The 57,671-nt window shown below is 42.2% G+C and carries 50 protein-coding genes and 1 pseudogene (1 of these 51 running past the window's edge); 50 read left to right on the top strand and 1 reads right to left on the bottom strand.

Annotated features, from left to right (window positions below):
• Positions 1–352 precede the first annotated feature (352 nt).
• From ACTXGJ_RS09065 to ACTXGJ_RS09075, 3 genes are all read left to right on the top strand, one after another.
• Positions 353–1,150 carry a hypothetical protein gene (locus tag ACTXGJ_RS09065; protein WP_443565688.1) on the top strand — a complete coding sequence of 266 codons (798 nt, stop codon included), beginning with the start codon at positions 353–355 and terminating at the stop codon, positions 1,148–1,150.
• 70 nt (positions 1,151–1,220) lie between these two features.
• Positions 1,221–1,844 carry a hypothetical protein gene (locus ACTXGJ_RS09070; protein ID WP_443565690.1) on the top strand — a complete coding sequence of 208 codons (624 nt, stop codon included), beginning with the start codon at positions 1,221–1,223 and terminating at the stop codon, positions 1,842–1,844.
• A 104-nt stretch (positions 1,845–1,948) separates the two neighbouring features.
• Positions 1,949–2,521 carry a hypothetical protein gene (locus ACTXGJ_RS09075; RefSeq protein ID WP_443565692.1) on the top strand — a complete coding sequence of 191 codons (573 nt, stop codon included), beginning with the start codon at positions 1,949–1,951 and terminating at the stop codon, positions 2,519–2,521.
• A gap of 116 nt (positions 2,522–2,637) precedes the next feature.
• On the opposite strand, the gene rluB is transcribed toward ACTXGJ_RS09075, so the two are convergent.
• A complete protein-coding gene (rluB, locus tag ACTXGJ_RS09080) occupies positions 2,638–3,555 on the bottom strand; it encodes a 23S rRNA pseudouridine(2605) synthase RluB (protein ID WP_439243661.1) in 918 nt (305 codons plus the stop codon).
• 477 nt (positions 3,556–4,032) lie between these two features.
• Between rluB and ACTXGJ_RS09085 the strand changes: the two genes are divergently transcribed.
• From ACTXGJ_RS09085 to ACTXGJ_RS09315, 47 genes and pseudogenes are all read left to right on the top strand, one after another.
• Positions 4,033–5,136 (top strand): polysaccharide biosynthesis/export family protein, encoded by a 1,104-nt coding sequence (locus tag ACTXGJ_RS09085; protein WP_443565693.1) that lies wholly within the window; start codon positions 4,033–4,035, stop codon positions 5,134–5,136.
• A 15-nt stretch (positions 5,137–5,151) separates the two neighbouring features.
• Positions 5,152–5,583: a low molecular weight protein-tyrosine-phosphatase gene (locus ACTXGJ_RS09090; protein ID WP_443565694.1), complete on the top strand. Its 432-nt coding sequence runs from the start codon at positions 5,152–5,154 to the stop codon at positions 5,581–5,583.
• 82 nt (positions 5,584–5,665) lie between these two features.
• Positions 5,666–7,969 (top strand): GNVR domain-containing protein, encoded by a 2,304-nt coding sequence (locus ACTXGJ_RS09095; protein WP_443565695.1) that lies wholly within the window; start codon positions 5,666–5,668, stop codon positions 7,967–7,969.
• Between the two features lie 72 nt (positions 7,970–8,041).
• Positions 8,042–10,072: a polysaccharide biosynthesis protein gene (locus ACTXGJ_RS09100; protein WP_443565697.1), complete on the top strand. Its 2,031-nt coding sequence runs from the start codon at positions 8,042–8,044 to the stop codon at positions 10,070–10,072.
• Positions 10,073–10,098: 26 nt separating this feature from the next.
• A complete protein-coding gene (galE, locus tag ACTXGJ_RS09105; RefSeq protein ID WP_443565698.1) occupies positions 10,099–11,112 on the top strand; it encodes a UDP-glucose 4-epimerase GalE in 1,014 nt (337 codons plus the stop codon).
• Between the two features lie 96 nt (positions 11,113–11,208).
• Positions 11,209–11,631 (top strand): annotated as a pseudogene (locus tag ACTXGJ_RS09110) (polysaccharide biosynthesis protein); the annotation flags it as partial.
• Positions 11,632–11,849: 218 nt separating this feature from the next.
• Positions 11,850–13,091 (top strand): oligosaccharide flippase family protein, encoded by a 1,242-nt coding sequence (locus ACTXGJ_RS09115; protein ID WP_443565700.1) that lies wholly within the window; start codon positions 11,850–11,852, stop codon positions 13,089–13,091.
• 236 nt (positions 13,092–13,327) lie between these two features.
• Positions 13,328–14,323 carry an ATP-grasp domain-containing protein gene (locus ACTXGJ_RS09120; RefSeq protein WP_443565701.1) on the top strand — a complete coding sequence of 332 codons (996 nt, stop codon included), beginning with the start codon at positions 13,328–13,330 and terminating at the stop codon, positions 14,321–14,323.
• A 2-nt stretch (positions 14,324–14,325) separates the two neighbouring features.
• Positions 14,326–15,495, top strand: coding sequence for a nucleotide sugar dehydrogenase (locus ACTXGJ_RS09125; RefSeq protein WP_443565703.1), 1,170 nt, complete (start codon positions 14,326–14,328; stop codon positions 15,493–15,495).
• Positions 15,492–16,502: an NAD-dependent epimerase gene (locus ACTXGJ_RS09130; protein WP_443565704.1), complete on the top strand. Its 1,011-nt coding sequence runs from the start codon at positions 15,492–15,494 to the stop codon at positions 16,500–16,502. Before ACTXGJ_RS09125 ends, ACTXGJ_RS09130 begins: the two co-directional genes overlap by 4 nt.
• Positions 16,503–16,545: 43 nt before the next feature.
• Positions 16,546–17,667 carry a glycosyltransferase family 4 protein gene (locus tag ACTXGJ_RS09135; RefSeq protein WP_443565706.1) on the top strand — a complete coding sequence of 374 codons (1,122 nt, stop codon included), beginning with the start codon at positions 16,546–16,548 and terminating at the stop codon, positions 17,665–17,667.
• A 356-nt stretch (positions 17,668–18,023) separates the two neighbouring features.
• Complete coding sequence (locus ACTXGJ_RS09140; protein ID WP_443565707.1) at positions 18,024–19,100, top strand: hypothetical protein; 1,077 nt, start codon at positions 18,024–18,026, stop codon at positions 19,098–19,100.
• 2 nt (positions 19,101–19,102) lie between these two features.
• The gene (locus tag ACTXGJ_RS09145) at positions 19,103–20,230 is read left to right on the top strand and encodes a glycosyltransferase family 4 protein (RefSeq protein ID WP_443565709.1); all 1,128 of its coding nucleotides are present in this window, start codon (positions 19,103–19,105) and stop codon (positions 20,228–20,230) included.
• Positions 20,231–20,824 carry a sugar transferase gene (locus ACTXGJ_RS09150; protein WP_443565710.1) on the top strand — a complete coding sequence of 198 codons (594 nt, stop codon included), beginning with the start codon at positions 20,231–20,233 and terminating at the stop codon, positions 20,822–20,824. It abuts the gene before it with no gap.
• Positions 20,825–20,844: 20 nt separating this feature from the next.
• Positions 20,845–21,483, top strand: a complete 639-nt coding sequence (locus ACTXGJ_RS09155; RefSeq protein ID WP_443565711.1) for an acetyltransferase — start codon at positions 20,845–20,847, stop codon at positions 21,481–21,483.
• A 49-nt stretch (positions 21,484–21,532) separates the two neighbouring features.
• Positions 21,533–22,738 carry a DegT/DnrJ/EryC1/StrS family aminotransferase gene (locus ACTXGJ_RS09160; RefSeq protein ID WP_443565712.1) on the top strand — a complete coding sequence of 402 codons (1,206 nt, stop codon included), beginning with the start codon at positions 21,533–21,535 and terminating at the stop codon, positions 22,736–22,738.
• Positions 22,739–23,071: 333 nt separating this feature from the next.
• The gene (locus tag ACTXGJ_RS09165; protein WP_443565714.1) at positions 23,072–24,535 is read left to right on the top strand and encodes a capsule assembly Wzi family protein; all 1,464 of its coding nucleotides are present in this window, start codon (positions 23,072–23,074) and stop codon (positions 24,533–24,535) included.
• A gap of 721 nt (positions 24,536–25,256) precedes the next feature.
• Positions 25,257–26,330, top strand: coding sequence for a polysaccharide biosynthesis/export family protein (locus ACTXGJ_RS09170; protein ID WP_439243658.1), 1,074 nt, complete (start codon positions 25,257–25,259; stop codon positions 26,328–26,330).
• A gap of 196 nt (positions 26,331–26,526) precedes the next feature.
• Complete coding sequence (locus tag ACTXGJ_RS09175) at positions 26,527–28,806, top strand: GNVR domain-containing protein (RefSeq protein WP_443565715.1); 2,280 nt, start codon at positions 26,527–26,529, stop codon at positions 28,804–28,806.
• Between the two features lie 119 nt (positions 28,807–28,925).
• Complete coding sequence (tviB, locus tag ACTXGJ_RS09180; protein WP_443565717.1) at positions 28,926–30,203, top strand: Vi polysaccharide biosynthesis UDP-N-acetylglucosamine C-6 dehydrogenase TviB; 1,278 nt, start codon at positions 28,926–28,928, stop codon at positions 30,201–30,203.
• Positions 30,204–30,257: 54 nt separating this feature from the next.
• A complete protein-coding gene (locus ACTXGJ_RS09185; protein WP_443565778.1) occupies positions 30,258–31,307 on the top strand; it encodes an NAD-dependent epimerase/dehydratase family protein in 1,050 nt (349 codons plus the stop codon).
• Complete coding sequence (locus tag ACTXGJ_RS09190) at positions 31,301–33,100, top strand: ABC transporter ATP-binding protein (protein ID WP_443565718.1); 1,800 nt, start codon at positions 31,301–31,303, stop codon at positions 33,098–33,100. Before ACTXGJ_RS09185 ends, ACTXGJ_RS09190 begins: the two co-directional genes overlap by 7 nt.
• 91 nt (positions 33,101–33,191) lie before the next feature.
• On the top strand, positions 33,192–34,256 hold the full coding sequence (gene rfbB / locus ACTXGJ_RS09195; RefSeq protein ID WP_439243646.1) for a dTDP-glucose 4,6-dehydratase: 1,065 nt from the start codon (positions 33,192–33,194) through the stop codon (positions 34,254–34,256).
• Positions 34,246–35,148, top strand: a complete 903-nt coding sequence (gene rfbA, locus ACTXGJ_RS09200; protein ID WP_443565719.1) for a glucose-1-phosphate thymidylyltransferase RfbA — start codon at positions 34,246–34,248, stop codon at positions 35,146–35,148. The genes rfbB and rfbA overlap by 11 nt, the downstream gene beginning before the upstream one ends.
• 1 nt (position 35,149) lies before the next feature.
• The gene (gene rfbC, locus ACTXGJ_RS09205; RefSeq protein WP_443565720.1) at positions 35,150–35,740 is read left to right on the top strand and encodes a dTDP-4-dehydrorhamnose 3,5-epimerase; all 591 of its coding nucleotides are present in this window, start codon (positions 35,150–35,152) and stop codon (positions 35,738–35,740) included.
• On the top strand, positions 35,730–36,632 hold the full coding sequence (rfbD, locus tag ACTXGJ_RS09210) for a dTDP-4-dehydrorhamnose reductase (protein ID WP_443565722.1): 903 nt from the start codon (positions 35,730–35,732) through the stop codon (positions 36,630–36,632). Before rfbC ends, rfbD begins: the two co-directional genes overlap by 11 nt.
• Before the next feature lie 45 nt (positions 36,633–36,677).
• The gene (locus tag ACTXGJ_RS09215; RefSeq protein WP_443565724.1) at positions 36,678–37,748 is read left to right on the top strand and encodes a DegT/DnrJ/EryC1/StrS family aminotransferase; all 1,071 of its coding nucleotides are present in this window, start codon (positions 36,678–36,680) and stop codon (positions 37,746–37,748) included.
• Positions 37,745–38,938, top strand: a complete 1,194-nt coding sequence (locus ACTXGJ_RS09220) for an ATP-grasp domain-containing protein (protein ID WP_443565726.1) — start codon at positions 37,745–37,747, stop codon at positions 38,936–38,938. The genes ACTXGJ_RS09215 and ACTXGJ_RS09220 overlap by 4 nt, the downstream gene beginning before the upstream one ends.
• Positions 38,939–38,996: 58 nt before the next feature.
• Positions 38,997–39,548, top strand: coding sequence for a GNAT family N-acetyltransferase (locus ACTXGJ_RS09225; protein WP_439257443.1), 552 nt, complete (start codon positions 38,997–38,999; stop codon positions 39,546–39,548).
• A 61-nt stretch (positions 39,549–39,609) separates the two neighbouring features.
• The gene (locus ACTXGJ_RS09230) at positions 39,610–40,641 is read left to right on the top strand and encodes a glycosyltransferase family 2 protein (RefSeq protein WP_443565727.1); all 1,032 of its coding nucleotides are present in this window, start codon (positions 39,610–39,612) and stop codon (positions 40,639–40,641) included.
• A gap of 179 nt (positions 40,642–40,820) precedes the next feature.
• The gene (locus ACTXGJ_RS09235; RefSeq protein ID WP_443565728.1) at positions 40,821–41,807 is read left to right on the top strand and encodes a phosphoribosyltransferase family protein; all 987 of its coding nucleotides are present in this window, start codon (positions 40,821–40,823) and stop codon (positions 41,805–41,807) included.
• 53 nt (positions 41,808–41,860) lie between these two features.
• Positions 41,861–42,949 carry a glycosyltransferase gene (locus tag ACTXGJ_RS09240; RefSeq protein ID WP_443565729.1) on the top strand — a complete coding sequence of 363 codons (1,089 nt, stop codon included), beginning with the start codon at positions 41,861–41,863 and terminating at the stop codon, positions 42,947–42,949.
• A 345-nt stretch (positions 42,950–43,294) separates the two neighbouring features.
• The gene (locus ACTXGJ_RS09245; RefSeq protein WP_443565731.1) at positions 43,295–44,593 is read left to right on the top strand and encodes a DUF4910 domain-containing protein; all 1,299 of its coding nucleotides are present in this window, start codon (positions 43,295–43,297) and stop codon (positions 44,591–44,593) included.
• A 210-nt stretch (positions 44,594–44,803) separates the two neighbouring features.
• Positions 44,804–45,802 carry a UDP-N-acetylglucosamine 4,6-dehydratase (inverting) gene (gene pseB / locus ACTXGJ_RS09250; RefSeq protein ID WP_443565732.1) on the top strand — a complete coding sequence of 333 codons (999 nt, stop codon included), beginning with the start codon at positions 44,804–44,806 and terminating at the stop codon, positions 45,800–45,802.
• On the top strand, positions 45,803–46,972 hold the full coding sequence (gene pseC / locus ACTXGJ_RS09255; protein ID WP_443565733.1) for a UDP-4-amino-4,6-dideoxy-N-acetyl-beta-L-altrosamine transaminase: 1,170 nt from the start codon (positions 45,803–45,805) through the stop codon (positions 46,970–46,972).
• Positions 46,965–47,849, top strand: a complete 885-nt coding sequence (locus ACTXGJ_RS09260) for an aldo/keto reductase (RefSeq protein WP_443565735.1) — start codon at positions 46,965–46,967, stop codon at positions 47,847–47,849. The genes pseC and ACTXGJ_RS09260 overlap by 8 nt, the downstream gene beginning before the upstream one ends.
• The gene (locus tag ACTXGJ_RS09265) at positions 47,846–48,745 is read left to right on the top strand and encodes a Gfo/Idh/MocA family oxidoreductase (protein WP_443565736.1); all 900 of its coding nucleotides are present in this window, start codon (positions 47,846–47,848) and stop codon (positions 48,743–48,745) included. The genes ACTXGJ_RS09260 and ACTXGJ_RS09265 overlap by 4 nt, the downstream gene beginning before the upstream one ends.
• Complete coding sequence (locus tag ACTXGJ_RS09270) at positions 48,742–49,497, top strand: SDR family oxidoreductase (RefSeq protein ID WP_439243613.1); 756 nt, start codon at positions 48,742–48,744, stop codon at positions 49,495–49,497. The genes ACTXGJ_RS09265 and ACTXGJ_RS09270 overlap by 4 nt, the downstream gene beginning before the upstream one ends.
• Positions 49,491–50,195, top strand: coding sequence for an acylneuraminate cytidylyltransferase family protein (locus ACTXGJ_RS09275; protein WP_439243611.1), 705 nt, complete (start codon positions 49,491–49,493; stop codon positions 50,193–50,195). The genes ACTXGJ_RS09270 and ACTXGJ_RS09275 overlap by 7 nt, the downstream gene beginning before the upstream one ends.
• On the top strand, positions 50,192–51,322 hold the full coding sequence (gene pseG / locus ACTXGJ_RS09280; protein WP_443565737.1) for a UDP-2,4-diacetamido-2,4,6-trideoxy-beta-L-altropyranose hydrolase: 1,131 nt from the start codon (positions 50,192–50,194) through the stop codon (positions 51,320–51,322). The genes ACTXGJ_RS09275 and pseG overlap by 4 nt, the downstream gene beginning before the upstream one ends.
• 16 nt (positions 51,323–51,338) lie before the next feature.
• Positions 51,339–51,986: a formyltransferase family protein gene (locus ACTXGJ_RS09285; RefSeq protein WP_439243606.1), complete on the top strand. Its 648-nt coding sequence runs from the start codon at positions 51,339–51,341 to the stop codon at positions 51,984–51,986.
• Complete coding sequence (gene pseI, locus ACTXGJ_RS09290; protein WP_443565738.1) at positions 51,976–53,046, top strand: pseudaminic acid synthase; 1,071 nt, start codon at positions 51,976–51,978, stop codon at positions 53,044–53,046. Before ACTXGJ_RS09285 ends, pseI begins: the two co-directional genes overlap by 11 nt.
• A gap of 88 nt (positions 53,047–53,134) precedes the next feature.
• Positions 53,135–54,034: a glycosyltransferase family 52 gene (locus ACTXGJ_RS09295; protein ID WP_443565739.1), complete on the top strand. Its 900-nt coding sequence runs from the start codon at positions 53,135–53,137 to the stop codon at positions 54,032–54,034.
• Positions 54,035–54,268: 234 nt separating this feature from the next.
• The gene (locus tag ACTXGJ_RS09300; protein ID WP_439243596.1) at positions 54,269–55,117 is read left to right on the top strand and encodes a polysaccharide deacetylase family protein; all 849 of its coding nucleotides are present in this window, start codon (positions 54,269–54,271) and stop codon (positions 55,115–55,117) included.
• 146 nt (positions 55,118–55,263) lie between these two features.
• Positions 55,264–55,932: a formyltransferase family protein gene (locus ACTXGJ_RS09305; protein WP_443565740.1), complete on the top strand. Its 669-nt coding sequence runs from the start codon at positions 55,264–55,266 to the stop codon at positions 55,930–55,932.
• Positions 55,925–57,034 (top strand): glycosyltransferase, encoded by a 1,110-nt coding sequence (locus ACTXGJ_RS09310; protein WP_443565741.1) that lies wholly within the window; start codon positions 55,925–55,927, stop codon positions 57,032–57,034. Before ACTXGJ_RS09305 ends, ACTXGJ_RS09310 begins: the two co-directional genes overlap by 8 nt.
• Positions 57,027–57,671, top strand: the 5' portion of a protein-coding gene (locus ACTXGJ_RS09315; protein ID WP_443565742.1) for a glycosyltransferase. The gene runs 558 nt beyond the window's last position; the window shows 645 of its 1,203 coding nt (coding positions 1–645); its start codon is at positions 57,027–57,029; the stop codon falls past the right edge of the window. The genes ACTXGJ_RS09310 and ACTXGJ_RS09315 overlap by 8 nt, the downstream gene beginning before the upstream one ends.

Consider the following 57,671-nt stretch of genomic DNA (forward strand, 5'->3'; position numbering starts at 1 on the left):
TCAGTTCAAAATAAAGTTGTTATAAATTTGAACGCGCTACTGGTATAAATTTTACTTGCGTGCTGTTATCACAGAGGTCGCGTAAAATTCATCCCAGCAGCGCTATGACACTTTTAAAGTAATTCGACTATAGTATAAGTGGGCTGAAAGTCTTTATTGTTAGTATGGAACTAACCAGGTTGTTAAGGTATTAGGCCACAAAATCTAGACGTTCGCTTACTGGCAGGGATATAAAAAACTGTTAAGATAAGCTATTAATTGGTCGAACGCAATAACGATACTAAAGATGATAAATAGTTATCAAATAGCTAGCGATTAAAAAGCAAAAAAAGGGCGAGGAGCAGAGTAGGTTATGGTGATAAGTTTGGCAAGAATGTTACAGTCCTTTGGACAGGAGCAAGACGATCTGCCAACATCGGCTGCCAAAAATGCGCAACAAAAGGCGGATCGTATCAGTGCTCAGGCTCAGGCTCAAGATGATAGGCAAAGCCATAAAATGGCTGACGATGACAATACCAATGTTAATGCCAATAATTCACAGTCGACTGCAGTCTCAGCGCTTACTGAGCCTAAACGTGCTGAGCGTATCTGTGATGCATTAGCGCAAGTCAGTGATATTGGCACGCCAACGCCGCTTACAGATCGTTATTTAGCCAATCGCGCCCAGTGGCGCTCGCCCAATCGACCTCCTTTTGACCCCGATACATTATGGTATCTCAAACATGGACGCTGCCCGATTATGACTGAACTTGTCGATGTGGTTGATGAGGCCACCTTAAACGCTATGCCCATTGAGGCAGTTGCCATCTTGGATCGCATCAATGGCAAGCTCAAGCGCTACCGCGACTGGAGTGACGAGCTGAATGAAGAGCAACAGCAGCAGCACAATGAGCGCCAGTTTGTCATTGATAAGCTCGTTAACGAGAGTATTCCTGAGGCGCTGCGTCATTATGAGCAACTACTGCGTTTTAGTCCGCATCGAACTAGAAATAATATGGTGCAAGGGAGTATGACCGCAGGCGATATGCTGACCGATCTGTTTTTGGAGATTGATTATGAGCTTGATGAGCTCCTTGATGAGCTGCATCAAACGGTGCTCAACCGTTTGGCATCGACTCATCGTTATGTCAAAAGCCGCACGCAAAGTTAAGCGCAACTTACCGATTAACTATAAGCTTTGAAATATAAATACTATTGCAACCCTTTATAAGGATACTGCCATGACTCAAGTGACCGCCATGTTTGTGATGTTCATACTCTACGGCGTGCTCCCAGCGGCGGGATTGTATCTGGGCTATCGCGGTATTAAAAAAGTAACCGCGCCGAAGATGCTTGAATATAAGGCGATGCCGCAGCTAGGCTATATCCCTGAAAAAAGCTTATCCTCTGAGGTCAAAACCTTACTCGCTGAGATTAATCAAAAAGGCGAGAAACTGCGAGTCATCTACGGCGATACCAATAATGATGGTAAAATCGATGATAAAGACACCGTTACCGAAACTTATATCATGATTCAAAACTTGATGGACAGACATATTCCGCAAGCGGTTGCTGACTATCGTCGTCTTCATGATATGGATGGTCAGCGTGCCGATACCACTAAGATAAAACACTCGGATGTCACTGGCAAAGAAGCGTTATTAGAAGTGCTGAACACAGTAAGCCGTCAATTCGATGACTTACTCGATGCGTCTTATCATCAAGACGGGCAAAAGCTGCTAGTAACCAATCGCTATTTGCAACAACGCTTTGATGCTCCTGCTCCTGGTATTAATACCGTTAAAGCCCCAGATATAATCATAAATGACCAAGCGTTAAGCGATAAAAGCGAGTCGCAAGTCTAATTGTTAACATAAGTTTTTATTAATTCGATTGTTAGATTTAACGACAGACTCATTAAAAGGTATGGTTGAGAAGAGTAGTTTAAAAAGATAGAAGGTTAAATGACATGAGTGTACTGATAGGTGTAGGCATTGCGACGACTGTCGGCGTCATTTATATAGGAAGAAAAAGCTGGCATGCCCTACATAAAGCAGTTGGTATTAGCCCTGGGGTTTTGGTTTATAAAGATCCCAACCAATCATTAGCACCCAAAAATATGCACTGGCGTCAGCTCACTTTAAACTCGCAGCATCTGGCAGCGCTTACTCAAACACAACTGCGACAGCTACAAGTTATCGATAATAGGGTAGCCGTATATAGCGACTATCAGCAAAGCTTAGCACAGCAAAACATCACCGCGACTGTGACTGAGCAGCAGTTTGTGCTGCATAAGCTCCTACATACGCGCTTGCCAGAGATGTTAGCTAGCTATTACCATTTGATTAAGCAAAATACAACTCATGATAATACTGTGACCAATAAACACGCTAAAAGTCGGCAGTACGAAGAAGCTCAGCAGCTACTACAAGCCATGCTAAATAATATTGAGGCAAGGCTAGAGTCATTACTAGAGCAAATGCAAAACCATCATCTGCAAGACTTGCGCGTGATGAAGCAGTATATGGATAGTCAAAGTTAGTTTTCCTGATAGTTCGCAATCTAAAGTCGCAGCCTACAAAGACATAAAAAATGGCCACTGATAGTATCTATCAGTGGCCATTTTTTATGCTTAATTATTGGTTTAATAAACTTGTTTTAACGATCGCTATTACGGCTACGACCTTTACTAGCAGGACTGCCGCTACGCTTAGACTTATGACTAGTATCACTACGTTCAGCTTTGCGATTATCACTGCGCCTTGCTTTTAGCGGCTTATTCTTAATACGCTCTTGTTTATCTTTCGCCGCGCCGTGCAGACCAGTACCATGGCGTGGACGCATAGCGACTAAATCGGTCAAAGTATTAATGTCTTTTTTGTCTAATTCAATATGGCGACCTGTACGCAGCTCTTTGGGCAGATTGATAGAGCCGTAGCGCGTACGTAATAGGCGGCTGACTTTCAAGCCTTGTGACTCAAATAAGCGGCGTACCTCACGATTACGGCCTTCTTTGAGCTTGACATGATACCACTTATTCACACCTTCACCGCCGCCTTCCTTAATATCTTCAAACTGTGCCATACCATCTTCTAGCATTACGCCAGAAGTCAGCGTACGGGCAATCTCAGGCGTGACTTCGCCCAATACTCGTACCGCATATTCACGAGTAATCTCGTTAGAAGGGTGCATCAAGCGATGCGCCATTTCACCATCATTGGTAAATAATAATAGCCCAGTCGAGTTGATGTCTAAACGACCGACCATCACCCAGCGGTCGTGGGTCAGCTTTGGCAGACGCTCGAATACGGTTGGGCGGCCTTCGGGGTCATTGGCAGAGCAGATCTCGCCTTCAGGCTTATAGTAAGCGATGACTCGGCGGCGCTTTTCATTCTCGCTTGTGTATTTGATCTGACGACCATCAACGCGAATCTCATCGCCTGGGCTGACGCGATCGCCAATAGTGGCCGGACCATTATTGACCGTGACACGTCCAGATTTAATGACTTCTTCCATCTGCCGACGTGAACCAAGTCCCATACGAGCGAGGGCTTTTTGTAGTTTTTCATCTTTCATAATTTATTCCTTGAATCGGTTAAGAGCCTATTAATGGATGGACAGGCTTAGTGGACATTTCTCAATGTCTTAGTGTGGTAAAAAGTAGATAACGCGGGTAAAAATTAGATAACGTGCTGAACGCGATGTATTTTACGCTATTTTCAATTGTTTTACAGCTAGCAATGAACAAAACATTCTCATATAAAAAAGAAAAAAACTTTTAATATCATATGAGTGGTGCAAATACTGTAGTAGTAGGGGATAAGCGGTCGTTAAGTCGGTACAAGCACTCAAAAGTTCACTAAATTAACTTTCGAATTGGTTTAATTGTGAATGACCTGTGTTAATATGTCCCCTTTTTGCAATCTGGGCCTTGACTTTGTTAGGTCCTTATACAAAAAGATCGCATGCAAAGGCTGATGAATAAATCTCGTTAGATATCTAGCCAAGCATGACTCCGCTTTACCCTTACTACGCTTTATAAAGGTTTGCATTATGCACCAGTTGTCTAAAATGTTGAGTGCATCTAGCTTGTTACTCATTACTGTATTGTCTGCTAGTTGTGCGACTACAACTATAAACTCTGGTTTACAATCTGGAGACTTGCCTCCGGCAGGTGATTTTACGGCTGAGAACGGTCTACAATTCAATATCCAACCGCTTAATTTAGCAACTTTGCCAGCTCCGCAAAAGGCGCAGCCTAGTAACGATATCTATCAACTGATTGCGAGCTCAAAGAAGACGGAATATCGTATCTCTGCAGGTGATATTTTAAGTATTACTCTAGTCGGTTATCCCGACATGACTCCTACTACCGGCAATGGCGATAGTCCTTACGCGGCAGGTTACCCAGTAGATCAGCAAGGCTTTGTGCAGTTTCCTTTAGTCGGGCGAGTGCAAGCCTCAGGGATGAGTGTGCCGCAATTCACCGCTTCATTACAGAGCAAACTGCAACGCTATCTGAAATATTCAGATCCGCAAGTCAAAATTATCGATTACCGAGGTAATAAATTCTTTATCGATGGCGAAGTCAGACAACCTGGTGAGTTTGCGATTGATGATGCGCCGGTATCGCTATATAGTGCGATCTCTAGAGCAGGCGGAGCGACAGAGACTGGCGACTCGAACAGCATTGTCTTAAATCGCAATGGTCAAAATTATAAGATTGGTTTGCAAAGCCTACGCCAAATCGGCTCATCAGCTAATCAGATCTATATCCAAGATGGCGACTCTATCCATATTAATAGCCAAAGCCGTAATATGGTCTATGTATTAGGCGAGTTTGGGCAAGTAAAACCAGTACCTATCTTGGAGCAAGGCCTCAGTCTGGCGCAAGTATTAGGCGAGTCGCAAGGATTGAATGCAGCTACTGCAAACGCGGCAAAGATATATGTGGTCCGTGACAATCCAGACTATCAGCGCACTAATATCTACTACGTCGATATGCAGACTATCACTAACTTAGCGATCGCTAACCGTTTCCAGATGCAGCCTAACGATATTTTATATGTCGATCCAACTGGCTTGACGCGCTGGAACCGTATCATCAGCTCCATATTACCCTCAACGTCCGCTATCAGATCACTATCAGATCTATAGGTAATAGGTATTATTATGGCTTTCGATAATATTTTAGTGGTATGCGTGGGTAATATTTGCCGTAGTCCAATAGCTGCCGCGTTATTAAAAAAGCAATATCCAGAAAAGCAGATTGATTCAGCGGGTCTGTCTGCGCTCGTTGGCAACCCAGTCGATCCCAATTCGCAGCAGGTCATGACGGCCTATGACATAGATATGTCAGATCATGTTGCCAAGCAAATCAATGAAGCGTTAGTCAGCAAGGCCGATATCATTTTGACCATGTCTAGCAATCAGACTAAATGGCTAGAAGAGCGCTGGCCCCATTGCCGCGGCAAAACTTATCGAATCGGTCATTGGATCGATCAAGATATCGCTGACCCTTATCAGCATGAACAAGCAGCCTTCGAAACGGCGAGACAGAATATCGTCTCAAGCCTGGAACTCTGGACTGACAAAATCAGCTAGCACCATTATTACTTGTTTATTAATCATTTGATATTGACTGCTTAATATCGTGCTCCCAACTTAATATGATGACCCTATCGTTATGACTACAGATGTACAGAATACCTCTAAGACCGCTATCGAAAAAGACGATGATGAGATAGATCTAATGGCGCTGCTATTAGTGCTATTACGAGGCTGGAAAGTGGTGCTGTTCTGCGCATTGCTAGGGCTAGTGATAGGCGTCTTGTACAGCCGCTATGTCAATCCTACCTTTAAGTCGGATGCGCTGATCCAGATCGAAGAAAACAGCCAAGGCATCGCGGCACTAGGTGAGAGTATCTCAGAGTTAGTGGGCTCAGAGGCGAGCAAAGCACAAACAGAAACAGAGCTGATCAGATCGCGGATGATCTTAGAGCCGGTGGTCACTCTACTGCATCTGCGCATTAAGCTTAGCGATCCCAATATCGGCGCTATCGATAAGATAAAAAACGATCGCATCGATACCCAAATCAATACTCCAGAAGGGGTGTCACTAGAGAGTGATAACGGCCGAGCACAAGTCAGTCAATTTGAGGTATCACGCGCCTATCACGATCGTACTTTTACCTTGAGCAAGTCAGAGACCGGGTTTGTCTTAAGTGATGGTTTCGATGAATTCAAGGGTCAGCTTGGCACGGCGCATCAGTTTCGAGGGAGCGACGGTCAGATTCGTATTACCGTCAATGAGCTCCCCGCTGACAGCTATCCTATTAACATTAGCAAGCAAGCGCTTAAAGCCACGACAGACGGTATTAATAACAAGCTATCGGTAGTAGAAAAAGGTAAGCAAACCGGAATTATTGAGCTGTCGATGACCGGTGAGAATCAGCAACAAGTGACTCGGGTGCTCAATCAAATCGTGCTCTCTTATGTGGATCAAAATCAATCGCGCGGCTCAGAAGAGACCACCAAGACGCTAAACTTTATGGAAACTCAGATTCCAGCGTTAAAAGAGAAGTTAAAGAGCTCTGAGGCTACCTTCAACGAGTTCCGTAAACAGTACGGCACGATCGATGTGAGTAAAGAAGCTGAGCTACTGCTAGCAGAAAACTCGCAAATCGATGCCCAGCTCAATGAGCTGCAGCTCAAAAAAGCAGAATTGACCACTTATTATACTGAAGAGCACCCTTTAGTGGTACAAATCAACGAGCAGCTGCAGGTACTCAATAGCAGAAAGCAAAAGATCGATAATACTATCGAAGGTCTTCCTGAGATCCAAAGAGAGTTTTTGCAGCTCTCAGAAGATACAGCGATCAACAGAGAGATCTATCTCACCTTGCTCAAAAACTATGAACAGCTCAAGCTGGTCAAGGCCGGTCAGATCGGCTTTGCTCGTATCATTGATTTGCCCATCAGCACTTATAAAGCCATCGCACCAAAGAAATTGCAAATTATGATCTTGGCGCTGCTCCTAGGCGCTATGCTAGGTACCATGTTAGTACTGTTGAAGAGTCTACTCAGAAATGTGGTCAAAGACCCTGAGCGCATAGAAGTGAAGACCGGTATACCAGTGATTGCGACGATTCCGCGCTCTCCCTTACTATCAAGAATCAGTAAAAACAAGCAAGGTGGTAATCGCTTGTTGGCTCATATTGATCATAACAGCTTGAGCTATGAGGCGATAAAAAGTCTGCGAACTAATCTGATATTCTCAATGCCAAAAGAGGCCAAAGCGTTAAGCCGGTTTAACCAATCTAATGACGTTAGCCAACAGGCGGGTCCTCTCAGCAAGGTTATCTTGGTCACTGGTGAAAGCCCAGGCGTTGGCAAGTCCTTTATCACGGCTAATCTGTCAGAGGTGTTTGCGCAGATGGATAAGAAGGTGCTAGTGATGGATGCCGATATGCGCTTAGGCGAGCTGCATAAGATGTTTAATCTGAGCCAAGACAATGGTCTTGCTGATTATCTCGCATCAGATAACAGCCGCTTAGCCAAAATCGATAATGCGGCAACAGATGTCATCGCTAGTAAGCCTAGTGTCGAAAGCTTCATTCATCCTACGGGCGTAGATAATGTCGACTTTATGCCGCGAGGTCGCCATCCGCACAATCCAGCCTCGCTCTTGATGAGTGATAGATTCACTCAGCTGATGACTGAGCTCAGTACTCACTACGATTATATCCTCATTGATTCGCCGCCAGTCCTAGCGGCCTCAGATGCGATGATCTTAGCCCAGGCTGCCGATAAAGTGCTGATGGTCACCCGCTATGACGACTCTATAGAAGGCCAGGTGGTCTACGCGGTCAAGCAGATGCATAAAGCCAATATCGAAGTGGACGGTATCATTCTCAATGATGTGCAGCAAGGCCTGATGAGCAAGTACAGTTACCATTATAGTTATGCTTATGGCAATCAGTCGTCATAACATTTTTAGCGTCTTTATATTATTAGTCCCCTTGTCTATCTATCTAGTGGATATTGTGAGTAACGGGTGGTCATGTTGCTAAATTCAAACTCTAACAGTGCTCAAGCTTCGTCCCATGATAAACAGGGCTGGCTGGCGCGTATCGCTGAGTATTTGCTGTCGCTGCCGCGTCGGGCCAAGCGCATGATTCTGCTTAGTGCTGATCTTATGATGTCAGTCGTCTGTCTGTTTTTAGCCTTGTCTTTGCGCTATGGTCATATCGCTCATGAGATTAGTGCGCCGATACTGCTGGCTTATGCCGCGCTGCCTATCATCGGCTTATACTTCATCGGCTTTTATAAGGGCGTGGCTAGAGGCTTTTTCGATACCGTTATGGGCGGTGTGGCGCAGTTGTTTTTTGTATTGATTGTAGTTTATGAAATCATTATCTACCTCAATCCTTTAGAGGATATACCGCGCTCTGTGCCGATTATATTCTTGTTCTTTTTATTTATTGCGCTGTGGAATAGCAGGCTAGTCATCCGTGAGCTGCTGACGCGTTGGCACCCTCAGCGTACTCAGCGTCAAACTCATATTGATTATGATAATGTACTGATCTATGGCGCGGGCGAAGCGGGTAAAGAGCTCTTAGAAGGCCTCAAAAACTCGCATAAGTATAATGTCGTGGCCTATGTGGATGATGATCATCAGCTTATTGGCGCTTATTTATTAGGTAAGAAAATTTATCCGGCCCATAAACTCACGAGCTTAGTAGAGAAGTTTGAGGTTGCGCAGATATTCTTGGCGATGCCTTCTATCAGCCGCGCGCAAAAAAGACAGATTATCGATAAGCTATCAGGCATTTCTATCAAGATAAAGGAATTACCGAGTTTAAAAGAGATCGCTGATGGAAAAGTCACAGTCAGTAGCATGCGCAAAATCGATATTCTAGACGTGTTAGATCGGCAAACGGTCGAGCCCAATGAGCGCTTATTACAACAGAATATCACCGATAAAGGCGTACTAGTGACGGGGGCGGGCGGCTCAATTGGTAGCGAGCTATGTCGACAGATCATTAAGAATAAGCCGCGCTGTCTGGTCTTGTATGAGCTATCTGAGTACGCGTTATATAGTATTCATCAAGAGCTGCTAGCTAAAGTCGCTAGTATAGAGGCTTATCAAGATATTGAGATTATCGCTATCATCGGTAATGTCACTAACGAAGCCAATCTAGTTAGAGTATTCAACGCCCATAGTATTCAGACGGTTTATCACGCGGCAGCTTATAAGCATGTGCCTATCGTTGAACACAATCCGTTCGAAGGGGCGATCAATAATAGCAAGGGCAGCTATCATTGTGCTCGCGCCGCTATCGAGGCAAAGGTGGAGACTTTTGTGCTGATCTCAACGGATAAGGCGGTCAGACCAACTAATGTCATGGGTGCAACTAAGCGGCTAGCCGAGCTGGCGTGTCAAGGTCTAAGCCAAGATAGTCATAATCAGCAGAGTCGTATCAGTATGGTGCGCTTCGGCAATGTCCTTGGCTCTTCAGGTTCGGTAGTGCCGGTGTTTACCAAACAAATCGAGCAGGGCAAGCCGATCACGGTGACCCATCCTGAGGTGACGCGCTACTTTATGACCATACCAGAAGCGGCCAATCTAGTGATTCAAGCAGGAGCCATGGCAAAAGGCGGTGAGGTATTCGTCCTCGATATGGGCGAGCCGGTGAAGATCGTCGATCTGGCGCATCGAATGATTCAGCTTAGTGGCTTTGAGATAAAAGACGAAGCACATCCTGATGGTGATATCGAGGTGACTTTTACGGGTCTAAGACCAGGCGAGAAGCTCTATGAGGAGCTGATCATCGGTGAGGATAATGTCGAAGACACCGATCATCCGCTGATTATGCAGGCGCTGGAGGCGAGCTTTCCATTAACAGATATCGAAGCGACTTTATTTCAGTTGACTGAGAAGGCGGAGCAACAGGATGTCGACTGGCTCAAGCAGGAGTTTCGCTACTTTGTAGCTGGGTATCAGGATGGTACGGCTGCTGAGCCTGTCAAAACAGCAGCTACAACGAGCAGTACGCCGGATCATCATATTGAATCTAGCAAAGTGATTTAGTTATTTAAATGTTATAAGGTGGTTTTATGATTCTATTGACAGGTGGGGCGGGCTACATTGGCTCCCATATGCTCTTAAAACTATTACAATCGAATCATCAAGTCGTTGTGTTAGATAATCTATCTAATAGTAATCGCGAGTCTATCAAGAGAGTAGAGGCTCTAAGCAAGCGTCAGTGTGTGTTCATTGAAGGTGATATTAGAGATCGTCACTGCTTGAATGGTATTTTTGATCAGTATGCTATCAATGCTGTGTTGCACTTCGCCGGGCTAAAAGCGGTGGGTGAGAGCGTCAGTGAGCCAGTATTATATTTTGATAATAACATTAACGGCAGCTTGCAGTTGCTGCAATCTATGCAACAGTTCAATATAAAAAAAATAGTGTTTAGTTCTTCTGCTACGGTATATGGTGATCCAGATAAATTACCCATTGCTGAAGACTGCCCTATGTCTATGCCGACCAATCCTTATGGCTATACCAAAATGGCGGTAGAGCAGATGCTGATGCAGCTGGTGCAGTCTGACCCTACTTGGTCAGTAGCTGCATTAAGGTATTTTAATCCAGTAGGTGCTCACGAAAGCGGTATGATTGGTGAAGATCCAAATGGTATACCTAATAATCTCTTACCCTATATAGCTCAGGTTGCTATAGGTAAGAGAAATAAACTTTCTATTTATGGTAGTGATTACGATACCCATGACGGAACAGGCGTACGTGATTATATACACGTTATGGATTTGGTGGAAGGACACTTAAGTGCATTAAATTACATAAGTGGTCATCAAGGATATCATGTATGGAATTTAGGAGCTGGTAGTGGTCATTCTGTTCTAGATATGGTAAAAGCGTTTGAGAAAGTCAGTAATACTAAGGTTCCTTATCAAATAGTAGATAAGAGAGATGGCGATATTGCCAGTTGTTACGCTGACGCGACTAAAGCTCATCAACAGTTAAATTGGTCTACTCAAAGGTCTGTTGAAGATATGATGCAAGACACTTGGCGATGGCAAACTCAAAACCCAAATGGTTATAACTATTGATATTATTGCATCATAACGATTGTTAAAAAGTTATGGTGACATAAATGAAATTAAAGCTGCGACCTTAAGTGTTGTCTTTCTGCGTTTAAGTCAGGCGCGATGGCAAAAGTTGGGAAAGTATTCGTCCTCGATATGGGCGCTCCGGTGAAAATCGTCGATTTGGCAAAGCGGATGATTCAGCTCAGTGGCTTTGAGGTAAAAGATGAAGACTATCCTGATGGTGATATCGAGGTGACTTTTACGGGTCTAAGGCCAGAAGAGAAGCTATATGAAGAGCTGATTATCGGTGAAGATAATGTTGAGGATACCGATTATCCCTTAATCATGCAGGCGATGGAATCAAGCTTTCCTTTGAAAGATATCGAGGCCACTTTATTTGAGCTTACTGAGAAGGCGGAGCAACAAGATGTCGACTGGCTTAAGCAGGAGTTTCGCTATTTTGTAGCGGGGTATCAGGATGGTACGGCTACTAATAGATTAATAATTAATAAAACTGTAAATACAAAAGAAGTTAGTTAATAACAGACTATGATAAACATTAAAATAGTAATGGTAGGTATCCTTTACGTAAAGTTACAATTAATAGTTCAGTTCAGTAAGCCGCATTCGGTAGTAAGTTTAGATATAAGCTAAATACAAATATATTAGCTTACATACTACAGTTTAATATTATTCAAGGTATTGAAAAAGCGATGCCTTGGTATGTTAAGTTTTTGAAAAAATAGTGACTTAACTTTATGATTCGTAAAATTCGCACGGCATTACAGGTTGATGATGTTAGACAGCTAATGAAGAACTTTTTTTCATTGTCTGTTCTGAAGTTAGTCAATGCTGTTCTGCCTTTTGTAACCTTGCCTTATCTGATTAAGGTATTAGGGCTTCAGCAGTATGGTGCAATTATATTGGCTCTATCTTTGATTGCCTACTTTCAATCAATAACAGATTATGGTTTTAATTTATCAGCGACACGGGAAATTGCAAGACATAAGACCAGTCGTAAACAGCTAAGTTTTATCTATAGCAAGACACAGACGTCAAAACTTTATTTATTATTGTTTTCGTTAAGTATATTAGTACCCGCTGTCATAATCGTGCCTCAGTTCAGAGAAGATCTATCAGTATATCTATTAATGTGCTTGATGCTGATTGGTCAGACGATGTTCCCTGAGTGGTTCTTTCGAGGTGTGGAGCAGATGGGCTATATCACTATATTGGATTTGATCGTCAAAGGAAGCTTTACTATAGGTGTCTTTGTATTGATCAAATCTCCTGAGGATTATTGGCTTTATCCTCTATTGTTCGGTCTAGGATATGTATTCATTGCTATACTGTCTCATTTTTTAATTCTAAAAAAATTCAAGTTGTCAGTTCAGTTAGTAAAACGAGATAACGTAATAAGGAATCTAAAATTTGGCTTTCCTTTATTTATTAATCAGTTTATGCCAAATTTTTACAACAATACAACTAGCTTCTTGGTTGGAATGTTGTTGGGTAAGCAAGCAGTTGGACTATTTGGAGCAGTAAGACAACTCGTTAATGTATTAAGCGTTTTTAATTCAGTTGTGTCTACTGTAGTGTTCCCTTATTTAGTACGCAGACAAGATAAGTTTAATCTATTTAGTAAGCTTTATATGATTGGGTTTTCATCCATAGTGGTTACTCTGGTTATCTTGCATACGTATATATTAGGATGGATGGGAATATCTGACACGTTGTCATCTAACGTTTTTCTCATACTAGCTTTTGGAGTTACTTTAATAGTGGTTTATAGCATCTACTCTACAAACTTTTTAATACCAAGAGGCTATGATAAAACTGTTATGAAGCTAACATTTATTATATCGTTAGTTGGTTTGTTGACTTCTTATCCACTTATAACAAACTTAGGTGTGATAGGCGGCGCAATAAACATTGCATTTGCACAATTATTAATGGGTGGTAGCGCTTTTATCTTGTACAAAAAAATAGCGAAAATTTAATGTATAGATATTAAACCTCTTACGAAAACAATTATGGATTGACTTCCAGTGGCGCATCTACAAGAGCTAGCGAGGACTTATGCAAGAGGTCTGTTTTATGAGAGAAATTGAAATTACTAATCTAAATGTAAGGATATCTTAAACAGGATACTCTCTATTGAAATACTTATAATTATTTCAAGATTAACTAGAAAGCAAAAAGAACTTAAAAATACTTGAAAACGAGATTTATGATTATGACTATTTATTTACTGACTATGCCAGATGGAACCTTTGGAAGCGCTGGTCAAAGCTGGAAAAGACTAGACCTAAATAGATTAAAGCTTAATTTAGACTTTGAAGTTAAGGTTGATACTATAGATAATATCAATAATTTAACTTTTAAGAATAATGATATTTTAATTTATACCTCATCTGAAAATGAAGTCATCAGAGTCTTTTTGAAAAATACCTTATTTTATGTGAAAGATAAAGCAAGACTTATACCAAGCTATGATTTACTGATGGCTCATGAAGATAAAGGGTTTCAAGAAATATTAAGACTTAAAGAAAATTTTGGTAATTTAAAAGGCAACTATATCTTTGACATAGATAAAAGTAGTTTAGACTCTCCTAAAGTACTAAAAACATCTCAAGGTGCAGGAAGTTCAGGTGTTTTTTTAGTAAAAAATTTAAAAGAATTAGCCAAGATAAAATCTGATTTCTTTACTAATGATTTAAAAAGACAACTTGTCAAATTGCAAAGAAAAATAAAATTAAATAGTTCTGATTACCAAATTTATAAATATAGATATAAGAAATTTAGTTTGTTTGTTGAGCAAGAGTTTATACCTAATCTCAAGCATGATTTCAAAGTTCTGGTATTTGGTGATCGTTATTTTGTTCTAAAAAGATCTATAAGAAAAGATGATTTTAGAGCGAGTGGCAGTGGTAATTTTGAATTCGTAGAACCTCCACAAGAAGTACTTGATTTCGCTAAAGAAATAGCTTTAGTGCTGGATAACCCTTATCTATCTTTGGATATTGCTCAGTCAGATACAGGTTGTCATTTAATTGAATTTCAAGGTACGAATTTTGGTCCTTATACATTATTGAATGCTCCATATCGTTATGTGTTTCAAGATGATAATTGGGTTGAAGAAAGTAATTGTAAAGATTTAGAGGTTAACTATGCTTATGCATTAAACTACTATATAAAAGATAAGCTGAATCTAGAAAAGGTTAAGGGATAAGTATGAAAGTCGCAGTAGCTGGTACTGGATATGTTGGATTATCTAATGCAATGATATTCGCACAACATAATGAGGTTGTTGCCATCGATATATTGCCTGAAAAAGTAGAGTTATTGAATAACCGTATTTCTCCCATTCAAGATGCAGAAATATCTCAATTTCTGATAGAAAAGAACCTAAACTTTAGAGCGACTCTTGATATAAAAGAGGCTTATCAGGATACTGATTTTGTCATTATAGCGACACCTACAAATTATGATGTTAAAACTAATTACTTTAACACTGATAGCGTTGAGTCAGTTATTAATCAAGTAACCGAGATTAACCCTTCAGCTATCATGATTATCAAATCAACGGTTCCAGTCGGCTTTACTGAAAACATCAAAAAGCAATTAGGAACAAACAATATAATTTTTTCTCCAGAATTTTTGCGTGAGGGTAAAGCGCTTTATGACAACTTATATCCTTCAAGAATTATAGTAGGAGAGAAATCTGCTAGAGCTCAACTATTTGCAAAAATGCTAATAGAAGGTGCTATTAAAAAAAATAGTCCTATATTATTTACTGACTCTACTGAAGCAGAAGCGATTAAGCTGTTTTCTAATACTTACTTAGCTATGCGTGTTGCTTATTTTAACGAGCTTGATACCTATGCTCAATCCTTCGGATTAGATACTCGTCAAATCATCGAGGGTGTTTGTTTAGATGATCGTATTGGCAGTCATTATAATAACCCATCATTAGGTTATGGCGGCTATTGTTTGCCCAAAGACACAAAGCAACTGCTAGCCAATTATGATGAGGTGCCTAATAATATTATAAGAGCTATTGTAGACTCAAATCGTACAAGAAAAGACTTCATTGCAGATTCAATTATAGCAATGAGTCCGAAGACAGTCGGTATATATAGACTAGTAATGAAAGAAGGTTCAGATAATTTCAGAGCTTCCGCTATTCAAGGGATAATGAAACGTATAAAAGCTAAGGGTATAGATGTCATAGTCTATGAGCCTGTACTGGATGAATCAGAGTTCTTTAATTCTAGTGTTTTTAAAGACTTAGAGGAATTTAAAAAACTAAGCGATGTTATTGTCACTAATAGATTATCCAGTGATTTAGATGATGTCATGAATAAAGTTTACACTAGGGATATCTTTGGAGGTGACGAATGAAAATACTCATTACAGGTGCAGCAGGATTCATCGGTTTTCATCTAATCAAAGCTCTTTTGGAAGCCCCTTCATCAGAAGACGAAAATACTATTATTGGTATTGATAATATTAACGACTATTATGATATAGGCTTGAAGCAAGAACGCTTCACAGTACTTGGCAACCATCCTCAAGCTGAGCTCTTTAAATTTATTAAGCTTGATCTTGCTGATCGTGAAGCGATGTCCGCTTTATTTTCTGATTACGAGTTTGATATTGTGATTAATCTTGGGGCACAAGCTGGTGTACGCTATTCAATTGAAAATCCGAATGCTTACATGGACTCTAATATGGTAGGGTTTTTGAATGTTCTTGAGGGTTGCAGACAGACTAAGGTTAAGCATTTATTATATGCTAGCTCAAGCTCTATATATGGTATGAATATTAAGCAGCCCTTTAGCACTGAAGATCGAGTCGACTATCCTATCAGCTTATATGCTGCTACCAAGAAATCCAATGAGCTAATGGCACATACCTATAGTCATTTATATGATATCCCTACCACTGGTTTACGGTTCTTTACCGTTTATGGGCCTTATGGCCGTCCTGATATGGCTTATTTTTCTTTTACCAAAAAGATACTCGCTGGTGAAACCATTGATGTCTTTAACAATGGTGAAATGAAACGAGACTTTACTTATATCGATGATATCGTCGAAGGTATAATTCGTCTAATAGATAAGGTACCTACTTCTCAATCATCATTGACCTCGGCTGCCACCGCGCCCTATAAAGTCTATAACATTGGTAATAATCAGCCGATTACACTACGCCGATTTATAACCGCTATTGAAAGTGCCTGTGGGAAGAAAGCCCAAGAAAATTTATTACCTATGCAAGCTGGTGATGTGCCTATTACCTATGCCGATGTAGATGAACTTATAAATGATATTGATTTTAAGCCTAATACAACTATTGAGGATGGAATTGATAAATTCGTAAATTGGTACAGACAGTACTATTCGTAGTGGAATATTTAATTATTGTAATTTTAGTAATGTAAGGTTAAAAATGAAGATAGTTCATATTATAACGGGTCTGAATAATGGAGGTGCTGAAGGTGTTTTATTTAGACTTTGTACGCATGATAAGAATAACCAGCACGTTGTAATTTCGATGATGGATAAAGGTAAGTATGGTGCTCTTTTAGAAAAGCAAGGTATAACAGTACATTGCTTAATGTTAAATCGAAATAATATAAATTTTAAAAGCTTAACTAAATTATATAGATTGTTAAAACAGCTCAAGCCCGATGTTGTTCAAACATGGATGTATCATGCTGATCTAATAGGTGGCTTAACGGCTAGATTTGCTGGATATAAAAATATTTTTTGGAATGTTAGAAACACTGAGTTAAAAAAAGGATCATCTAAAAATAGTACAATATATATAGCAAAAGCCTCTGCTTTATTGAGTCATGTTATACCTAAAAAAATAGTATGTTGTGCTGTAAATGCGTCAGATATCCATAGTGAGCTGGGCTATGACAAAAAAAAGCTAACTGTAATATCTAATGGATTTGAATTGAATAAATTTTCACCCAATGATGAGTGTAGGAATGCAGTAATTACAGAGTTATCTTTAGATAAGGTTTCTGACATTATAGGAATGGTAGGACGTTTTGATCCACAAAAAGATCATACGAACCTCATTAAAGCTGTGCATATAGTTGTCAAATCAAGGCCTAATCTAAAAGTTTTATTAATTGGTAAAGATATGAATGAAGATAATAAGACTTTACTAGATTTAATTAAAAACTTGAATATCGGAAAAAATATAATATTTTTAGATCAACGTACAGATATCCCGGCAGTAATGAATGCTATGGACTTACATATCCTCAGTTCATTATATGGAGAAGGGTTTCCTAATGTTATTGCTGAAGCTATGGCATGTGGAACTCCATGTGTAACTACTGATGTAGGTGATTCTGCTCTTATTGTAGGAGATTTAGGTTGGGTCGTTCCAGTAGGAGATTCAAAAGCATTAGCTAATGCGATAATTACCGGAATAAAAGAGAAAGATAATAAGGCAAAGTGGCTATCAAGAAAACAGGCTGTGCGTCAAAGAATTCTAAATAATTTTGATATTAGTTCTATGGTAAAGAACTACGATGATGTTTGGAAAACATAATTTTATTAGTTCTTTTTTATTTAGTTATAGGTATAAAGATAAGTATAAAGGCTAGTTAAGAGAATATTAATTACAAGCGGCGCTACACAACAATTTAATAGCGAGGAATCAGACTTATTATTATCAAGTTAGCTTGATATCGAAAAGCATTAGTGATTTCTAAATGTGATAATAAATGAGCTATAACTATATATTATGTATAGAAAATTATTTCAATAGAATAAGCAGTAGATTTTTTAAATGTCGCTCTTAGGGCGAAATGCTCTATTGAGGATATCATCTACTAAAGACGGTTATTTTTTTATGGTAAGAATATCAATAATAGTAATAGCATCTATAAAAGGGTATAGCAATTTATGAGGCTACTAAAAAGCTTGTCAAATAGTGCTATATTTATTTTTATAGCGTTGATATTTATCATAAAAGTTGTGATATATATTTTTGTTCAGAATGATTTGGTAGATGTTGTTTTAGGTGGAGGTAGTGATGCTAATTACTATAACTCTTATGCTGTTGGTGTTTATACCAGTGCAGTCAATATTTGGCCTGAGATTTTAAGGTATTTAAGCGATAGAGATCTATATTCGCGCAAAGGTATTTCTTACATGCTATTTGTTCTCAATCTATTAATTATTCCTTTCATTGTGACTAGATTGGCTGGACTGAAATTTAAAGATAACCAAAAGTATTTTTTATATAGTTTATTGCTTTGTTTTTTGTATCCAACTGCTTACTATTTTACATTCGATATATATCGGGATATATTTATGGTATTCGTATTTTTAACAGGCTGCCTTGTTGTTAAAGCTTTTTTAAATACCTCTAGTATAATTACCCTTATACTCACATTTATATGTTCTTTATTAGTAGGATTGTTATTGTTAGAACTACGTCCATACTTAGGTTATGCTTTTATATTATCTCTTTTTCTATGGAAAATTAAATACACTAAAAATAGACTTTTGTTTTTTAGTGTATTTTATCTAATAGGTTTATTTATAGCTAATTACGTTGGAGTTCTAGATCTGCTTACTGAGTATAGATCCGGTTTTGAGGATTTTGCTTCTGGCTCAACATTAGGCTTGGACTTTTCTAATCCTATGTTATTTGTTCCAAATTTTATATTGAGTATTTTAGGGCAGTTATTTGGTCTATACATTACTAACCCTGCTGCCGTAGTATTGTTTATTATTGAAACACTACCCTTCTTATTTATGCTAATTTATGTCATAAGAAATATCAAGCTTGCAGACAATTTTATACGTTTTTTAGTAATATTTTTCGTTATATATGCTAGTGTCTGGTTAATCGGTAATGATAACTTAGGCACAGCGGTTCGATTGAGGATGTATAATTATTTTGCAGTATATATTAGTTTCTTTTATATACTTAGGCTCAAAACTAAAAAATTAAAACACTCAAAGGTTATTTGATAATGAATATCGTTATTATAGCTACAGTGGCCAGTAGCTTTTTAGGGTTTCGTGCTGACCTAATTAAATCACTACTTAAGCAAAAGCATACTGTTTATGCCTTTACTTCAGAATATTCAGAAGATCAGTTAAGATTGATCGAATCTTCGGGTGCAATACCAGTAACCTATAAATTAAGTCGTGGTGGTATTAATCCTCTAGCAGATATAAAGGCAACTTATGAGCTTTCCAAAAAAATTAAAGATATAGCACCAAATATGGTGTTCTCTTATTTTTCCAAACCAGTTATTTTTGGTACACTTGCCGCAAAATTAGCTAGAGTGCCAAAGATTACAGGTATGCTGGAAGGCTTGGGCTATACTTTTACTGAGCAGCCTAATCAAATTAATAAAAAGACCCAGATTATTAAAAAAGCTCAAGTCTTGCTTTATAAAATAGCTTTACCACAGTTGGATAAAATTATATTTTTAAATCCTGATGATCCGTATGATTTGCTAGATAAATACAATATCAAGGTCAAAAGAGTAGAAGTTCTAGGCGGTATTGGTTTGAATTTAGAAGAGTATCCTTACTCAAATACTTATCCTTCGACTCCCACTTTTATTTTTGTAGCTAGGTTGCTCGCTGAAAAAGGCATACATGATTATTTGGCTGCTGCTAAAATTGTAAAACGCAATTATCCTAAGACAAAGTTTATAGTACTAGGTACTATAGATAAAGAAGCATTAGGAGCCCTTACGCCCGCTGAATTAAAAGAATTCACCAAACAGAATATTGTAGAGTATCCCGGGCACGTTGATAATGTATCAGAATGGATAGCGAGTTCTAGTGTGTTTGTCTTGCCTTCTTATTATCGCGAGGGCGTACCTCGTAGTACTCAGGAAGCAATGGCCATGGGAAGAGCTGTTATTACTACCGATGTTCCTGGCTGTCGTGAAACAGTAGTAGACGGTGTAAACGGCTTTTTAGTAGAAAAATGGAATCCACAGGCGTTAGCTGAGAAAATGATTTATTTTATAGAGAATCCCGATCAAATTAAAATAATGGGTGATGAGAGCTACAAAATAGCGCAAGAAAAATTTGATGCTGATAAAGTCAATAAACGATTAATAAATATGTTGGGTTTATAAATGATAAAACGCTTTTTAGACATAACCGCCGCCAGCGCCGCCTTAGCCATACTCTCTCCGGTATATGCCATAACTGCCTATAAAGTCAGTAAGAACCTAGGCTCACCAGTGCTATTTCGCCAAACACGTCCGGGTCTAGATGGTAAGCCGTTTGAGATGATTAAGTTCCGCACTATGAAAGATGCGACAGATAGCGAGGGTAATCCGTTACCGGATAGTGAGCGTCTGACGCCTTTTGGTCAGACCCTACGCAATACCAGCATAGATGAATTGCCAGAGCTATGGAACGTGCTCAAAGGTGATATGAGTCTAGTTGGACCGCGTCCACTATTGATGGAGTATCTACCGCTATATAGCGATGAGCAGTCACGTCGCCATAGTGTACGCCCGGGTATTACCGGCTATGCGCAAGTGAATGGTCGCAATGCTATTGGTTGGGATAAAAAGTTTGAGCTTGATACTTGGTATGTGGATAACCAATCACTTTGGCTAGATATCAAGATATTGCTCAAGACTGTGAAAAAGGTGCTGATTAAAGATGATATCAGCGCGGATGGTGAGGCGACAATGAGCAGGTTTACTGGAAGTAAGTAATTAGTAAGAAAGGATTCTGAATGCAACAATTAATCGGTATATATGGAGCAAGTGGCTTTGGTAGAGAATTGTTACCTTTGGTGCGTGAAAAGTATCCGCAAGCAAGTCTTTGCTTTGTAGATGATGGGTCAGAAGATAAAGAGTTAAATGGCTATAAAATTTATAATTACCAAGACTATTTAAGATTAGCCCCTCAAGAAAAATCTGTAGTTTTGGCTATTGCAGATAGCCGTATTCGAGAAATTTTAGTAGCCAAATGTAGCAAAGATAACGTAGCCGTTTTATCTATAAAAGCTTCTAACACTGTTGTATTAGATGAAGTCGAAATAGGCGAAGGTTCAGTACTATGTCATTTTACCCAATTAACCTCTAATATAAAAATTGGTAAACAATTCCACGCTAATATTTATAGTTATATTGCTCACGATTGCATAATAGGCGACTACGTTACCTTTGCCCCTAGGGTGAGCTGTAATGGCAATATACACATCCATGATCACGCCTATATCGGCACAGGCGCTATTATCAAACAAGGTACTCCTGATAAGCCATTAATTATTGGCAAAGGTGCCATTGTTGGTATGGGCGCAGTCGTGACCAAAGATGTGCCAGCTGGCGCCGTAGTAGTGGGTAATCCTGCGCGGCCGTTAAATAAATAGCTCACTAGCAGTTTTATGAACTAATGATAAAGAATAGATTGAGAGTTTTATGCTAAACACCGCTTTTTCACCATGGCCAAGCTTTACCCAAACCGAAGCCGATGCCGTCAGCCAAGTCTTATTATCGAACAAAGTCAACTATTGGACTGGGCAAGAAGGGCGTCAATTTGAGACTGAGTTTGCTAAATGGGCCGATAGTCAATATGCGGTTGCTATGGGTAATGGCACCTTAGCACTCGACGTGGCATTGCAAGCACTTGGTTTAGGCGAGGGCGATGAAGTCATCGTCACCCCGCGTACCTTTATCGCTAGTATCTCCTCTGTGGTCAATGCCGGTGCTACGCCGATCTTCGCTGACGTCGATGCCGAGAGCGGTAATATCACCCCTGAGACTATCGCTGCAGTAGTGACCGCTAATACTAAAGCGATCGTATGTGTGCATCTAGCCGGTTGGCCTTGTGATATGGACGGCATTATGGCTTTAGCCGCTGAACATGACCTCTATGTGATAGAGGACTGTGCGCAGGCGCACGGCGCAACCTATAAAGGCCGTAGCGTTGGCAGTATTGGTCATATCGGCGCGTGGAGCTTTTGTCAGGATAAGATCATGACTACCGGCGGGGAAGGCGGTATGGTCACTACTAATGATGAGCAGCTGTGGCGCAAGATGTGGGCGTATAAAGACCATGGCAAGAGCTACGCTGCCGTTTATGAGACCGAGCATCCACCAGGCTATCGTTGGCTGCATGAGAGCTTCGGGACCAATTGGCGCATGACTGAGATGCAAGCGGTGATCGGTCGTATTCAGCTTGAGCGTATGCAGGATTGGACCGCTAAGCGCACTGCTAATGCTCACGCTATACTTGATGCTTGTGCTGCATGGGAAACCAAAGGCTATCTGTCGATGCCAAGATTAGAAGAGTCAGCCAAATTTGCTGATTCTACCCACGCCTATTATAAGCTTTACATCTATTTGCAGTTAGAGAAGCTACCTGTCGACTGGACGCGCGAGCGGATTATCGCTGAAATGAATGCGTTAGGCGTTCCTTGTTTTTCGGGTTCAGCTTCTGAGGTCTATTTAGAAAAAGCCTTTGACAATACTGGTCTGCGTCCAGAAACGCCGCTACCGATAGCCAAGCAATTGGGCGCGACTAGCCTGATGTTTTTGGTACATCCGACTTTGACCACTGCTGAGATTGAGCAGACCGTTCAGGCGATCGACCAAGTATTTGCTCAGATGGCTGAGTCTAACTAAGTGTAATGGCTAGATACTATCTGGTTCCAAACTCAATACAAATTTGAAATGAGCTATAGTTAATTCACTTTAAAACCGACACAGTGTTACTGGAATAAATTTTTTGCAGCCTCTGGAGTGCGAAGCGCACAGTAAGCAAAGAAAATTTTTACCAGCAGCGCGACAAGATAAATATATCGATTTTATTTCGAATTGACTATATCGTAGGCTGGCGCTTTAGCCTAGCATAATAGTTTCGCAAAGTTTAAAAGCGCTATCAAAAACTCAGCTACAGTAAGTTTTAATAGTCTACGGACTCCGATATACTAAACCTCGTTATAGAAGCAGATCTTTATGCATAAAAAGTTAATGACGGCCTTAACTGCCAGTATGCTAGTGGCAGCCTCTATGCTAGCCACCAGCGCCTCCGCGCAAAACCTCTATATGAACGACTTACGCCTAAAGGCCGATATCGACTGGCTCAATACCCAAGGCGTCACCCAAATCAGTACCAGCACTTGGCCGCTCACTGCTAATGAGATCGAGCGTGGACTATTAGGGGCGCAATTGAGTACGCCTGTGCAGCAGCAAGTCGTACGATCTATTCAGACGCGGCTCAAGCAAGACCGCGAATCGTTAGTAAAAGCCACTGGCGAGCTCTCGCTACAGACCGCTCGAGATCAGCTGCCACAGCGCTTTGGCGATGATAAGCTGGCAGGGCAGCAACTTAGTGGCTCTATAGCATTGAGTGAAGCCAACTGGGAGTTTAACCTACAGGCCAACCTGAAGAATGACCAGCTCATCGATGATGGTGATGATGATAGTGCTGATATTAGCTTTGAGGGCTCTTATATCGCGGGCACGGCGGCCAATCAATGGCTAATCGCGGGTAAGATTCCGGCGTGGTGGGGTCCTGGGCACGATGGTAGCTTGATTCGCGGTGATGCCAGTATTCCGGTTACTGGCTTTACTATGCAGCGCGATCAACAAACTGCGCCTAATTATAAGTATTTAAACTGGGTCGGTCCTTGGCAATACCAGCTGTTTGCCGGTCAATTGGATGACTATAGCGCTGTGCCTGATGCCAAGCTATTTGGCGCGCGTTTGACCGCCAGTCCATTAGAGTGGTTAGAAGTCGGCGCTTCGCGTAGCTTTATGTGGGGCGGGGAAGGTCGTCCAGAGGACTTTAGCTCTTTTATTGATGCGGTCAAAGGAAGTCAGGATAATGGCGGTCGTGATGGCGGCGATCCGGCCAATCAATTGGGCGGTTTCGATGCCAAACTCAAGCTAGCCTCCTTGGTTAACGTTCCGGCTAGTGTCTATGCGCAGTATGTTGGTGAAGATGAAGCAGGAGGCTTACCGGCGAAGAATATGTATCTCGCTGGCGCAGACTATGCCTCTAGTATTCAGGGCATACCCTATCAGCTCTATGCTGAATATACCGATACTCGCTCCAGTGGTGAGGTTAGAGGTATCTCCTATGATCATGTTAACTATACCGATGGTTACTATCAGCAGGGCTATCCGCTAGGGTATGCGCTGGGCGGTGATGCCGAAAGTGTGGCAGTAGGTGGCCGTTTATGGTTCGATGAGCGTAACTTTATCCATGCCAAGTTGCAACATGCCAAAGTCAATCAGGCCGATGAGGCAATTAACCAAGCTTATCCGGCGACTGATAAGCTAACCGCTATCGATGTCGCTTGGGAGCATCAGCTGCAGCCGCTGACTAAGATAACTAGCAGAGTTTGGGCGGTCGATTCGGAGCAGCGCGCAAGTGATATTGGCGCCGGTATTGGTATTGAGCTTGCAACTTATTAGGTAAAAGTTGTTTTGTTAACATAGGATTTGCCAGTTATCTAGCAAGTCCTATTTTTTTGGCAAAAATTTATACCAACTGCACGCTGACATCAGCGTATCGATCTTATTTCGAACTGACTATAGCTCAGCCCAAACGTGTCCAATAACTGCGAAGGGTTAACAGTTAGGCAGGGGCGCTGGACGGTCGCACATATCTTTATACCCTTCTCAATAATTCAACCTTAATCGAATAGCTTTTCGATATAGCAGTTGATAACCATACACTGCCATCGTATTCGCTATGGCGACTAGTCATCATCTACTAATCATTATTTACTTACAAATATCTAAGTCTAAGGTCGCTTATAGGCTCTTAGGGTAGCTGTTGCTGATACTGCGAAAGTTGCTATAGATCCTTAGCACAGGCGAAACAATAGATATAAGTGATGTCAACAAATAATAGCGTTAGACTCATTTTTATATATCCCTCTTATCATATGTAAGTAATAAATAACTTTTGTTGCTAATTGATGTCAGATAGTATATAAATAGAAATTATATCCATTAAATGATATATATTTTATATTCAATATTGAGTAACAATTGTTTGTTAAGAAACACCTTGTGCTCTCTAGAATAGATATAAACACTTGCAATAATAGTATTTTTATATTCATAATTGTAAATATTTAGAAATCATCAATGGCTGTTATTCATAGCTATAGCTCAAAAGGGACTTATTATGCGCGGATATTTATCTCGATTCTCATTGATAACGTGTGTAGTGCTCTTTACTGTCACATCTGGGTGTACTAGCATCAGCTCTGGACTGCAAGCAGGTGACTTACCGCCTAGGGGCGCTTTTGTTGCAGAAAATGGCATCACCTTCAATGTTCAGCCGCTAAGCGTAGCCAATCTACCCGCTGAACCACTCCCAGTACTCAGCGATGAGCTTTATAGTTTAGTCAAAACCTCAGGACCGATGAACTATCGTATTGAGGCCGGAGATATCTTGAGTGTAGCACTTACGGATTATCCAAATATTAGTGCCGCTACCTCCAGTCTAACCGTTGATCAGCAGGGGTTTATACAGTTTCCGCTGATAGGCCGCCTAAAAGCAAGTGGCATGAGCGTGCCGCAGTTCACGGCCATATTACAGAGTAGGTTACAGCGCTATCTAAAATACTCAGACCCACAAGTCAAAGTCGTCAACTATCTTGGTAGCAAATTCTTTATCGATGGCGACGTTGCTAAGTCTGGCCAGTTCCCCATTGCTGATGCTCCCGTTTCCTTATACGGCGCTTTATCTATGGCCGGAGGGGCAACAACGACAGGCGATTCCAATAATATTGTCTTAAATCGCCGAGGTAAAAACTATACCTTAGGACTGCAGTCATTAAGACAGATGGGGCTATCTGCTAACCAAATCTATATCCAAGATGGCGATTCTATTCACGTCAATAGTCAGGACCGTAATCGAGTCTATGTGTTGGGCGAGTTCGGTCGAATCGCCCCAGTCGCTATCCCTGAGCAAGGAATTAGCTTATCGCAAGTACTGGGAGAATCAAGCGGTCTCAACTCGAATACGGCCGATGCAGCCAAAGTCTATATTGTTCGTGATAATCCAAGGTATAACTATACAGATATCTACTATGTCGATATGAAGACGATTACTAGCTTAGCACTAGCCAATCGCTTTGCGATGCAAGCCAACGATATTCTCTATGTGGATCCTACAGGGCTGACTCGCTGGAACCGTATACTCAGCTCATTATTACCTTCGACCTCAGCAGCAACTAGTCTCTCAGGATTATAGGGGATAACGATGCTATTTTTAGTAGTAGTTTAATAAGAGCTTAATAAAATATTTAATACTATAAAAGACATCGCTGATCCTTATCAGCATGACCGAGCGGTATTTGAAAGGACCAAAAAAGATATCGTTGAGAGCTTGGAAACATGGACTAAAAAAATAAGCTGAACGATCAATACTCACGGATGAAGGCATAGTTATGGATACCAACTCAAAAGATTTGTCTAGACAGAGTGCCGACAATGATAATGATCTACTAGGGGTGATTTTTGTATTGCTACGCGGCTGGAAAATTATCGTTCTGTTTGCGATATTGGGCTTAATAATAGGGATATTATATGCTCGCTACGAAAACCCCACCTTCAAATCAGATGCCCTGATTCAGATTGATGAGACTTCCCAAAACGTATCAGGTCTAGGATCGAATATAGCAGAGCTGTTGCCACCGGATGATAGTACCGTGCAGGCTCAGATTGAGCTTATCAGATCGCGTATGGTGTTAGAGCCCGTTGTTGATTTGCTGCATTTAGGTATTCGGTTAAATGATCCTGCAGTGAGTCAAATCGATCGTATCATAAACAATCAAACCAACGTGCAGATGAATACCGCTGAGGGCGTGGTACTTGAGACCAGTAATGGACAAGTACAAGTTGATCAGTTCAATGTATCACAAGACTATCTCGATAAACCTTTTATGCTATCCAGAACCGATACTGGCTTTATTTTGAGTATAGGTAGTGAGCAATTTAAAGGACAGCTCAATAAAGCCCATCGTTTCAAAGGTGACTCTGGTCTCATTGAAATTACCGTCATGGATTTACCGACTGGCGACTATCCTATCACTATTACTAAGCAATCGTTACAAATCACCACCGACTCTATCAATAGCGCCTTATCGGTAGTAGAAAAAGGCACCAAGACCGGGATTATCGAGCTGTCTTTATCAGGACTCAATCAAGAGCAGGCCAGCTTAACCTTAGAACAAGTGGTGCTGTCTTATATCGCCCAGAACCAAAGCCGTAGCTCAGAACAAACGATCAATACTATCGAGTTTATGGAAGAGCAAATTCCAAAATTAAAACAGGAACTAGAAGCCTCAGAAGCTATATTTAATAAGTTTCGTGAGAACTCTGGCACTATTGACGTGGCACAAGAAGCGTCAATATTACTCAGTGAAAATGCAGGCATTGATACCCAGATTGGTGAGCTTAAGCTTAGAAAAGCAGAACTCACTACTTACTACACCAATGAGCATCCTTTGGTCATCCAGATAAACGACCAACTAAGAGTACTGAACGCCAGAAAACAAGAAATCGACAACACTATCAACGAGCTACCAGAAGTACAAAGAGAGTTTTTGACCCTCTCTGAGGATGTCAATATCAATAGAGAGATCTACCTCACTATCCTCAAAAACTACGAGCAACTAAAGATTGTGAAAGCGGGCGAAGTCAGCGATGCTCGTATTATTGATCTACCTATTAATACCTATAGAACGATCACCCCAAAAAAGCAGCTCATCATGCTGCTGTCGACCTTATCAGGGGCTCTGGTAGGTGCTTTATTAGTCTTCATCATGAATTTGCTTAGAAACGTCGTCAAAGATCCTGAGCGTATCGAGTCTAAAACAGGGGTGCCCGTTGTCGCCACCATTCCTCGCTCTACGGTGCTATCGCGCTTAAGCACCAACAAACAATCTGCGCCTCGTATGCTAGCGCATATTGATAATAGTAGTCTGAGCTATGAAGCCATTAAGAGCTTGCGAACGAGCCTGATATTGAGCACGCCAACTGCGGTTGCAGATAGCCAAGAGGCCAAATTATTTTTGGTCACAGGGGAGAGCCCAGGCGTTGGCAAGTCGTTCATCTCTGCAAACTTAGCGGAAGTCTTCGCTCAGCTAAATAAAAAAGTATTAGTTATAGATGCTGATATGCGTATGGGCGAGCTGCATAAGATTTTTGGTCTGTCTCAATATGACGGCTTAGCGGATTATCTGTTGCTTGACGAGAGTACAGAATCCTCTAGCGGCCCTAACAATAGTAGCGCCGCGCAAATCAGAAAGGAAGTTGGAGTTAAGCATGACTCTGATTTTGCCCTCGAGAATTTCATTCATCCTAGCGGCATGGAGCATATTGACTTTATACCGCGCGGCAAACATCCCAATAATCCGGCCTCGCTACTGATCAGTGACAAGTTCGATGCTTTATTAACTGCTTTAAAGTCTCAGTACGACTACATTATCATCGACTCGCCACCGGTATTGGCGGCATCAGACGCTATGGTGATCGCTCAACATGCCGACCAAGTGCTGATGGTCACTCGATATGATAATTCGATGGAAAGACAGCTCACTTATGCGGTTAAGCAAATGTATAAATCTGATATCCAAGTCGATGGCATCATTCTCAACGATGTCAAACAAGGTCTTATGAGTAAGTATAGCTATCATTACAGCTATGCCTACGGCAACAATAAATAATATAGAGCAGGAGTGTCGCGATTAGATCTGCAATTAAGCTTTAACTAAGCTTATGAATGGGGCTTATAAATAAGACATATCAATTAGGCGTTTTAGAAATAATGAGGTAATAGATCCTTATGACAACTATAAATAATCTAAAAATTGCGGTGATAGGTCTGGGCTATGTGGGCTTGCCGTTAGCCGTTGAATTTGGCAAGCAGCATTCGGTGATAGGCTTCGATATCAATGCTAGCCGCATTGCGGCGCTCGATAGCGGTACCGACCATACGCTAGAAGTCAGTGAGGAAGAGCTAGCGGTAGCGATACATCTGCGTTATAGCTCAGATATCAATGAGCTTAAGGACTGTAACTTCTTTATCGTTACCGTACCTACGCCTATCGATAATTCTAAACAACCTGATTTAACGCCGCTGATCAACGCCTCTAAATCTATAGGGGCGCTACTAAAAAAAGACGACATTGTCGTTTATGAATCGACCGTCTATCCAGGCGCAACTGAAGAGGTATGTATTCCGGTGCTAGAAGAAGTCTCTGGACTCGTCTTCAATAAAGATTTCTATGCTGGCTATAGCCCTGAGCGCATCAATCCAGGTGATAAAGAGCACCGAGTGACCAATATCTTAAAGGTAACGGCAGGCTCGACCCCAGAAATCGCCGATTTTATAGATGAGGTTTATAACTTAATCATTACTGCCGGTACGCATAAAGCGGCAAGTATTAAGGTTGCAGAAGCGGCCAAAGTGATTGAGAACACGCAACGAGATGTCAATATCGCGCTGATTAATGAGCTAGCGGTTATCTTCAATAAAATGGGTATAGATACCGAAGCAGTACTAAAAGCCGCGGGTACCAAATGGAACTTTTTACCGTTTCGTCCGGGCCTCGTTGGCGGGCATTGTATCGGTGTCGATCCTTATTATCTGACTCATAAGGCGCAAGCTATCGGCCATAACCCCGAGATTATATTGGCGGGTCGGCGTTTAAACGACAGTATGGGTGAGTATGTGGTGACCCAACTGGTCAAAATCATGATTAAAAAGCGCATCCAAGTCGAAGGGGCTAAAGTTTTGGTCTTAGGGCTGAGTTTCAAAGAAAACTGCCCTGATGTGCGTAATACCAAAGTCATCGATATCGTCCATGAGCTCAATGAGTACAATATCGAAGTCGATGTCTATGATCCGTGGATAGATGCTAATGAAGCTCAGCGAGAATACGGTATTACTCCTATTGCGCAGCCTATCGCCAATCAATACGACGCTATTATTTTAGCCGTCGCTCATGCACAGTTTGTAGAGATGGGAGTAAAGGTAATGAGAGATTTTGGCAAAAATAATCACGTCCTTTATGATTTGAAGTATCTGTTCAGTAAAGAAGAAACCGACATGCGCCTTTAAGGCATTAAAACCAATAACACGCTCAAAGCCATAGGGAATATATTGACTATGACAGTGACCGCCTATCAACAAGTGACGCAAGCGTTAGCCCATGAGCCCAAGACTTGGCTGATCACCGGGGTAGCGGGTTTTATAGGCTCAAACCTACTCGAGACGCTACTGCTATTGGATCAAAAGGTGGTGGGACTAGATAATTTCGCCACTGGTTTTCAGCATAATCTTGATGAAGTACAAGGTTTAGTCAGTAGCGAACAATGGCAAAGATTTCGTTTTATTGAGGGAGATATCCGTAAGCTAACGGACTGTCAGAGCGTCTGCGTCGATATCGATTATGTATTACATCAAGCGGCGTTAGGCTCAGTGCCGCGCTCTATCGCTGATCCGATCAATACCAACGATACCAATATCTCCGGCTTCTTAAATATGCTAGTCGCGGCTCGCGATGCTAAGGTGACAAGCTTCACCTATGCCGCTAGTAGCTCTACTTATGGTGATCATCCGGCCCTGCCGAAAGTCGAAGACACTATCGGTAAGCCATTATCCCCTTATGCGGTGACGAAGTATGTCAATGAGCTCTATGCCGATGTGTTTGCTAGTACTTATGGCTTTCATACTATTGGCCTGCGCTACTTCAATATTTTTGGCAAACGCCAAGCTCCTGATGGCGCTTATGCGGCAGTGATTCCTAAATGGACGGCGGCGATGATCGCCGGCGATGCGGTCTATATCAATGGCGACGGTGATACTAGCCGTGATTTTAATTTTATTGAAAATGCGCTACAGGCTAATATCTTGGCAGCAACCGCTAACGATGAGGCTAAAGATCAAGTTTATAACGTAGCAGTCGGTGGCCGTACGACGCTGAATACTTTGTTTACCGCATTAAAAGAGAACTTAGCGATTAATGGGGTGGATTACGTACAAGATCCTATTTATCGCGACTTCCGTGAAGGGGATGTGCGTCATAGTCAGGCGGATATTAGTAAGATTCAACACGCATTGGGTTATGCGCCGCAGTTTGAGGTGATTGCCGGCATCGAAAAAGCCATGCCTTGGTACGTTAGTTTTTTACAAAACCGCTCGCCGTTGGATAAATTATGTTGACTATCATCAAGCAGCTGTTTGCTCTGCTGACAGATGAGCAGATAAGGCATTTTTATGTCTTACAAGTCTTAGTAGTGATTATGGCTTTTACCGAACTGTTAGGGATAGCTTCTATTGCGCCTTTTATGGCTCTGATTGGTGATATGAGCATACTGGAGACTAATGGCGTTTTTGCCCAGTTGTATCAGCTATCTGGTCTTAACGACCCCATAGATTTCTTGTTTTATACCGGTGTATTTGTGTTAGCTATGCTGACTTTTTCTACGGTGGTTTCTATGTTTACGATTTGGAAGCTGTCTATCTTTGGCGCCCGTATAGGGACGGAGCTAGCTGATCGCCTCTATACTTATTATATGCAGCAAAGCTGGCAATTTCACGCCAGTGGCAGCAGTGCCCAGCTGACCAAGCAGGTCTCTACCGAGGCGGCACGTATTAGTAATGGCATCATACAGCCGCTGGTGCGGATGAATGCCAAGCTGGTTTTGGCGCTGTTTATCTCTGTCAGTATCGTGATTTATGAGCCACTTATTGCCCTTTTAGGCTTATCTATATTTTCGTTAGCCTACTTTTTACTTTATAGACTGGTCCGAAAAAAGTTAGTGAGTAATGGTCAGAAGCTCTCTAATGTGTCGACTCAGCGTTTTCGGCTGATGAACGAAGGCTTTGGCGGTATCAAGGATGTGTTATTGCTCAATCGTAGCCATGATTTTATTGAGCGTTTTTATGACAGTGGTAAGGTCTTTGCCCGTGCGCAAGGGACCAATATCGCTATTAGCCAAGTACCGCGCTACTTTATAGAGCTCATAGCCTTTGGGGCGATGATTTCACTGGTGCTGGTACTGATCAAACTGCACTCGGGTAATTTAGGGGAAGTGCTACCTATTTTAGCGGTTTATGCGCTAGCTGCTTTTAAGCTCCTACCCGCTTTGCAGCAGATTTATGCCAGTGTTTCTACCATTAAAGGTAATGTCGCCGCTTTTGAAGCGGTAAAAGAGGACTTAGAGCGCTCATTCGAGAATCAAAAGACCCTTATTAATACTCCGATGCCGACACCGATTAGTCTGCACAAGAGCATCACTCTAAAAGAGATAGAGTTTCGTTATCCCGGAAAAGAGATAGCGGCAGTAGACGGCGTCAATATGACTATCCCTGTCAATAGCGTGATAGGTTTGGTCGGTTCTTCCGGCTCTGGCAAGTCTACTTTAATCGATTTACTGCTCGGCCTGCTGACCCCGCAACACGGTAGTCTGTATGTCGATGATATTCGTATTACTGCGAATAACAAGCGGGCTTGGCAAAACTTACTAGGCTTTGTACCGCAGAGTATATTTTTGAGCGAAGGCACTATTGCTGAAAATATTGCCTTTGGTGTTCCGAAGAAAAATATTAACCTAGAGCAAGTCAATAAAGCGTTAACTCTAGCCAACCTCAATGAGTTAGTTGAGCAGCTGCCAGAAGGTGTCAACACAAAAGTAGGCGAGCGCGGGGTAAAGCTCTCAGGAGGTCAACGTCAACGTATCGGCATTGCACGCGCGCTCTATCATGAAGCGGAAGTATTGGTCTTTGATGAAGCCACTAGCGCCCTTGACGGCATAACTGAAAAGATAGTGATGGATGCTATACATGAGTTCAGTGGCAAAAAAACCATCATTATGATTGCTCATCGCCTAAAGACGGTACAGAAATGTGATCTTATCTACTTTATGGAGCACGGGGAAATAATAGATCGTGGCACTTATCAAGATCTAGTAGTACGCAACTTAAAATTTAAGGAGATGGCGAAACACGCTTGACGAGACTAACGGCAGATCTAGAAGCTATCTTTATGCTCACAGTTGCTCAGAGCGCTTATTTTAGGGGTATATCAATAAGAGGATGGAATCTATGAAGATATTAATTACTGGCGGTGCAGGCTTCATCGGCTCTGCGGTGATCCGCCATATTATTAACAATACCGATAATGAGGTGTTAAACATCGATAAGCTGACTTATGCGGGTAATTTAGAGTCACTAGTAGATATCGACCAAAACGCCAGGTATCAGTTTCAACAGCTAGATATCTGTAACTCCCAAGCATTAGAGGATGTCTTTAATCGTTTTCAGCCTGATTTGGTGATGCACCTTGCCGCTGAGTCCCATGTCGATCGCTCCATTGATGGTCCAGCAGAGTTTATTACTACTAATATTGTCGGCACTTATACTTTACTAGAGGCTGCTCGTCAGTATTGGCAAAGCCTTGATGAGGCAGATAAATCTCGTTTTAGATTCCATCATATCTCAACCGATGAGGTATATGGTGACTTAGCAGGAACAGAGTCGCTATTTGTTGAGTCTACTCCTTACGCACCAAGCTCCCCTTATTCTGCCTCAAAAGCCAGTGCTGATCATCTGGTACGGGCATGGCACCGTACTTATGGTCTACCTATTATTGTTACTAATTGCTCAAATAATTATGGGCCGTATCATTTCCCAGAAAAACTAATTCCTTTAGTTATCTTAAACGCTTTGGATAATAGCGCCTTGCCGATCTATGGCAAAGGTGATCAGATCCGCGATTGGTTATTCGTAGAGGATCATGCGCGGGCGCTTTATAAAGTGGTGACAGAGGGCAAAGTCGGCGAGACTTATAACATTGGTGGCCATAATGAAAAACAAAACATCGAAGTCGTCACCACCATCTGCCAAATCTTGGATCAAAGACAGCCTCGTGCTGATGGCGCTAAATATGAGTCACTAATCCGCTTTGTCAAAGATCGTCCTGGTCATGATTTGCGCTATGCCATCGATGCTAGCAAGATGGCCAATGAGCTGGGATGGACGCCGATAGAGACTTTTGAGAGTGGTATTGAAAAAACGATTAGCTGGTACTTAGAGAATCTAGCATGGTGCCGGCGAGTACAAGACGGTAGCTATCAACGCAAACGACTAGGAGTACATCATGAGTCATAATACGAAAGGCATTATTCTAGCGGGCGGTTCTGGCACTAGGCTCTATCCTTTAACTCAAGGGGTGAGTAAACAGCTTATGGCAGTCTATGATAAACCTATGATTTTTTATCCGCTCTCAGTGCTGATGCTAGCGGGTATCAAAGAGATTTTGATTATTACTACGCCGGAAGATGCCTCACAATTCCAACGCTTATTAGGCGATGGTAGCCAGCTCGGTATTTCATTGCAATATGCGCAGCAGCCAAGCCCTGATGGCTTAGCGCAAGCGTTTATCATTGGTGAAGAGTTCATTGGTAAAAGTGACGTTTGCTTAATACTAGGGGATAATATTTTTTATGGTCATGGCCTAGTCAAAATGTTGCAGCAAGCCCAAGACAATGTACGAGATCACCAGTATGCAACCGTATTTGGCTACTATGTCAAAGATCCCAATCGCTATGGCGTGGTTGACTTTGACGATACTGGTAAAGCTTTGAGTATCGAGGAGAAGCCTGCAGCACCAAAAAGCTCTTATGCCGTAGTAGGCTTGTACTTTTATCCAAACTCAGTGATAGAGATTGCCAAAAAAGTCACCCCATCACAGCGCGGCGAGTTGGAGATCACCACAGTAAACCAGACTTATCTAGAGCGTGGACAGTTGCATGTCAAGCTTATGGGCCGAGGGTTTGCATGGCTAGATACGGGAACTCACGAGAGTCTAATAGATGCCAGTAACTTCATCCAAACGATAGAGAATCGACAAGGGTTAAAAGTCGCTTGTCTTGAGGAGATTGCTTTTGAAAAAGGCTATATAAACCGTGAGCAGCTACTGGCATTAGCCGAACCTCTGCATAAAAATCAATATGGCCAATATCTGATCAGACGAGCTAATGAAAGAAAGGTAGGGTACTAATATGCAGATTATAAAGACACATATCGCCGACGTTATTATCATCGAACCTAAAGTGCATGGTGATGACCGCGGCTATTTTGTCGAGACCTATCGTCAAGATATTTTGGAGCGCTTCGTGGGTCATAGTGTCGATTTCGTCCAAGATAACGAGTCCAAATCTGAGCGCGGGGTACTGAGAGGTCTGCATTATCAAACAGGCGATAGTGCCCAAAGTAAGCTAGTACGGGTCATTTCAGGGCGAATCTTGGATGTCGCTGTCGATATTCGTAAGGGTAGTCCAACGTTTGCTCAGCACGTTGCTATTGAGTTAAGCGCTGAGAATAAAAGGCAAGTGTTCGTACCAAAAGGCTTCGCTCATGGGTTTGTGGTGTTAGAAGATAATACTATCTTTAGCTATAAAGTCGATAATTACTACAGTCCTGCAGAGGATAGGGGCATCGCTTTTGATGATCCAAGCCTAGCGATTAACTGGCAACTGCCTACTAGCCAGCTATTATTATCAGCGAAAGATCAACAACAACCTTTGCTAGCTGACGCCGAGCTATTTAGCTATCAGAGCAATTATTATCAGACGAGTGATTATGAGTACTAATATTTTAGTGACAGGCGCAGGCGGGCAGTTAGGCTGTGAGCTGCGCTACCTCAGTGAAAGTAACAGTGAAAATATCAGTGACAACGAGCTTAGATTGAGCGAGGACGTAGCTTTTATTTTTGCTGATAAAAGTCGCTTAGATATTACCAATAAGAGCGCGATTGAGAGCTTTTGTAGTATCAATAGCGTGAGCCATATTATTAATTGTGCCGCTTTTACTGCGGTAGATAAAGCAGAGAGTGAAGCGGATAAAGCCAATACTATAAACCATCTTGCGGTCAAATACTTAGCTGAAGTAGCAAAAAAGCATAATATAGCTGTGATCCATATCTCAACCGACTATGTCTTCGATGGTAATAGTAAGCAAGCTTATCAAGAGACAGATATCCCTAATCCAGAAAATGTTTATGGCAAAAGCAAACGACTAGGTGAGCAAGCACTGCAGGATATTAGTCCCGCTAAAAGCATTATTATTCGTACTTCCTGGCTGTATTCTTTATTCGGCAGTAACTTTTTGACCACTATGCTCAGGTTAGGGCAAGAGCGAGAGCAGCTAAATATAGTGAGCGATCAAATCGGATCACCGACTTATGCTCGCGACTTAGCGAGAGCGATTTTACAGATTATCCCTCAGCTTAGCCGCACGAGTAAGGGTGTAGAAATCTATCACTATAGTAATCAAGGCCAGTGCAGTTGGTATGATTTTGCCAAAGCTATTTTTGCAGTAGCCGATATCGATTGTCGCGTAAAGCCGATACCTAGTAGCGGCTATCCCACGCCTGCCAAGCGGCCCAGTCATTCAGTATTAGCGACCGCAAAGATCCAGCAGGAGTTTGGAGTTGATTTAGTGCAATGGCCGCAAAGTTTAAGGAGCTGCTTAGCCCGTTATTGATTCAACTAGACAGAAATAAATTATATTCGCATACGAGAGAATATCATGATACCCGTCACGAAAGCTTATTTGCCCAATAAAGACAACTATCAAGACTACGTAGAAGGTATTTTTCGTCGTGGCTGGCTGACCAATAATGGGCGTCTGGTAAAAGAGCTAGAAAATCGTTTGCAGAATTATTTGGGTGTCAAGCACTTGATAGTAGTAGCCAATGGGACGCTGGCTTTGCAGCTGGCCTATAAGGCATTGGAGCTAAAAGGCGAGGTCATCACCACACCTTTTAGTTTTGTTGCGACTACTAGCAGCTTAGTGTGGGAGGGGTTGAAGCCTGTTTTTGTCGATATTGATCCTGCTACTTTTAATATAGATAGCACTAAGATTACGGCTAAAATCAGCAAAAACACTAGCGCCCTTGTCCCTGTACACGTCTTTGGCAACCCTTGTGAGGTAGAGCAGATACAAGACATCGCCCAACAGCACAATCTAAAGGTGATCTATGATGGCGCCCATGCGTTCGATACCCAGTATAAAGGTGAAAGCGTGTTAAGTTATGGCGATATCAGTACCTTAAGCTTTCATGCCACTAAGCTATTTCACAGCACTGAAGGTGGGGCCATCATCACTAATGATGATGAGCTGGCGGGCAAGATAAGACTGATGATGAACTTCGGTATCGCTAGTGCCACCCAAATCAACGCTATGGGTATCAACGCCAAGATGAACGAGTTTGAGGCGGCGATGGGGTTATGTGTATTAGATGAGATAGAGCTCATTAAAGATAGCAGGGCTAAAGTGTGGCGTCTCTATCAACAAGCTTTGACCCAAAAAACACTATCCTTTCAGCGCTGGCATAAAAACAGCAACAACAACCACGCTTATGCACCCATACTCTTTAACTCAGAAGCAGAGTTATTAAGAGTGGAGGCTAAACTGAAAAAAAACCATATCTTTCCGAGACGCTACTTCTATCCTAGTTTGGACACTTTAGACTATCTTGATGATAAGCAAGTCTGCAAACATTCAAGAGACATTGCCAGCCGAATTCTTTGCCTACCGTTATTTACCGGCCTAACAAAACAACAGCAAGATAAAATCATTGTGTGTATTAAGTCATGACAGCCAAAACAATACTGATCTTAGGCGGCTCAGAGTTTCAGGTCCCTTTGATTCAAGCGGCGAAACAGCTAGGCTTGTATGTGATCACATGCGATTATCTCCCTGATAATCCAGGCCATGCTCTCGCAGATAAATACCTCAATGTCAGTACCACTGACAAAGATGCGGTACTGCAAGTGGCTATCGATCATAAAATTGATAGTATTGCTACCTTTGCATCAGATCCGGCTATTCCTACTATAGGCTATGTCGTCGAGCATTTAGGCTTACCTGGTATTAGCGCCCGAGCAGCCGAGAGTTTTTCGCATAAAAGCTTGTTTCGGCAAGTGTTAAAACAAGCGGGTCTAAAAACACCAAGTTTTTATCTGACTGAGTCAGCTTCTATCCCACTTGGGCTACACGATAAGAAACCGTATATCGTCAAGCCTGTTGACAGCTCGGGTAGCAAAGGCGTCAGGTTAAGTACGGGCACTCAAAGCAATATTGTAGAGTGTATCAAGTACGCGTTGAGCTTCTCGCGCAGCCATAGATGCATCATTGAAGAGTATCTAGAGGGTCCGCAAGTTCATGGCGATGGCTTTTTGCAAGACGGTAAACTGATAGCGGGCTATTTTGGGGATCAGTACTTTTATACCCAAAGTGATAGCTTCATTCCTATCTCAACTCGGTGGCCGACAGTGCATGCTGATATTCACCAGCAATTAAAAAGACAGCTAGAGCAGCTAGCAGCTCATACTGGGTATCTCAATGGCCCTATTAATGTTGAAGCTCGGCTCAACCGTGACAACGAGCTGTACCTGATCGAAGTAGGCGCTAGAAACGGCGGCAACTTTGTACCTTTGCTGCAGCAGCGCTTAACTGGGTTTGATTATGTCGACGCGGTGCTCAAAACAAGCCTTGGACAACAGGTAATGCACAATGAGGCTTGTCAGCAAACTCAGCGCAAGATCGGTGCTTACTATGTTCTGCATGCGCAAACAGACGGCATTTTTGCCGGTATAAACATTGATTCCTCTCTAGAGCCTTATATCTTTTATAAAAAGCTATTTAAGGAAAAAGGCGAAGCTGTACAGCAGTATTGCGGCTCGCATACCTCGATTGGGGTTTTACTGTTAGCTTTTCCAACGGTTGAGTCAAGAGACCAGCAAATGGATGAAATAGCCGGTTTAGTCAAAGTGTTATATGCGTAACCACAGAGAATCAGAGGTTAGCGACAACGCTTAATAACCAAATCGAGCTGACAGGGGGATGATGATGCTAAAGAATATGAAGGTTTATCTAAGAGCTTTAGAGTTAGAGGATTACCAGACCTCTATCGCATGGAGGCAAGATCCAGAGATTTGGGATATGGTAGTCGGCCGGCGTTATTTTGTCTCAAGTGAGTTTGAGAAGAATTGGGTGCAGCAAGCGGGCGACTTGCCGGCGCAGTTGAAGCTAGCTATCTGCGATGTGCTCACAGAGGACTATATCGGTAACATATACCTCAGTAATATCGATTTTTTTAATCGAACCGCCAACTCAGGCAAGCTCATTGGCAACAAAGCCTACTGGGGCAAAGGATTTGGCACTCATGCTACGTTACTCCTTTTGTATCACGCCTTTTACGATTTAGGCTTAGAGAGAGTAGAGTCGCGTGTTTTACTGAGTAATCAAGCATCGATACGAGTACTAGAAAAGTGTGGCTATAAAACAGAAGGAGTCATGAGAAAAGCGGTGTTTAAACAAGGCCAGTCACAAGATTTGGCTTTGATGTCCGTAATTCGAGAAGATTACGATGAAGTGATTAAAATATACCAGTAAGTAGATTATAGGTTTGATTACGCTAAAGGCTAGTTGCAGCATTTATCACAAGGGTTATAAAGTGAATACTAACGTAGATAGCTCACAGATTAAGGACATAAATTTATCACCTCCTGAACCTAAATCAGAGGCAGAAATAATGGCTCATTGGCAAGAGAGCTATACCGTGCCTTTAGTGTCTGTTGTCTGTATTACCTATAATCATGAGCCCTATATTCGAGATGCTTTGAACGGGTTTTTGATGCAAAAAACGGACTACCCCTTCGAGGTGTTAATTCATGATGATGCGTCGAGAGATAATACTGCAGATATTATTCGCGACTATGAGCAAAGATATCCCCATATCATAAAACCTATTTATCAAACTGAAAATCAGTATTCCAAGGGTATAAAAATCAGTCCGACTTTTAATTTTCCAAGAGCGCAAGGGGACTATATCGCTTTATGTGAAGGCGATGATTTTTGGACTTGTCGCGATAAGCTCAACCGGCAAGTCTTATTCTTACGCACAAACCCTAAAATCTTTTTGTCTATTCACCGTGCCTATATCTGTATGGATAATCAAATCACTGAGATCTCTACTAGCCACGGAGAATCTGAGACCGTGCTGCCCTCAAAGTTAGTTTATACCACAGCTGGGCAGTTCTGTCCGACCGCTTCTATGGTCATCGCTAGAGAAAAAGTGGCAGTGATGCCGGAGTTCTTTGATAGGGTTCCCATTGGCGACTTTTTTTTAGAGGCCATGACAGCTATTGGCGGCGTGCATTATTTACCAGAGGCTTGTAGCGTATATCGCCTTGGTAGTAGAGGTTCTTGGACAAATAGGGTAGTCAGTGATGATGAGAAGTTCTTTAAAAAAAGCGAGAAAATGCTGGTCAGTTTAAAAGAACTAGAAGCCTATTTGCAGGCTCCTGATAGCCAGTATGTTCATCATAAAGCGACGGCTATACATCTTAATTTAGCCAATAGATATCTGCAGCAAGGGGATTTTGAAAAATCCAGAGAAAACTGGTTTGCTTCTTTTAAACCTATAAGGCGTCTACAAAGAACAGACATAAGACTGTTCTTAGGCCTATTAAGAATTAGGTTCTAAAGCGCTAAGTGCGCCTATCAGCTAGATCTAGAATCAGATCAGAATTATATTCGAAGTAAAGAATATAATTCTTTACAATAAGTAAACGCTATAGCATACTTATGTTAACTATTTGTTATATGTATCAGGGCATTAATCGAATTTAAAAGAAATAACATTGAAAATTTGCGAGAAAAGCTATGAATTATAAATCTTTTGCAGACCTCTCCATTGATATCAATAACAACTTATTCAAATTAAATAATGAAGACTATGATCTGATTGTCGGTATTCCTCGTAGCGGCATGATACCGGCATATATGATAGGACTTTATTTAAACGTTCACGTTACCAGCCTAGATTCATTTATCAATAACGAGAAGCTAACTTCCGGAGTATCCAGGAATACCAAAATGCCTCTCGTTTTTGCTATGGATGCTCAAAAGATTTTATTGGTAGACGATAGTATCGTAACCGGTAAAGCCATGCAGCTAGCATTAGCCAGAATTCCAAACAATATTAAAGAAAGTATCACTACCTGTGCCATTTATTCAGATAAAAAAAACAAGCCTGATATCGACATCTATTTAGAGTATGTCAAAAGGCCGCGAGTCTTTGAGTGGAATATTTTTCATGCAAGGCTGATGAAAAACGCTTGCTTAGATATAGATGGCGTACTGTGTATTGACCCTACAGAAGACGAAAACGATGATGGCGACAACTATATCCATTTTATGTTGAATGCCAAACCACTCCATATACCCAGCACCAAGATAAAAGCTTTAGTTACTAGTAGGCTGGAGAAATATCGCCCGCAGACTGAGCAATGGCTCAATGCCCATAACATACAATACGATGAGCTAATAATGCTAGATCTACCTAGCAAAAAAGAACGTCAAAAGCTGGGCTTACATGCCGAACATAAGGCTGCCTACTATAAAAAGTCCGGGCTCGATCTTTTTGTAGAAAGTGCGCCTACACAAGCCTTGGCGATTATGACCGCCACAGGCAAGCCCGTTTTCTGTACGGATAATAATCAGATGTACGCTCCCAATATAAGCCGAGCCTTGATTAAGTCGCCAACGAGCTTGTTAAAACAGTGGGAACATTCAATCGCTATCAAGCTGCCTGTCTCACTAAAAAGAATCATCAAGCCGATTTATACTACATTGCTAACGCGAAACTAATGACTTAAGTGAATGCTAGTGCTATAGGCGCAATTCAATGATACGGAGCTATTTTGAAAAAAATAACGATACTTCTTCCTGATATGCGCGAGGGCGGTGTTGAAAAAATGCGCCTGATCTTAGCTAAAGAGTGGCGGTCTCAATACGATGTCGAGTTTCTACTGCTATCGAAAAGAGGCGGGTTACTTGAGCTTATTCCTAAAGATATTCGAGTAACTGTGCTCAACATAACTAGATATAGAAGGCTGCTTCCTAGCTTAATGCGTTATATTCGCCAAGAAAAACCACAGGTTATTTTGGCGGCGATGTGGCCGTTGACGGTTGTTGCTGCACTGGCAACTAAACTGAGTCTACAAAAGACTATTTGTGTGATCAGCGATCATGCTATTTTGTCAGCTCAATATCAGCCTAAAGGTAAATGGCATGACTTGGGTCTCAGAGCAAGTATGGCGCTCTCTTATCGGCTGAGTAATGAGGTGGTCGCTGTTTCAAAAGGCGTAGCCAAAGACATCGCTTTATTATCCTCACTACCTTTAGAGTCGATCAAGGTTATCTATAATCCCGCCTCAAAAATAGAGCTAAGTAACTTTCAAGTCAAAAGTCCCTTTGCGGTCGGTGATGGACTAGCTATCATAGCGGTAGGACGTTTTAAAAAAGTTAAGAACCATGCGCTACTAATTAAAGCCTTTGCGCTAGTCAGAAAACAAGTAAAAGCTAAGCTTTATATCGTAGGTGATGGGGAATTAAGGGATGAATATGAGGTATTGATTGAGTCGCTCAACTTACAACAAGATGTTGTTTTAACCGGATTCGTCAATGACCCTTCTGCCTACTATATTCATGCTGATCTATTCGTCCTGTCATCCAACTACGAAGGTTTTGGCAATGTCATCGTCGAGGCTATGGAGGCGGGAACTCCCATTGTCGCCACCGACTGCGAATCTGGTCCTAGAGAGATTCTTGAAGAGGGGAAATACGGCACGTTAGTACCCGTGGGGGATGTTAAGGCTTTAGCTGACGCTATGCTTGCATCATTAGAACAAGAGCACGACCATGAAGCGCTAAAGCGTCATGCCGCTGACTTTTCAGTAGCCAAAATCTCCGCTCAGTATTTGGCCGTTATGTTTCCTGATAGCGGCTAAATGAAAGCTCAATACAAAATATTCTCTAGAAAGCTAAATTTTATCAATTTTTGCCTGTAATTACGGGTAAATAACAAAAATACTGCTATTCAAATTAAGATTCAATCGAATCAGTAGTAGCTATAAACTCAATAATATGTAATATTATGGATATAAAGAGTACAATAATTACACGGTACAGTATCATTTGCGAAGCAAAAATTTGTGATTGATAGGCTTTTAATCAATAAGGTGGCTATCTAAAAAACTTATTGGGTGATTATATTTTAATGCAGCGTTGCTTATGTAATATTACTTGTACAGTATTATTAGGGTAGTGATTACTACAGCTAGCAAGGATGACATATGGAAGCTGTTATAGATACAGGCGTCAGCATGCATGAGCTTTGCGAAAAGCTGTTTCCTATATGTCGCAGTATAACGGGTGATGGCTTTCGTGAGTCTTTAGCGATAATAAAAAACGATATGCAACTGGATAACTTGCAGTTTTTTGAAGTCGCCACAGGTACTCAGTGCTTCGATTGGGAAGTGCCCAAAGAGTGGAACATTAGGGATGCTTATATTCTGACTCCCGATGGTGAAAAGATTTGCGATTTTAAAGCCTCCAATCTGCATGTTGTTGGTTATTCCACGCCAGTGAATCAAGAGATCTCGCTTGAGATGCTGCAAAACCATTTGTACTCATTACCCAATCAGCCCGATGCTATCCCTTATATTACCTCATACTATCAAGAGCGCTGGGGTTTTTGTCTCACCGAGCAGCAAAGAGAGACGCTTGAACCTGGCACTTATCAAGTGTATATCGATAGTGAGTTAACAGCGGGCAGCCTTACTTATGGTGAGTTGGTCATAGCAGGTGACACAGAGCAAGAAGTGTTTTTGTCCAGTTATTTATGCCATCCTTCGATGGCCAATAATGAATTATCAGGTCCAGTTGTCACCGCCTTCTTAACCAAATGGTTGTTAAGCTTACCCTCTAGAAAATATACCTACCGCATTATCATCATCCCTGAAACCATCGGTTCTATTACGTACCTCAGCCGCCATTATCAAGAAATGAAAAAGAACATCATCGCGGGCTTCAATATTACCTGCGTAGGTGATGATAGGACTTATTCATACTTACCTTCAAGAACCGGCGATACGTTAGCCGATCAAGTCGCCAAGCATGTTCTAGCCCATACCTATCCTGATTATATGAGTTATTCGTTTTTAGACAGGGGCAGTGATGAGCGGCAGTACTGTAGTAGCGGGATAGATCTACCTGTCTGCTCTATTATGAGAAGCAAGTATGGCTGCTATCCTGAGTATCATACCTCCTTAGATGATTTAGAATTGGTAACCGCTAATGGCTTACTTGGTAGCTATCAGGTACTAAAAAAAGCTATCCAATGCCTTGAGGCCAATGAGACTCTAACCTCGACAGTACTGGGTGAGCCTCAACTCGGTAAGCGCGGTCTATACCCTACTATCGGCACTAAAGAGGGAGGCAAAGTAGTACAGAATATGATGGACTTTCTGGCTTATTGTGATGGGGTCAGTAGTAACTTGGAGATAGCAGAAAAGATAAAGGTACCACTGTGGGAGCTCAACGATATTATAAATCAATTAAAAGCTGAGCAATTACTAAAAAGTATTCACTAAGTACTTGCGCAAAGTCCACAGCTCAAGGTATTCAGTTGTCTTTAGTATTCAAAACTAGCTACAGTTAATAATGATTTCAGTTATTTTATTTTTGTCATTTATATATTCTTTATTTAACATATATATGTGTTATAGTTTTGTTAAAGGGATTTTAATAAACAAACGTCAAATAGTGCATTATCGAGCTTGCAACTAGTAGAGGGATTTTACATGTTGAGTAATAGCACCATTCTTATAACTGGCGGTACAGGATCTTTTGGTAATACCTTCGTCAGGATGACCCTTGAAAAGTATAATCCAAAAAAAATAATTATCTTTTCACGGGACGAGATGAAGCAGTGGGAGATGGCCAAAAATTTTAAAGATGATGAGCGAGTGCGCTTTTATATTGGCGACGTCCGTGATAAGGAGCGACTATACCGCGCTTTAGATACTGTCGATTATGTCGTACACGCTGCGGCTACTAAGATTGTCCCTACCTCAGAATACCATCCCTTTGAATGTGTAAAAACCAATATTCATGGCGCCATGAACCTCATTGATGCTTGTATCGATAAAACGGTCAAAGGCGTAGTAGCGCTATCTACTGATAAAGCCAGTAGCCCGATTAACCTGTATGGCGCGACTAAGCTGGTATCAGATAAGCTGTTCGTCGCTGGCAATTGCGGTTCTGCGGAGCATGGTACCAAGTTTTCAATAGTTCGCTACGGTAATGTCATGGGCTCTCGTGGTTCAGTAATTCCATTTTTTATGTCGATTAAAGACACAGGTGTAGTGCCGATTACCGATCCTCGTATGACGCGTTTTATGATCTCGTTAGAGGATGGGGTGAGGTTAGTATGGCACGCGTTTGAGGATATGGTCGGTGGCGAGATTTACGTCAAAAAAATACCTTCGATGAAAGTGGCAGACTTAGCTCGAGTGGTCGCTCCAGAGGCTAAGCAGCAAATAATAGGTATCCGTCCAGGTGAGAAGCTGCATGAGCAGATGATTAGTAGTGAAGATGCTTGCTACACCTACGAGTACCCTGAACATTTCAAAATCTTACCCATGATTAATAATTGGGCCTCCTGTCCAAAACGTATCAAAGATGGCAAAAAAGTCTCGCAAGGTTTCGTTTACACCAGTGATAGCAATCCAGAATGGATGACTGATGATGAGCTGCAAGGATGGATGGAAATCAACCGTGAAAAAATAGGGAGTATATAAATGATTCCTTATGGTCGCCATACTATCAGTCAGCAGGATATCGATGCCGTGGTTGAGGCGCTACAGTCAGATTTTTTGACCCAAGGGCCTCAGGTTCCCGCATTTGAGCAAGCCATTACCGAAGCTTGTGATGCGCGATATGCGGTCGCGGTAAACAGCGCAACCTCTGCTTTACATCTAGCTTGCCTAGCATTAGGTTTGGGTCAAGGGGACTGGCTGTGGACAACGCCAAATACCTTTGTGGCGACGGCTAATTGCGGACTGTATTGCGGCGCTAAAGTGGACTTCGTAGATATCGACCCGCGCACCTATAACCTTTGTGCAGAGGCATTAGAAAAAAAGCTAATCGCCGCAAAAAAAGTGAGTAAGTTACCTAAAATAGTGATTCCTGTCCATTTCAGTGGTCAACCTTGCGATATGCAAGCGATAGCTAAGCTGGCAACAAAGTATGGTTTCAGCGTCATTGAAGATGCCTCACATGCGATCGGCGGTAGATATCAAGATGCGCCTATTGGTAATGGTCGCTATAGCGATATTACCATCTTTAGTTTTCATCCTGTCAAGATAGTCACTAGCGCTGAGGGCGGGGCTGCAGTGACCAATTGCGCAGGCCTAGCAGAAAAACTGCGCTTGCTACGTAGCCACGGTATTACTCGCGATGAGCCGCTAATGACGCAGGCTATGGATGGCCCTTGGTATTATGAGCAAATTGATCTGGGCTTCAACTACCGCATGACAGAGCTGCAAGCGGCTCTTGGCTTATCGCAGCTGCAGCGGCTAGCAGAGTTTGTTAACAAACGTCATCAGCTTGCAGAGCGTTATGATAAACGACTCCAAAACCTACCGATTATATTGCCATGGCAACATTCAGACAGTTATTCTGCTATGCACTTATATGTCATTCGCATACCTTTAGAAAACCATACTACTAGCCATCTTGCTGCTTTCAATGCCATGCGCGCTGCCGGCATTATGGTCAATTTGCACTATATTCCTGTACATAGGCAGCCTTATTATCAACAGAGGGGCTTTACGGCCGGTCAGTTTCCGCAAGCTGAGCGCTACTATAAAGAAGCGATGAGCCTACCTATGTATCCGGCGCTGACTGAGAAGCAGCAAGACCAGGTTTGCTCGGTACTCAAAGCCATACTGGGGGGAGAGGATGCATAGCTTAGCGCCCAGTCACAAGCTTGCCCTAGGAACCGCGCAATTCGGCCTGCCCTACGGTGTTGCTAATATGACCGGTAAAGCCTCAAGCGCTACGGTTAAAGAAATAATAGATATTGCCCGCGCCGCTGATATCACTATGCTTGATACCGCCATTAGTTATGGTGATAGTGAAGCAGTGTTAGGGCAGCAAAATCTGACGACATTCAATCTAGTCAGCAAGCTACCTGAGGTGCCGCATGATTGTCTAAATATAGAGAAGTGGGTAGGAGCGCAAGTGCGCGTTTCATTAAAGCGCTTACAGGCTAGCAAATTACATGGTTTATTACTGCACCGGCCAGCCCAGCTGCTTGAACCAGTCGGAGAAGCGCTATATCGGTCGCTCTTGAGACTTAAAGAACAAGGGTTAGTCGATCATATTGGCGTTTCTATCTATAGTCCTAATGAGCTGTTTCAGCTGCTAAAAAGCTTTGATTTTGATGTGGTGCAAGCGCCTGTAAGCCTATTTGATAGGCGAATGGAGCACACGGACATGCTTAGTCAACTCAAAAAAGCAGGCGTTGCCATTCATAGCAGATCGGCTTTTTTGCAAGGTCTGTTACTGATGCCAAGCGCTAAGATTCCAGTATATTTTACGCCATGGTTGCCACTTATTAAGGCCTATCACGACTGGTTGGCCGAACAAAACCTCTCTGCATTACAAGCCTGCCTGAGCTATCTGACTCAGCAAGTGGCTATCGATAAAGTTATAGTTGGGGTGGACAACGCTCATCAGCTGCAACAGATTATTACCGCCAGTAGTCTGCCTAAGATAGCCATTCCTGAGCGTTTATACTGCACAGATGAGGATTTACTTAACCCATCGAGGTGGCTGCTATGACTTTAAGATTAGGCGTCATAGGATCCTCTGAGGGTAACGGCCATCCTTATTCGTGGAGTGCTATTTTTAATGGTTATGACATCATGGCAATGGAAGAGTGTGGCTATCCTGTTATACCGCGCTATTTGCAGCAACAGGACTGGCCTGCGAGTCAAATTAGTAGCGCTAAAGTCACTGCAGTATGGACACAAGATATAGCGCTCTCTAAGCATATTGCCAAAGCGGCCAGAATCGAGCAAGTCATGTCTTGCTACACTGATATGATCGGACAAGTTGATGCCATTCTTTTGGCACGTGATGATGCTCACAATCATTTACGAATTGCTAAACCCTTCTTAGCGGCAGGCCTACCTATTTATATCGACAAGCCCATAGCTTTATCTATTGATGGGTTAAATCAGCTTTACGCTTTAGAGAAATACCCAGGGCAGATTTTTACCTGTTCAGCGCTTAGATATAGCGAGCAGTTAGCACTGAGCGCAGCAGACAGGCAAAACCTAGGGGATATCAAACAGATTGCCGCCTTTACCCCAAAGTCTTGGTCTAAATATGCCGTTCATATCATTGAGCCGGTACTAAATATGCTGTCCAAGGGAGACGAGCCAATCGAGATGACGGTTCCTATTACCAATAGAGGTGATAGCTCAGGTAGTCTAAAGGTTTCTTGGAGCAGTGGTATACAGACTAGCTTTTTTGCGCTGGGTGAGGTGCAAACCCCAATATTTATTAGAGTATTTGGTACTAATACTTGGCAAGACTTTACCTTTACCGACTCATTCTCAGCTTTTAAAAGCGCTTTGCAAGCTTTTATACAAGGTATCTTAGACAACAAGGTAATGTCAGATAGAGCATTCAATACCACAGTGGTGAAACTGCTTGAGAGAGGTTGCCAATGACAACGTCAATCTTAATCACGGGCGGTACCGGTAAGTTTGGTCGGCAATTTGTTAAGCATTTTGCCAATAAAGGCTGGCAGGTGTTATTTACCACTACTTCTCAAAATAATGCCGATAGTTTAATAAAAGAGCTGGCTGATGACAGTCGTCTGATTTCGCTCATAGTAGATTTCACTCAACCGCAAGCAGTACTAGAGTTGGTTCAGCGCATTAAAGATGACGGATATCGCGTCAATCACTTAGTTAATAATGCGCGTAGTCGCTCATTTTTGCAGACCGACTCATCAGGTCAGACCAGCCGCGAAGACTTTTTGGCCGAGTACTTGCTAGATGTGGTGGTGCCTTATGAGCTGTCAATGGCGCTGTTCAATATTCAGCCAAGCGAGCTTGTCACAATCACTAACATAGGTTCGCAATACGGTATCGTCGCTGCCAATCCCGCTTTATACAAAGACTATCCAAAACAGTCGCCTATTCAATACGGGGTTGCTAAAGCGGCCTTGATACATCTAACCAAGGAGCTAGCGGTACGCTATTCGGAAGCAGACATAAGGGTCAATTGTATCGCCTATGGCGGGGTCAGCGGACGTGTTGATGAGAGCTTTGAAGCCAGATATGGGAAGCTTACTCCCAGTGGCCGCATGCTATCTGAATCAGAAATTATAGGACCTTTAGATTTCTTAATTTCAGCACACTGTAAGGCGATTAATGGGCAAACTATCCAAGCTGATGGCGGGTGGACCTTATGGTAAAACCTAGAATTGCTATTATTCCGGCTCGCGGCGGCTCAAAACGAATCCCGCAGAAAAACATCACTGATTTTCATGGTCAGCCAATGATTGTGTGGACGATTAAAGCGGCGCAGGATTCAGAGTTGTTTGATCGCATTCTAGTATCTACAGATGACTCGCTGATAGCTGAGGTGTCCAGAATTGCTGGTGCTGAAGTACCTTTTTTCAGAACAGGCTGCGCCGATGATTATGCTAGCGTCAGCGAAGCCACTATTCTTGCTTTACGGCAAGCTATGGCTCATTGGCAAGAAGAGTACCAAATGGTAGTGCAATTAATGGCCAACTGTCCACTGCGCACCAGCGAAGATATAAAAAGCTTGGTTTCGGTATTTGAGACTGAGCAGCGTAGCGCGCAGATCAGCTGCTTTGAATATGGCTGGATGAATCCATGGTGGGCGGCAACTATTGATGAAATCGGTAGACCTGCACAGATTTTTTCTGAAGCATTGACGCAGCGCTCGCAAGACTTACCAAAGCTTTACTGTCCGACGGGCGCAGTATGGATATCGACAGTGCAAGCTTTGCTGACTCATAAAACCTTCTATTCACCCCATCATACCTTTGAGCCGATGTCCCAAAAAAGCGCCATAGATATAGACGATTATGATGACTTAAAGATGGCACAGGCATTAGTACTAGCCAGTGAGTACTCGCTATGACTACACGCACTATTAAAGAGCAAGGCTACAAAGTTGGGTTCCGCTGTGACGCTTCTATCCAAATAGGCTCTGGCCATGCAATGCGCTGCCTAACATTAGCGGATGAGCTCGCTCGTCAAGGAGCTCAATGCTTTTTTATCTGCCGTCAGCATGAGGGTAATTTAATCGAGGTTTTACGGCAGCAGGGTTATCCCGTGTATGCGTTGCCTTTGGAAGATAGCTTAACTATTGAGTCACAAGACCGGTCATCTCTTGCTCCTACACTCACTCATAGTCACTGGTTAGCAAGCTCGCAATACCGAGATGCTGAGCTTAGTCGCTCGATAGTAGAGGCGCTACAACCTGATTGGCTCATCGTTGATCACTACGCTTTAGATGCGAGATGGGAGAAAAAACTGCACCCTTTTTGCAAAAAGCTGATGGTTGTCGATGATCTGGCAGACCGAGAGCACGCTTGCGAGGTATTACTTGACCAAAATTTTGGCCGCAATCTACAAGACTATGCCGCCTTGATTCCCGCAGAGTGTCAGGTACTCTGCGGGTCTATGTATGCCTTACTCAGACCTGAGTTTGCTAAGTGGCGAGAATATAGCTTAGAGCGGCGACAGCATAATAAGCTTACAAGTATTTTGATTAATTTAGGCGGCGTCGATAAAGACAATATCACTAGTAAAGTCTTAAAAGCGTTGCAAATAAAAGCGCTACCTGATTATTGCACCATTACTGTAGTTATGGGTTCGACATCGCCATCGATTGCAGCGGTAAAGCAACAAGCCGCAATCATGCCGTGGCCTACGGTGGTGAAGGTAGCAGTAGATAACATGGCTGAGCTCATGGCCAATAGTGATTTGGCTATCGGCGCGGCAGGGTCGACCTCATGGGAGAGGTGCTGTCTCGGACTGCCGACGATTATGTTAGTACTAGCAGATAATCAACGAGTTATTGCTGACGCTTTAGAGGAGGTAAGCGCTGCACAGCGCTTTGATTTAGCAGTACTAGAGGCTGAGCCCTCAGCACTTGGGCATTGTATAGCGTCAGTTGTAGCTAAGATGAGCGAGATGGGTAGGGTGGCTAGTAGCATTACTGATGGATTGGGAGCATCACGTCTCGCAAGGGTTTTGTTTTAGGTATAAAGGAGAGACTATGAGAGTCAGTTTCCTATGCAGTGACTCAAGACATCCTATCAATGTCTATCTATACGCTTGGATGCAAGAGAATAACAGTCAGCATGAGATAGAGCTAGTACATCAGAAACAGGATCTGTCCGGCGGTGACTTGTTATTTTTGTTCTCCTGTACAGAGATTATCACTAGCCAAGAGCGCATGGCTTATACCAGCTGTTTAGTACTGCATGCTAGCGACTTACCAAAAGGCAGAGGGTGGAGCCCTCATATCTGGAGCATCTTAGAGGGAGAAGAGCAGCTCACTTTGAGCCTATTAGAAGCTGCTGACAAGGTCGATAGCGGCAAAATATGGCAGAAGCTAAAGTTTCAAGTTCCCAAACATGCACTATGGAACGAGATAAACGAGCAGCTATTTACAAAGGAGATTGAGCTGATTAATTTTGCTATTGATCACTTTAATAGTGTCTTAGCTAAGCCGCAAGACCCAAATATAGCGCCGACCTATTATCCAAAGCGTACTCCAGCAGATAGTGTAATTGATCCTTTTAAGAGTATAGCAAGCCAGTTCGATAAGATACGAGTCTGTGATCCTGAGCGCTTTCCGGCATACATCGACCTATATGGGCAGCGATATAAGATGACTTTGGAGAAGGCAAATGATGAGTAATATCCATATCAATGGTCGGGTGATAGGCCGTCGGCAAGCGCCTTATATCATCGCCGAGATGTCAGCCAACCATAATGGCCAGCTTGAGGTGGCTTTGCGTATTATTGAGGCGGCCAAACGCGCCGGCGCCGACGCGGTAAAAATACAAACCTATAGACCGGATACTATTACTTTAAAGTCAAACCTACCGGATTTTCAGATCACTGAGGGGCTGTGGGCCGGGCGCACTTTATATGATTTGTACGAATGGGCTCATACCCCTTGGGACTGGCATAAGCCGCTTTTTGATTATGCTCGTAAGATTGGTATAACTATCTTCAGTTCACCTTTTGATAATACTGCAGTCGATCTGCTAGAGGATCTAGGCGCTCCTGCTTATAAGATAGCCTCTTTTGAAGTCGTTGACTTAGCTCTGATCAAATATGTCGCGGGTACGGGCAAACCGATGATCATGTCTACGGGTATGGCTAATGCCGAAGAGATAGCAGAAGCGATAGAGGCGGCGCGTGTCGGCGGCTGTAAGCAGCTTGCTATTTTGCACTGCGTCAGCGGTTATCCTGCGCCTGCGGCAGATTACAACCTGCGTACCCTAGCAGACATGATTGAGCGCTTTGGGCTGGTCACAGGTCTGTCTGATCACACTTTGGATAACACCACAGCGATTACTAGCATTGCCCTTGGCGCCTCTATCATCGAAAAGCACTTCACCCTCGATCGTCATGGCGGTGGTCCTGATGATAGCTTTTCGCTGGAGCCTGCAGGTTTGAATCAATTATGCCGTGATAGCAAAACCGCTTGGCAAGCGCTTGGGCAGGTAAATTACAGCCGAAAAGCCAGTGAAAAAACCAATACCAAGTTTCGGCGCTCACTGTATTTTATAAAAGACCTAGATGAAGGCGACATCATAACTGAGGACTCTGTCCGTAGCGTACGCCCAGGTTTTGGCTTAGCGCCGAAATATCTGCATGAGATTATAGGAAGAAGGCTTAAACAAAACGTCGAGGCGAATACCGCGGTGACTAGCGATAGTATAGCGGGGCTATTCGAGTCTGAGATGTAGTCAATAATAAATATACATATCTCATATTAGTAGCCGAGATCAGCAGAATTATTAAGCTTAGCAGATGGTGACATAAGGGGCGATTAAGATGAATATTTTTATGGTAAGAACCAGACTGCAATCTCTGATTATAGAAGAGATTCTCAGTGTTGAAAAAGTAAGCTCTTATATTTTAGTCATTTGTTATTTTGATCATAAAAACGAAGATGCGCCTGAAGTTTATGCGACCTACGATAAAATTAAAAAAAATGCGGTTTTTAGTATAGATGTATTTGCTAATGATAAGTTTTTGAAGAACGTTGCTAAATATATTTTGATGCAGATGATAGCGTCTTTGACAAAAGGGAAGGTTTTTTTGGCCGGTGTTGATAGTTTTACCTTTGCCCTTGCCGCTAAATTATTTCCTTTTGCTCAGATTAATACTTTTGATGATGGCTCCTATAATGTTTTAAAAACATCAAAGTATTTTTGCGAGACGCCTTTGGCTAGACCAGGTCTTAAAGGGCTGCTTTCTAAACTATTATTTCCTAAGGGCGGCGCTAAGTACTTAAGAACTAGGAGTAAGCGCCACTACACAGTATTCGCTGATTTAGAAAACATTGTCGAAAAAGATAGAGTAATGACTCTGCAGTGGGATTGGAGCAAACTATTAGATCAAAGAGATTTAGATAAGCTGCCAGCACAGGTTAGCGCTATCCTTTTAGGCACCGCCTTTCAAGACTTTAGTGAATGCCAGCAAACGAAGTTAAGACAAAAAGCAGTAGAGCTAATGGCGAGCACTGATTTGTACATTATGCACCCGCGCGAAAAGCTTTGGTTAAACCACGCAAAAGTCATTAGGCTTAATAGTCCAGCAGAGGCGGTTTTAAACTATATGCAGTGCGTTAGCAAAGACGGATTAACTGTCTATCACTACGATACCACTGCTGCATATTCATTAAGAGGTCATAAGGATATTAATTTCATTGACTTGCTGGGTGATGATTAGCTCAATAGCTAGTGAATAATCATCCCGAATTATTAATTATCCCAAAGCCTGTATAAAATATCCGCACGTTTTTTGTGGTATAAAGTATATAAGGGTAAGTGAATTTAATAAATAACGAGAGAGATTTAAGCAATGAAAAGTTACTCGCTCAAGACCCTCGCATTTCGTACATTGACAACGACGGCTAGATTGCGCGCTAGAAAAAAAAGACTAGTGAGCAACGAGGTGGTTACGGTGCTGAATCTTCATAGAGTCTCTCCTAATAACGGCAGTACCTATAATGCGTTAGCGCCAGCGCTATTTGACGAGCTTATTAACTATTTAAAAACAGAGTTTCATATTTGCTTGTTTGCTGACTTTGAACAGATACAAACCCGTAAACCTAAGCTTATCCTCTCGTTTGATGATGGCTATAAAGACTTTATAGAGTATGCAGTGCCAGTACTAGATAAGCATAAGATACGTGTTAATCAAAATGTCATTCCTTATTGTATTGAAACGGGCTTGCCTCCTGTCAATGTGCTACTGCAAGACTTCATTGGTAAAGCGCCTACTGAGCTACTAAAGAAAATACCTTTAGAAATAGCTACCGATGGCGATAGACATGAGGTAGGCCGAAAAGCATCTTTTGCGATTAAATATCTGCCAGCGGCGCAGTTTATCCCGCAAAGAGAAATACTACTAGATTTTTTGTTGAATTATCCGGAGTTTCTATGTGCATCAGCCATGAGCAAAAAAGACATCTTAGAGATCTCAGCTGTACATGAAATCGGCGCTCACTCTTATGAGCATCTGTCGATGGAGCATCAGCATGAAGCATACTTTTTAGAGGATATAAAAAGGTGTAAGGCGTATTTTTTAGAGGAGCTATTGCTTGATTGTAATATTTACGCCTTTCCCAATGGTAGTGCGACACAGCAGCAAGTACATCAGGCAAAAGGGCAAGGGGTTGATCATATATTACTGGTAGGGGATAAATATAGTACCAGCAAGAGCGGGGTGTTCAATCGGTTTACCTTTGATGCTCATACTATGGATGAAGCGAAGTATAAATCCTTTGGTAGGAGGGCTTTAATCACATGAAAATTATAGCGCTCATAGGCGATCAGCCTAATCATAAGTATTTATGTGAACGCATAAATCGTAAATTTGCTTTAGATGCAGTAGTCATTGTGAATAAAAAAAGCACTGCAAAAAAGGCTATAAGAAGTCGTCTTCTATCTCAAGGAATGAAAAAAATACTGTCTTTGCCGCTCGCTATTGCCTGGCGAAAAATGCAGGCGAGCTTTCAACAAGATCTCAGCGCCCTGAGCTCGGTTAAACGTTTAGTGGTTGATAATGTCAATGCGCAGGCCGTTGTAGACTTAGTAGCAGCAACCAAACCTGAGTTAGTCGTCGTCTCAGGAACCAACCTACTAGGCGCTGAGCTGATAAAAAACATTGCTCTTAGTGGCAAAATAATGAATCTGCATACCGGTCTCTCTCCTTATGTCAAAGGCGGTCCTAATTGTACCAACTGGTGCTTAGCAAACAAAGAGTTTCAGCTGATAGGCAATACCATTATGTGGCTAGATGAAGGCATAGATAGCGGTAATTTGATATGTACTGAAAGAACTTTGCTACTCGGTAATGAGAGCTTACTAGAGTTACATCAAAAGGTGATGACCCACGGCCATGATCTGTTGCTGCAAGCGATTGCAAGCTTTACGCGCAATGAGGACTTACCTAATGTTAAGCAAGATGACATTGATAGCGGTCGGGTGTTTTATAGCAAACAATGGACAGCAGCGAAGGCAGCTAGCGCTTATGCCAACTACTTGCTTCATTATAGAGTCAATAAGCTAAATGATATTCAAGGTCTTGACGTTATCACTATAGGAGACCGCAAAAGTGAGTGATAAATGCAAAAGAAAAATAGCCATATTTTTGCCAAACCTCGACGGCGGTGGAGCTGAGAAGGTGTTTGTGAGTTTATCAACTGCGTTTATTCAGCGGGGCTTTGCAGTCGATGTGATCCTTATTCAAAAGCAAGGTGAACTATTGGATACTTTGGATGAAAGGGTTCGTGTCATTGATATCAATAGTAAAAAAATAAGAGGGTCGTTTACGCCTCTTTTGTCATACTTAAGAAACAATGATCCTGAGATACTTATTGCGGTTATGTGGCCTTTAACCGTGATAGCCACTATTGCATTTCGACTGTCAAGATGTAGGGGGCGCGTGGTAGTCAGCGACCACACTACTTTGTCGCTTTCAACTGCTGAATATAGTAAGCATAGAAAGAAGATATTAGCGCAAACTATTAAGTGGGTCTACCCTTTAGCTGACGTACGCTTGGCAGTTTCTAATGGGGTGGCAGCAGATATCAAGCAGTTGGCAGGGCTTGCTAACACTAAGTTTAATGTGATTCATAATCCGATTGATATGCCTATAGAAGACAAGGCAGCAGAAAACACTATTAAACAACGTTGTAGAGTTATTAATGTCGGCTCACTTAAATGGCAAAAAAATCAAGCTTTACTGATTAAAGCCTTTGCTAAGCTTTTAGAGAACATCGATGCTGAGCTAGTCATAGTCGGCGATGGAGAGCTAAGAAGTCAGTTAGAGGAGTTGATTGCAGGGCTAGGTTTACAAGACTATGTGACTTTGGTTGGTTTTAAAAAAGATGTCGCTGCTGAGTATATACGAGCAGATCTATTTGTTTTATCGTCTAATTGTGAAGGATTTGGCAATGTCATAGTAGAAGCTATGACTGCCGGTGTTCCTGTGGTTTCTACCGATTGTCAGTCTGGTCCGAGAGAAATTCTTGCAGACGGAAAATACGGAACGTTAGTACCTGTTGACGACGTTGACGCGTTAGCAAAAGCCATGCTTGAATCCTTACAGCAATCTCATGATGGACAAGTACTAAAGAACCGAGCCGCTGACTTCTCGCTAGAAAAAATAGCCAATCAATATTTAGACGTCATGTTTCCTGAGGGGATAAACAACTATGTCTAAAATAAAAGTGCTTTATCTCTCTTATACGGGCTTACTTGAGCCTTTAGGTCGCTCGCAGATATTGGCTTATCTGTCACGTCTCGCTGATGAATATCAATTCACTATCATCAGCTTTGAAAAGGCTTCGGATCTAGCAAAGACTGATGAGCTGCAAGCGCTAAAAACAGAGTGTGAGCACTATGGCATTCACTGGCAGCCTAAAACCTATCATCACAAGCCTAGGTTATTAGCGACGCTATGGGATTTATCGGCTCTGCTTTATTACACTTGGCAGTTTTCGCGCTCTAATCGCGCGCACTATATCCATTGCCGTAGTTATATACCAGCGATAGCAGCTTGGGTGGTGGGTAAACAAACCCAAGTGCCTTTTATTTTTGATATGCGCGCTTTGTGGCTTGAGGAGATGATAGAGGCCGGCCGGCTAGTTCGTCATAGCGTGGTCCATAAAGTACTGGCATGGTTGGAGACCAAGCTCCTCAAAGATGCCGCGCATGTGGTCAGCCTTACCGAAGCGGCGGTTGATTATTTGCAACAACAACAGCCGCAATTAAGGACTCAGAAGTTCTCTGTCATTACCACTTGTGTTGATCTGGAGAGATTTAAGTTATCTACCATAGCGATGGAGAATAAAAAACTG

The sequence above is a fragment of the Psychrobacter sp. 1Y11 genome, from assembly GCF_052259045.1.
Taxonomy (GTDB): domain Bacteria; phylum Pseudomonadota; class Gammaproteobacteria; order Pseudomonadales; family Moraxellaceae; genus Psychrobacter.

Bases quoted from the DNA above. Each gene is read 5' to 3' on its own strand.
- ACTXGJ_RS09065 (WP_443565688.1), top strand. From the start codon at position 353: ATGGTGATAAGTTTGGCAAGAATGTTACAGTCCTTTGGACAGGAGCAA.
- ACTXGJ_RS09070 (WP_443565690.1), top strand. From the start codon at position 1,221: ATGACTCAAGTGACCGCCATGTTTGTGATGTTCATACTCTACGGCGTG.
- ACTXGJ_RS09075 (WP_443565692.1), top strand. From the start codon at position 1,949: ATGAGTGTACTGATAGGTGTAGGCATTGCGACGACTGTCGGCGTCATT.
- rluB (WP_439243661.1), bottom strand. From the start codon at position 3,555: ATGAAAGATGAAAAACTACAAAAAGCCCTCGCTCGTATGGGACTTGGT.
- ACTXGJ_RS09085 (WP_443565693.1), top strand. From the start codon at position 4,033: ATGCACCAGTTGTCTAAAATGTTGAGTGCATCTAGCTTGTTACTCATT.
- ACTXGJ_RS09090 (WP_443565694.1), top strand. From the start codon at position 5,152: ATGGCTTTCGATAATATTTTAGTGGTATGCGTGGGTAATATTTGCCGT.
- ACTXGJ_RS09095 (WP_443565695.1), top strand. From the start codon at position 5,666: ATGACTACAGATGTACAGAATACCTCTAAGACCGCTATCGAAAAAGAC.
- ACTXGJ_RS09100 (WP_443565697.1), top strand. From the start codon at position 8,042: ATGTTGCTAAATTCAAACTCTAACAGTGCTCAAGCTTCGTCCCATGAT.
- galE (WP_443565698.1), top strand. From the start codon at position 10,099: ATGATTCTATTGACAGGTGGGGCGGGCTACATTGGCTCCCATATGCTC.
- ACTXGJ_RS09115 (WP_443565700.1), top strand. From the start codon at position 11,850: ATGATTCGTAAAATTCGCACGGCATTACAGGTTGATGATGTTAGACAG.
- ACTXGJ_RS09120 (WP_443565701.1), top strand. From the start codon at position 13,328: ATGACTATTTATTTACTGACTATGCCAGATGGAACCTTTGGAAGCGCT.
- ACTXGJ_RS09125 (WP_443565703.1), top strand. From the start codon at position 14,326: ATGAAAGTCGCAGTAGCTGGTACTGGATATGTTGGATTATCTAATGCA.
- ACTXGJ_RS09130 (WP_443565704.1), top strand. From the start codon at position 15,492: ATGAAAATACTCATTACAGGTGCAGCAGGATTCATCGGTTTTCATCTA.
- ACTXGJ_RS09135 (WP_443565706.1), top strand. From the start codon at position 16,546: ATGAAGATAGTTCATATTATAACGGGTCTGAATAATGGAGGTGCTGAA.
- ACTXGJ_RS09140 (WP_443565707.1), top strand. From the start codon at position 18,024: ATGAGGCTACTAAAAAGCTTGTCAAATAGTGCTATATTTATTTTTATA.
- ACTXGJ_RS09145 (WP_443565709.1), top strand. From the start codon at position 19,103: ATGAATATCGTTATTATAGCTACAGTGGCCAGTAGCTTTTTAGGGTTT.
- ACTXGJ_RS09150 (WP_443565710.1), top strand. From the start codon at position 20,231: ATGATAAAACGCTTTTTAGACATAACCGCCGCCAGCGCCGCCTTAGCC.
- ACTXGJ_RS09155 (WP_443565711.1), top strand. From the start codon at position 20,845: ATGCAACAATTAATCGGTATATATGGAGCAAGTGGCTTTGGTAGAGAA.
- ACTXGJ_RS09160 (WP_443565712.1), top strand. From the start codon at position 21,533: ATGCTAAACACCGCTTTTTCACCATGGCCAAGCTTTACCCAAACCGAA.
- ACTXGJ_RS09165 (WP_443565714.1), top strand. From the start codon at position 23,072: ATGCATAAAAAGTTAATGACGGCCTTAACTGCCAGTATGCTAGTGGCA.
- ACTXGJ_RS09170 (WP_439243658.1), top strand. From the start codon at position 25,257: ATGCGCGGATATTTATCTCGATTCTCATTGATAACGTGTGTAGTGCTC.
- ACTXGJ_RS09175 (WP_443565715.1), top strand. From the start codon at position 26,527: ATGGATACCAACTCAAAAGATTTGTCTAGACAGAGTGCCGACAATGAT.
- tviB (WP_443565717.1), top strand. From the start codon at position 28,926: ATGACAACTATAAATAATCTAAAAATTGCGGTGATAGGTCTGGGCTAT.
- ACTXGJ_RS09190 (WP_443565718.1), top strand. From the start codon at position 31,301: ATGTTGACTATCATCAAGCAGCTGTTTGCTCTGCTGACAGATGAGCAG.
- rfbB (WP_439243646.1), top strand. From the start codon at position 33,192: ATGAAGATATTAATTACTGGCGGTGCAGGCTTCATCGGCTCTGCGGTG.
- rfbA (WP_443565719.1), top strand. From the start codon at position 34,246: ATGAGTCATAATACGAAAGGCATTATTCTAGCGGGCGGTTCTGGCACT.
- rfbC (WP_443565720.1), top strand. From the start codon at position 35,150: ATGCAGATTATAAAGACACATATCGCCGACGTTATTATCATCGAACCT.
- rfbD (WP_443565722.1), top strand. From the start codon at position 35,730: ATGAGTACTAATATTTTAGTGACAGGCGCAGGCGGGCAGTTAGGCTGT.
- ACTXGJ_RS09215 (WP_443565724.1), top strand. From the start codon at position 36,678: ATGATACCCGTCACGAAAGCTTATTTGCCCAATAAAGACAACTATCAA.
- ACTXGJ_RS09220 (WP_443565726.1), top strand. From the start codon at position 37,745: ATGACAGCCAAAACAATACTGATCTTAGGCGGCTCAGAGTTTCAGGTC.
- ACTXGJ_RS09225 (WP_439257443.1), top strand. From the start codon at position 38,997: ATGATGATGCTAAAGAATATGAAGGTTTATCTAAGAGCTTTAGAGTTA.
- ACTXGJ_RS09235 (WP_443565728.1), top strand. From the start codon at position 40,821: ATGAATTATAAATCTTTTGCAGACCTCTCCATTGATATCAATAACAAC.
- ACTXGJ_RS09245 (WP_443565731.1), top strand. From the start codon at position 43,295: ATGGAAGCTGTTATAGATACAGGCGTCAGCATGCATGAGCTTTGCGAA.
- pseB (WP_443565732.1), top strand. From the start codon at position 44,804: ATGTTGAGTAATAGCACCATTCTTATAACTGGCGGTACAGGATCTTTT.
- pseC (WP_443565733.1), top strand. From the start codon at position 45,803: ATGATTCCTTATGGTCGCCATACTATCAGTCAGCAGGATATCGATGCC.
- ACTXGJ_RS09260 (WP_443565735.1), top strand. From the start codon at position 46,965: ATGCATAGCTTAGCGCCCAGTCACAAGCTTGCCCTAGGAACCGCGCAA.
- ACTXGJ_RS09265 (WP_443565736.1), top strand. From the start codon at position 47,846: ATGACTTTAAGATTAGGCGTCATAGGATCCTCTGAGGGTAACGGCCAT.
- ACTXGJ_RS09270 (WP_439243613.1), top strand. From the start codon at position 48,742: ATGACAACGTCAATCTTAATCACGGGCGGTACCGGTAAGTTTGGTCGG.
- ACTXGJ_RS09275 (WP_439243611.1), top strand. From the start codon at position 49,491: ATGGTAAAACCTAGAATTGCTATTATTCCGGCTCGCGGCGGCTCAAAA.
- pseG (WP_443565737.1), top strand. From the start codon at position 50,192: ATGACTACACGCACTATTAAAGAGCAAGGCTACAAAGTTGGGTTCCGC.
- ACTXGJ_RS09285 (WP_439243606.1), top strand. From the start codon at position 51,339: ATGAGAGTCAGTTTCCTATGCAGTGACTCAAGACATCCTATCAATGTC.
- pseI (WP_443565738.1), top strand. From the start codon at position 51,976: ATGATGAGTAATATCCATATCAATGGTCGGGTGATAGGCCGTCGGCAA.
- ACTXGJ_RS09295 (WP_443565739.1), top strand. From the start codon at position 53,135: ATGAATATTTTTATGGTAAGAACCAGACTGCAATCTCTGATTATAGAA.
- ACTXGJ_RS09305 (WP_443565740.1), top strand. From the start codon at position 55,264: ATGAAAAAAATACTGTCTTTGCCGCTCGCTATTGCCTGGCGAAAAATG.